Raw genomic sequence first — 57,671 nt, forward strand, 5'->3', positions numbered from 1 at the left:
TTCGATGCTAAGAGATGGTGTTTTATGGGAAGCGCCAAAAGCATAAAATTAACTATTGACGCCATAGTCTCTTGTTAGTGTGAACTTGGCTCAAAACCGTAGCGCCACTCGTTTAACCTACCGTCTGAGGATTCAATTTTATAGATATCCATGATTTCCTCCATATAAGATAAACCACGCTCTATTTCTTCAGAGTCCATTTTAGCGAGTTGTTTTGCTGCAACTTTTAAAGTTAACCAAAACTCATTTTCAGTAAAGCTATCAGGTGGTGATTCAATGAGTTTTACCAAAGCTGAATTTATTACATTTTCAGCTTCGATTCGAATTAATTCGTCTGGTGCTCCTGGATAAAATAGAGCTAAGTTTGCAAGGAACTTCTTCTGTGACTTTAATTCTCGCAGAGCCTCTTTGACTTCACTTCCATTTGATAGCATTTTAATTTCCATTTCATTGCAGCCTTGAATTAAACATAAGACTAACAGTATTCGCAAAAGCTTCATTTGTTCACACTAACGCCTTTATAACGGGCAGCCTGTGGCGAAGCCACGCTTTAGGCTGTCCAGCCACGAAGTGGCGTTCGTTGATAAACTTGTTAACTGTTGCCGTTGGCACATAGCTAGCTATTGCCACCTTTTAGCTGGATTAATAATTCACCTAAATCTCTTTGAGTGCAACCGTCTTTCCAGTGCTCATCATCTGCTAAGTGAATTATTGTAAATACAGTGGACCAAAAAACTTTTTCGGCTTCCGTGGGTTCTTTTGGTGAGGCATCAGATAAACTCCAGGCATGAGACTTGATAGCCTCATGATCTATTTTTCCAGACAAATAGGACTCAAGCTTCTCAGCTAGCTCCATTTTATTTATTTGTGATACTTCCATACTCATAGACAGTTAACGCCCCAATAAGGGGCTGATAATAGTTTGCTAAAATGTGTAGCGAAGCGAAACCGAGCAAACTGTTAGCAGTCCCGCTTAATTGGCTTGTTGAACGAAGCCGCTCTGCGGCAGAAAAGATAAAAACACATCTTTAGCCCCATCATAAATACTTACTAGACCCTGCCTACCTTGGCAGCTATCTAGGAGTATTACTATGAACGCTCACGAACAACAACGCTTTGATTGTCTTTATGAACAACATCTTACCAATTTAACGCTGCAAGGCAAGCGGCCTGCTACCATCGACGCTTATAGCCGCGCTGTCAGGCGTATTAGTGCTTATTTTGACTGTTGCCCTGATAACCTTTCAACCGATGATTTAAAACGCTACTTCGCTGATTTAATTGCCTCTCACTCCTGGAGCACCGTAAAACTCGACCGTAATGGATTACAGTTTTTCTATCGATATGTTCTTAACCAGCACTGGGAGTGGCTGAGTATTGTGAAGCCTCCGCAGGTTAAACGTTTACCCGATATATTGACCCCTGCCGAAGTATCCATCGTCATTAGCCTCACCCATAAGCTGCGATATCAAGTGTGCTTTTTAACCCTTTACAGTATGGGGTTGCGCCTCGGCGAAGCAATTTCATTGCAGGTTGGCGATATCGATTCCGCGTTGATGCAGGTGCATATTCGTGACGCCAAGGGCGGTAAAGACAGGCTGGTCCCTTTACCTCAACGCACATTACTTGCACTGCGATATTACTGGCAAACCCATCGCCATCCCCGGCATGTATTTCCCGGTAAAGATGGCAAGCCAGGTTCAATGATAGATAAAGGCGGTATTCAAAAAGCACTAAAGCGAGTGATTAACGACTGCAACATCCACAAATCCATCAGCCCACATAATTTACGTCACAGCTATGCGACTCATCTGCTCGAACAAGGGTTAGATTTACGCTCAGTACAGCACTTACTCGGCCACAACAGCCTTAACACTACCGCACGCTATACCCGCCTCACCACCATCACCCGCAAGAACACTGTCCTGTCAGTTAACCAGCTCACTGATAATTTGGTGCTTAAGTGGGAGTGTGACTCATGACATTCATCGATATTTTACGTGACCATCTTGATGCCTTTAATCAGGCTTATGATGGCCAAATTACCCCGTCAATGCGCCAAGCGATTAATGCCATGCTCAGTTGCCGCTCTCATTCCCAAAGAGCCAGCCACTGGGCTTGCCAGGGTTGCACGCATACCGCTGACTTTCCGCTGTCATGTGGTCATCGCAACTGCCCGCAATGTCAGTACAACACCACGGCAGATTGGCTCACTAAGCAACAAGCCAAGTTACTGCCCGTCGACTATTTCATGGTGACTTTTACATTGCCATTTGAGCTGCGTGTTGTGGCTAAATATCACCCAGAAGCGCTCTATCCAGCCATGTTTGCCGTCGCTGCCAGTGTGCTCAAAGACTTTGCCCTTAACTCACCAAAGCTTGCCGGTGATATTGGTTTCACCGGCGTGCTGCATACTCACAGCCGGCGACGGGATTTACATCCGCATATTCACTTTATTATTCCTGCGGGCAGTTTTAACAAAACTCAACAGCACTGGAAAAAGAACAAAGGCAAATACCTGTTCAACGCCTTTAATATCGCCAATGTCTGGCGTGCACGCTTGCTGGAGTATTTGGCAAAGCTTAATCTCACACTGCCAACCTCACTGCCCAAAAAGTGGGTAGTAGACTGCCAACATGTGGGCAAAGGCTTGCCTGCACTGCAGTATTTATCACGCTATCTTTATCGCGGCGTACTGGCTGACAAAAATATCAAAAGTCATGTCGATGACAACGTGAGTTTCGAGTATGAAGACAGCCAAACAAAGTCGACAAAAGTACGCACCTTACCCGCCATAGAATTTCTCTGGTTAATACTGCAACACGTATTACCGAAGGGATTAAGGCGAGTGCGTGACTATGGATTACTCAGAGGTAACGCCAAAAAGCTCAGGCTACAAATACAGCTTATGCTGGCAGTTGCAGGGGCAACGTTTCCAATCATTCCTGAGATAAAGCGCAGATTAGCAACCCGCAGTTGCCCCTGTTGCCAGCAACCAATGCGCTTTATGGGCGTAGTGGCACGACCGACAAACTTAATGACCTCAACCTAATGTTGAAAATAATAAGAATAATGGTTTAACTGAATACCGTGGAGGATTAATTTAACGCACTGAAATTAATAGAGTTAAATAATTAGCAGAGGGGCTAAGGGTACTTGCTGACTACAAAAAACTAGCACGATAACCATCACATCAAACAGCGCGTTTTCTCGAGCTGTTATTTACATAATAAAGAGTCACTCTCGGTGTTCGGGCTTGTTCAACACTTGGGATAAGGACGCGGCTTCGCGCGGCCTATCCTTATTTGTTGGACGCGGCTTCGCGCGGCCTATCCTTATTTGTTAGTGTGAACTTGGCTCAAAACCGTAGCGCCACTCGTTTAACCTACCGTCTGAGGATTCAATTTTATAGATATCCATGATTTCCTCCATATAAGATAAACCACGCTCTATTTCTTCAGAGTCCATTTTAGCGAGTTGTTTTGCTGCAACTTTTAAAGTTAACCAAAACTCATTTTCAGTAAAGCTATCAGGTGGTGATTCAATGAGTTTTACCAAAGCTGAATTTATTACATTTTCAGCTTCGATTCGAATTAATTCGTCTGGTGCTCCTGGATAAAATAGAGCTAAGTTTGCAAGGAACTTCTTCTGTGACTTTAATTCTCGCAGAGCCTCTTTGACTTCACTTCCATTTGATAGCATTTTAATTTCCATTTCATTGCAGCCTTGAATTAAACATAAGACTAACAGTATTCGCAAAAGCTTCATTTGTTCACACTAACGTTTTAGTATTTATGCGTTGCGCTGTTTGCAGGGCATAAATCGCTTGTTGGACTTGGCCGATGCCACACCCATATTAATCGGTATGCTTTATGCTATAGGAATTTGCTTTTTTACGGTAGTTGTTTTTTGTACAGCACTTCGGCTAATCGGTTGTTCTGATTACACCTTTTAAGGCAGGTTTTATAATATGCCATGTTTCCCCATTGCTTGATCATTGCCTTTCCGCCTGATTTTTCGGCTTGCGGATGTGTGTTGTCGCCTCAGCCAATTCAACATTAACTAAGTCAGTTTTTTCCCGATTATCTCACCCGCTTTGATGGTGATTAACCTGACAACCTTCGCTGCGCCTCACGCGCTAGCATGGTTAGCAGTGGTACGAGCCCCACAAACATTAACCGCCCATTAGCACACTGTGGACAGCACCAGTGCCCTAGCGTTTCAGTTGTTGCGTTGATGTCTTTAAGGGGGTTACTACCAAGCTGTTCTCTAATTTGCATGAGCTTTTTACGTCGACAACTGTTGGCTAAAAAACCAAAATGCCTTATCCGCATCACGCCTTTTGGCAGTACATGTAATAGGTAACGCCGGATGAACTCTTCGGGAACCAATTGCATGATTTTACGTTGATTATCCCGATAATCGGTGTAACGCATATCGATTGAACTGGCGGTGACGCGCTTTAGCCGTGACTCATGCAACATGCCTTTTCGGGTATAACGCCCGAGATAGGCCACTACCGTTTCAGCTTTATAAAGACAAGCTTTACTGTATACGCACCACTCCTTTTTGATGAGGTTATCAGCATCAGGAATTGTCACTTCACGCTGGCGCAGTGCCGCCAACATCTTGGCTTTAAACACTTTTGATACCGCCTTAACAGGAAAAAGATAATCACTTTTCACACCTCGCCACTGCCCTTGCTCTGTGACTGCGCCTCCCGGGATTAAACAGTGTAAATGGATGTGCTGAGTTAAGGTTTGTCCCCAGGTATGCAATACCGCAGTGCACCCAAGTTGACCTTGCAAGTGTTTGCGGGTCATTCCAAATCGACTTAAGGTTTGCCATACCGCCTCGAAAAGTGCGCTGTAGAGATGCTTTGCCTGCGCCTCGCTATGAGTGAGTTCATTAAGTTCATGGGGTAAGGTAAACACCAAATGAAAGTAGCGACAGTGCAGTACTTGCTGTTGCTGCTTATCTATCCATGCTTGGGTTTGTTTACCTTGGCAGCGTGGGCAATGTCTGTCTCGGCATGAGCAGAACACGCTCTGCTGATAGTGGCATTGATTACATTGCCACTGCTGTTGGCCTAGGGCTGCGGTGCGACAACTCAAGATACGTTGGCACACTAATCGTTGCTGATGGCTCAGTCGGTGATGTTGTTGATAGTGGCCATAATGCGTTTGCAGAATGTCACTCAAGTGATAGTGCGCCATATCATCACCCCAAATCAGCGAGTAAATCGCCTCCTTTATGCCCAAGGTCTGGCGACCAATGAAGATACCGCTCTGTGGTTTTAATGCTTTTATGGCCGAGCTGGTGTTGTAGCTGATTAAGAAGCATACCCGCGGCTAATTGATGTGTCGCGTAAGCATGGCGAAGACTGTGTGGACTGCAAGGTTTGGTTATCCCTGCTGTTAATGCGGATTTCTTCAGCATTTTGCCCACGGTTGAGACGTCTAATGGGTAAGTGTTTCCGTGATAGTACACACCAAATAACCACGTTTGCGGCCGATACTTTAGCCAGTAATGCCGCAGTAAGTTCAGCAATGATGGTGAGATGATAACGAGACGGTCTTTGGCTCCCTTTCCCTGACACACTTTGAGTAACTGCCGCTGACCATCAATGTCAGCGACTTTGATATTCACCAACTCACTGACCCGTAATCCACAGCCATAGCAAAGCGCTATCATGGTGTGATATTTCTGGTTTGGGCAGTGCTGTAATAACTGACTGATATCTTGCTTACTGAGCACTTGCGGCAGTTTTTGGGTGGCCCGAGGTAAACACATATCAATAGTGAAATGACGTTTAAGGACATGTTCAAAGTAAAAATGAATACCGTTCAGTTGAAGTTGGATGGTTGCTCGAGACAAACCTTTATCAAGGTTCAAATAACGAAAATAGGCACTGAGCTGTATATCACTCACGGTATCAATGGGTTGATTGTAATGCTTCACCAGTTGATTAATGGCATAAAGATACGATTTTCGAGTGCGTTCAGAGTAGCGCCTAAGTGTAATTTCATCGTGGAATAGTTGAGTGTGAACTAACATGACTTACCTCCTTGATAGTGGGAAATCCACTGAGGTAAGTGTGGTGTAAATAGCTGGCTTTTGGGCTCCGCGCAGCGGCTTAGTTCAACAGCGTATTAGCGAGAATTCCGATAAACATCCTGAGAAGCTCACCAAAACTCAACATCCATACTACTTTAATTATTAATAATTTTAGTAACTTATCAGCTTAAATAACCCAAATCAATCACCTTTTAGTCTAGGCAAAAGCGAGAATTTAGATAATCGAGAATAATACAAACTCGTTATGTAGAGCAGATATATTAACAAAAATCAGCTAATTCAATTAGATATAATTATCCTTTAGGTAAAACCGAGAATTTTCGCAATTACATAACGAGAAACAGCACTGTTGTTTTAACACAAATGAATTATAACTGTATAAAAACACAGTGTGCTGTGGCAAAGATTTTATGATGTTCATCGTAGATAGATTTACATCAAAATGGTGCTTTCATAAATTAGAAATAAATACGTTTGAGCAGAGCTAAAATTGGATTTTCCTAACAAACTTTGAGACAAAAGTAAGTTAGTTATACTGACTTTAAAAGGGCTGATTCAACACTTAACTTGAGGCCGTTGAAGACTATTTATAAAAGAATGCGTGAGCCTGACATGGCCTTTCACGTATATCCATATACTCCAAGGCATTCAGGCATCCTGCCTATCAGATGTCAGGCTAGCTTTCGCGGTACGGGGTCGTTCTTTGGCATCTGCCCCATATGGATATGGGAAATGTCATTATGATTTAGGGAACACCATTGACCATGCCACCACGACATTCATGAATCCATTTACATCAGATCCCCATCGGAAGCGTTAGCATTTTCACTCTTTATTGCAAAATGGGCCGAAGCAGCATACAAATGAATTTAAAAGCTGGATCAATCCCCATGGCGACCTTTTCGCATCTGTTGTTTAAGTAAATAGGGAAAATGTTGCGGGGCGGCTGGGCCAATTCTTTTAAAAAGAGTAAAGAGGGAATAGCCGTTGATTTCCTCTTGGTCTGGTGTGGGTGAAGCGCCACGACGTTAGTGGCCGCAGGCCATAGCCTAAACAAGCTTTGGTGCACAAACGAGTTAGTTTTCTTGACTTGGAAATGGACAGATTCAACTCTGAACTTGAGGACGTTGAAGAAAATGACGTGAGCTGGCCAAGGATGGCCAGCTAGCTTTCGAGGGGAAGGGACGCCCCATCGGAAGCGTTAGCATTTTCACTCTTTATTAATAAGATGGGCCGAAGCAGGATTCAAACGAGGCCAAAAGCTAGATTAGTTTCCGTCGCGACCTTTTCGCTGTTCAGAAAATGTTGCCGGAACGCTGAGGGTTTGCAAAGGGGTACAAGCGCTTTACCCATTTGCTCTGGTGTGGGTGAAGCGCCACGACGTTAGTGGCCGCAGGCCATAAGTGCAAAAGTACAAAAGAATAAACCTGGATCCCGGCTCACGAGCATTACCGGGATGACGATTAAATTAGCCTGGGTAAGTTGACAACTTACTACCTTATTCTGATATCGGTGAAGCGCCACGACGTTAGTGGCCGCAGGCCATGCCTAACCGATATACCTATCAAAGACCTATTTATATCCCCAAGGTTTCGGCGGTAATGCGACAGGTTTAGTGAGATCAAACTCTACTTTAAAGTCGCGATTTTCTCGGCTTAAGCGATAAGTAAACGTATGGGCTTCAATCATCATCTGCCATTCGTTAGTGACCGACTGGGTTAAGCCATGTTGCTTAAAATTAGCAATGGACTCATCATCTACAGGAAAAGTCTGCATATTTGCAGTGCCAGTATCGCGTGTATCACCACCATACATAGTCACTTTATCTTCGCTGCCATCTTGATGGCGATGGTCATGCTTTAAGCGTAATCCGGTATCGGTTTGAGTTATCACCCAAGTGCGAGAGTGATCATCGCCAACATGAAATGGAATACGTAACTGATGATCGGTGCATTCTCTTACATGCATAACTAATAATTTGCCACTAAAGCCATCCCCTTCACCGCCACCAGCAGTGACTTTACCCGCAAAAGCTTTACCGCAAAGATCGCTGATCGCTTCAAAAAATTGCTGTTGCTGTACCGAGTTAGCGGCATAAGCAGGATTAACTAACATAGCGCTACCACACAGCAGTACACCACTGAAATATCCGCTAAGCCTAATTAACGTTGGCATAATGATCGTTCCTTGTTTATCAAACCATTGGGTCATTTAATCAATAAAGTGCCGTCGTATAACAAAACGGCGACTGAGCAGACTAAATTAAAAGACCAAAGTATCGAACCAGATTACCTTGTTATTGAATCTGTTGCTGCTAAAAAAACAAAACCCGCAAACGTTAATGCGGGTTTTTATGACGGTAAGTTAACGTGTTAGCTTACTTGGCGTATTTAGATTTAGTCGCCCAAGTGGTCGCTTTAGCTGGACGCTTAGCGCCTTGGTTTTTGGGTGCTTGCCCTTTTGCCGCTTGGCCCGAAGCTTTGGCTGGAGACTTTGGTTTCTGCCCTACTGGCTTAGCACTGCCTTTGTCTGCTTTAGTGGTACCTTTACGGTCTTCAAACTGATCAGCAGAAAAACGCGTCATGGCCTTTTGACCCCCTTGCTCTTTCGCTTTAGCCGATGGCTTTTGGCCCCACTTCACTTTCGTTTGTTCATTACGGGTTTCTGGCGGCACCAAATGATTTGGTCCATTACCAATTAACGACTCTTTACCCATGGCAACTAGCGCTTCACGGATCATCGGCCAACCCAATGGGTCGTGATAACGTAATAAGAATTTATGCAATTTACGCTGACGGCCTTTTTTCGGCACTGTCACTTTTTCACTATCATGCTTAACGTTTTTCAGTGAGTTCAGTTCGGTATGATAAATCGTGGTCGCATTGGCCATCGGTGAGGGATAAAAGTTTTGCACTTGGTCGAGCTTAAATTTCTGCCCTTTTAACCATAACGCCAAATTAACCATGTCTTCATCGGTGGTACCAGGATGCGCCGAAATAAAGTACGGAATTAAAAACTGTTCTTTACCCGCTTCTTTAGAAAACTTATCAAACAGTTCTTTAAACTTGTCATAGGTTCCCATACCTGGCTTCATCATTTTACTGAGCGGGCCGTCTTCGGTATGTTCAGGGGCAATTTTTAAATACCCACCAACATGATGCTTAGCTAACTCTCTAATATATTCCGGGTTTTCGATAGCCAAATCGTAACGAACACCCGAAGCAATTAACACTTTTTTAATGCCAGGTACTTCACGTGCCGCTTTATATAAATCGATGGTGTGTTTATGGTCGGTGCCTAAATGACCACAAATAGACGGATACACACACGACAAACGTCGGCAGGTTTTCTCCGCTTTCTCACTGGTACAGCCTAAACGGTACATGTTTGCCGTTGGGCCGCCCAGGTCAGAAATGACCCCGGTAAAGCCCGGCACTTTTTCTTGAATGTCTTTAATTTCTTTAATGATCGACTCTTGCGAGCGACTTTGAATAATGCGTCCTTCATGCTCGGTAATCGAACAAAATGAGCAACCACCAAAACAACCACGCATGATATTGATTGAAGTCTTGATCATATCGTAGGCGGGGATTTTCTCATCACCATACATGGGGTGCGCAATACGCTGATAAGGTAAATCAAATACCGCATCCATTTCATCGGTGTTTAGTGGCCACGCAGGTGGATTAACCCACACTCCGCGGTTGGCATCATGGGACTGAAATAACGCTCGAGCACAACCCGGATTTTGCTCTTGGTGTAAAATCCGTGAAGCATGGGCGTATAAATATTTGTCTTCGCTGACCTTATCAAATGCCGGTAGCAACACATAGGTTTTTTCCCACGGCTTAGGTCGTGGCGGCTGAATACTAATCGCTTTAGGCGCGTCGTTATCAAAAATTTTGTTGTCGGAAGGACCCGATAAATTACTGCAGCCAACATCATCGGCACCATAAGGATTCGGCAGCGGTTCAATTTTGTGTAACTGATCGATTTTACGAGAATCCATACCGCGCCAACCTGGCATAGGTGCTTTACGCATTACCGCAGTACCACGAACATCATCAATGTCGCTAATGGCTTCACCCGCCGCAATACGGCGGGCGACTTCCATCAGTGGACGCTCAGCATTACCGTAAATTAAAATGTCTGCTTTGGCGTCAAAAATCACGCTGCGACGCACTTTGTCTGACCAATAATCATAGTGGGCAATACGACGTAAACTGGCTTCAATACCGCCAATGACTACCGGTACTTCTTTAAAAGCTTCTTTACAACGTTGGGTATAAACGGTCACGGCACGATCTGGGCGTTTTCCGCCAATGTCACCAGCCGTGTAAGCATCGTCATGACGTAACTTACGATCAGCCGTGTAGCGGTTAATCATCGAATCCATGTTGCCAGCGGTCACCCCAAAAAATAAGTTCGGCCGACCGAGTTGCATAAAATCATCTTTATTAGACCAATCTGGCTGAGAAATAATCCCCACCCGATAACCTTGTGCTTCTAACATTCGCCCAATTACTGCCATACCAAAGCTAGGGTGATCAACATACGCGTCACCTGTCACGATAATAATGTCGCAACTATCCCAGCCTAATTTATCCATCTCTTTACGAGACATAGGTAAAAAAGGTGCGGTTCCGTAGCATTGCGCCCAAAACTTTGGATAATTAAATAACGTTGACTCAACTTGCATGTATATGACCTACATAAATGGGGAAAATCAGTCTGCCTGATCCATTGACAACATCAGCCTGTGGCTGAATTTAACGGACGCAGATTATAGCAGTACCGCGACACTAAGTGTGACTAAAAAAACACCAAATGTGAAATATTTTTATCCTGTTATACCCTTGCAAATTGAGTGGTCATATTGCTATTCCCTCATGTTTTCAATGTTATAACCCAAGAAAGAAACCAATATTAGCAACAGCTAAAATCAATAGTACTATCCAGGTGATTAATACGCCGTAAAATCGACCAAAATGATAATCACCCTTACCTTGATTAAGTCCAATAGCATGCAGTAAACGCGCAACAATCCAAGCCGTGCCCAAACAATGTACCAAGTACATTGGCATACCATTAAATTCAGCTAGCACCAATAAAATTAACACTATGGGGGCATTTTCAATTAAATTCCCGTGGGCTCTTATGGCAACGGATAATCCTTGATGGCCGCCATCACCTATACCAATTTTATTCGCTCGGCGAAATTTAACCACTTTGTAAGATAATGCTAAAACCAACAGTGCCGTTAAGCCAGCATATAAACCCGATACCATCAATGTCATGAGTTATTCCTTTAAAAGACTATATTATTGTTATTACATCAATATTTAATAAGTTGAGTATAGCCAAACGACCTCGAAACACCGGATTGAGCAAGTATAGAGGTGACAGAGTTCAAGGCATGAAATAGCTGGACTAGTTATTCTATTTATTCTAGTTTTCTATTTTATAACACTGAAACAGGTTGCTTCTCAACTTGCCCTTCAGGAGCTCTGAAACGAGCATGTTGAAGTGGCTTAGCGATATAACATCATATTGGATCAGTTTGGCTGTAAACACACGCCTTAATCGGTTAATATTCGCGCCAAATAAGCTCATCACCTTACAAAAAGTGACTATCGCCCAGTGGATAATCAGGATTTTTTAGAAAAACGTCGATTTATCATTAAATTAGGAAAAGCCTTACACAAGTTTGGTACCCCGGCGTATCGCTTAGAATCTCACTTACAAACCGTATCAACGACTCTGGGTATCGAAGGGTATTTCTTAATATCACCCACATCGATGACCTTCGTACTTCAGCATGACACTGAGCAAGAATACAATCACGTAGCCCGTGTGAATCCGGGCGATCTCGATTTAGGCTCGTTAGCGCGCACCTTTGAACTGGTAGAAGAACTCAGCTCTGGGCAACGGACACTGCAAGAAGCCCTTGATCGCTTAGAAGAAATAGCCAATAAGCCTAATCCTTATGGACACAAACTGACGTTATTGGCCTTTGGCACAAGTGCGGGCGGGTTTGCCATGCTAATGGGCACAGGTTGGCACGATGTTTTTTGGTCGGCCATACTTGGCTTACTGGTATACGGTTTAGTCTTTTGGGCTGAACGATCAAAACGTATCGCCGAAATGCTCGAGCCCATGGCGGCGGTTATGTGCGCCATCTTGGTCTCCGGTATTGCGCAATTTGACCCCAGTATCAATTTACCTGTCACCATTTTGTCTGGGATCATTATCTTTGTCCCTGGCCTTGCGCTCACACTCGGTTTAGCTGAGCTAGCCGCCCGCGATTTAATCTCTGGTACTGCGCGCATTATGGACGCTGTGATGCAGCTGTTTAAACTGTATTTTGGCGCCGTGCTCGGCATGACCATTGGTAAAGCCATCTTTGGTGAGGCCATTTATGTTGAACCCATTCCACTGCCACGCTGGGCTATTTGGTCTGCGGTGCCGCTATTGTCTATGTCACTGGTGATCATCTTTAAAGCGCGCTTAAAAGACTCTCCTTGGGGGGTTTGTGCTGGCATTGTGGCATTCTTTTCTGCCATGCTCGGAGGAATTTACTTAGGCGAATCCATTGGCATATTTGTTGGCGCGTTATCGGTAGGGATATATTCAAACCTCTATGCTCGCTGGATGAAAGCACCTGCATCCATTGCATTACTGCAAGGCATCGTAATTCTTGTGCCTGGCAGTAAAACCTATATTGGCTTAAATGCATTAATTTCAGGTGAAACCATGCTTAACCAAGCGCATTTGGGGTCGCAAATTTTTCTCATTTTTATGTCTTTAATCGCTGGACTCATTTTTGCTAACGTTGTTGTACCCCCTCGTCGTTCGCTGTAAACGTTAGTCTTGTCCTCATATTCCTATCGACTTAAGGGCTGCTATTATTGCAGCCGTTATTTTTACAATCTAAATATCCACACAATTTTGATGGCTAAATGAAATATTTATTCAAGCTAAATGCTTGACTATTATATTATTCAGGTATGATATAAAACAAATAGGCAACATAAAAACCTCATACAGGAAACAATACTTCAACGCTTGCTGACCTATTAAAGACATAACAATAAAAATAAGGACGAAGCTATGCCAATAATATTTACGGCAGTATTTTTTTTCGCCATCCTGCTTGCTTCGTCTTGTGTTCAAGCAAACATAATTGACACTAGGGCGCAGTTAATAGTCAAAGATGACTCTGTCACCCGCAAATCATCACCATCGACAACCAATAAGCATGATGTCGACAAGGTCACTAACATTGTGGTGGTCAGTCATCCTATTTTTGACGAGTCGGCACCCGATGCTATTTTCCTACATCGCTGGGCCAATTATCTGCATATCAATACCAAAGAATCGACTATTCTCAATAGCTTAAGCTTTGAGGAAGGCGATAGCCTTACCAAGAAAGATCTTCAAGAAGCGCAGCGCTTACTGCGCTACGAACCTTATATTCGTGACGCTGATATCAATATCGCCAGAAAAGATCCTCTCGCCGATGACAACGTTGAAGACGTGGTATTAGTAGAAACATGGGATAACTGGTCACTACTGCCAACGGTCAGTTTGAGTAAAAATGGCGGTGACACCAAATACTCATTTGGCATAAAAGAAGATAACCTACTGGGATTAGGAGTTAAAACCAAAATAAAATATCAATCGAGTGCCGAACGCACCGGTTACAAGTTTGCCTTTGATGCTCCAGTAAGGTGGGTTAAACACGGTAATGTGTCGGTTGATTTTTACGATAACAGCGACGGCCAAGCATCGGCAATTGCCTTTAATAAACCCTTCTACACACTCGATACTCAGAATATGTACACCTTGTCGTGGTTGACCGATACGCGCATCGACACCACACGACAAAATGGCCAAGACATTAATGAATTTGAGCATGTGATTGATTATACCAATGTAGGTTTTGGTTGGTTAGTCGACAAACAAGCAGATCAATTGCATCGTGTTAGTCTGGGGATTACCCAAGATAATCATCAATTTAGTAACATAGACGATTACCCAGTTTCGCCTTTACCTTTTGATCGTGAGTTTGTTTATCCTTGGATCCGCTACGAATACCTGCAAGATCAATACACAGTATTGAATAATATCAAGCTGATTAATAAAAACGAAGACTTTAACTTAGGTTGGCATCATACGGTAAGTGTAGGATTTGAAACCAATGACATCGCCGACAATGCGGCTATGGGTTATCACGTAACGGCTTCAAGCAGTCGCGGTTGGCAACAAGACAATCAATTATTGTTAATGAGTTTAACTGGGCGGACCGATATTCAAACTGGCCAACAAGATTTTTATAATGTGGGTTTAGCTGCGGAATATTTTCATCAAATTAGCCCTAAATGGACCGCCTACTCCAAGGCGCGCATTGCAACCTCACACAATAACTATCTTGATCAAACGTTTGCACTTGGTGATGAAACCGGCGTACGCGGTTACCCCAATGACTACCAGCATGGTGATAATCAATGGTTGCTCACGAGTGAAATCCGATACTATCCAAACATCAATTTATATCAACTGGCCGAGTTAGGCTGGGCAGTATTTGCCGATATCGGTCAAGCAAGCAGTGGCCCAGATGAGCAAAATGAAGTTGATGGTCCTATTGGTAGTATTGGTATTGGCGCACGGATTTACTCTTCTAAATCCAGTTACGGTAACGTAGCCCATGTTGACATTGCCGTTCCGATCACCACAGGTAACGACATCAATGCTTGGGAGTTCAGGTTCCAAGTGAAAGATCATTTCTAACCAGGCAGGCTCTGTTGTTACCACAGCGCCTAACTAGAACGGTAGCACTAACGAGTAAACGATTAAGACTAAACAATCAACACTCACTCGTTAAATGAATTATTAATATCCATTTGATTTAATGTAAATAATGTAAATAATCTGCGTTTGTTAATGATAATGAATATCATTACCTCCCATTCATTATTTCTTAATCGGTATACCTATGTTATTCAAGCCTAGCCAATTGGCTATAGCGACTCATTGTGCATTATTTTTATTAGCACTCCCCGTAGCTAATGCCAATGCAGAATCATCATCACAACCCACAGACAACAATGCCCCAATGGAGCGAATGATTATTACTGGCAGTCGCTCAGCCGAACGGATAGACGAAGTCCCCTCTTCAGTCACGCTTATTGAACAACAAACCCTTGCACAAGACATGTTAGTCACCTCTGAGTTACAAAACTTACTCGCATTTCGCGTCCCAGGACTGGCGCCAAGTACAGGCACATCAAGTAACTCAGGGCAAAATCTCCGTGGTCGTGCCGCATTAGTGATGATTGACGGCGTGCCCCAATCTACCCCATTACGAAATGGCAAATTAGGCATAAGCTCTATCGATGCTGGAGCAATTGAACGTATCGAGGTGATTAAAGGGGCAACCTCTATTTATGGCAATGGTGCTTCAGGCGGGATCATCAACTACATCACTAAACGAGCCAGCGAAGATAAAGCACGCGTTAATGTCGGGGTTTCCAGTAAATTTAGCGCGGTAAAATTACAAGACAGTGCCGGTTATCGAGTTGATACCTCAATAGACGGTACCCTTGGTGACTTTAGCTACGTATTGAGTGCCATTACAGAAAAAACAGGCGTGGAACGCGATGCTGAAGGTGACGCCATCGGATTAGTTTATGGTTTATCAGAAACGAAATCGAACAACTATTTTACCAAACTCGGCTACCAACTTGATGACGACAAGTCGATTCAACTGACGTATAACTACTACGAAGCCCAACAAAACTCAGACTACATCGATGTTGCTGGCAATGCTAACACTGGCGAAAAAACTTACGCCATAGAAAATACTACTGGGATTGCAAAACTGGGCGCCCCTCAAGGGCCGCGCGGCAATCATAACCTAATGTTAAAATACGTCGACTATGAGATATTCAATAACACCCAATTAACCGTCGATGGTTACCTGCAAAAAATTGAAAATATGTTCTTCTTTTCAACGGCACTCGCTAACCTAAGTGAAGGTTACGAAGGCGGCCAATCGTTTATCAAGTCAGAAAAGAAAGGCCTGCGGATTAACTTTGCCACCCAAGTTGATTGGGATAATGTCGAATCAAGCTTTATTTACGGTATTGATGCACTGCAAGACATCAGTTCACAACCATTAGAAGACGGCCGAATTTGGGTGCCTGAAATGGACATGCGTAACTTAGCGGTTTATTTACAAACTAAGTTTGTCATTGCCAATGATTGGGTTTTAAAAGCCGGGATCCGCCAAGATAGCGTCGAGTTAACTGTCGATGATTATCAAACCTTAACACTCTGCCGAACCCCAAGTACTTGCTCAGTACCTTTTGATGTCACTGGCGGAGAATTAACATATGACTCAACCACTTATAATATTGGCTTACGTTACAATATCAATGCGTTATTTAACCCGTTTATGAGTTTTTCCCAAGGTGCAGATATTTCAGATATTGGTCGCCTTTTACGTACCGCCACGGTTGATGATATTGCGTTAATCCGCACAGAGTCATCCATTGTTGATAACTATGAAATCGGTTTTGCAGGGCAATGGGGTGATGTCAATTATGAAATTGCTGCCTACCGAAGCGAATCAGAATTAGGTACAAGTAATAGCTTTGATGCAACAACAGGCATTTACTTACCCGTACGTGCACCACAAAAAATTTGGGGTTACGAAGCACAAATTGACTATCGTGTATTTGATAATCTCAGCACGGGGTTAAGCTATAGTTGGATTGAAGGTAAAGACACCGATACCGATACTTATCTAGATGGTGGCACCATATCACCACCTAAATTAACCGCTTATGTCAGTTGGCAGCCTGTTGAAGAGGCAAGTATCGGCATTAACTACATGTCTGTTGGTGACCGTGATCGATTTGAGCCGATCGATGGCGCATATATTGGGTCTCAAGGCCCTATCGAAAATTACAACCTAGTAAACCTAACCAGTCGCTATCAACTCAATAATTGGCAACTCTCACTAGGGGTAGAAAACTTACTTAATGAAGATTATTTTTCTGCCCGCTCACAAGCTTCGACTAACGCGAGTTACTATACCAAATCACTGGGTACCACCATTAATATGGGCGTAAAAGCCAGCTTTTAACCCAGGAAAAGTAACAAAAAAAGGCCTCGCATTGCTGCGAGGCCTTTCATTATAAAGAGGTGAGTTGGCCGATAAGCCGGGTCTTGTCGTGGACAGTTATTCATCTAGGCCTGCAATCACTCACAGGCTCAAGCGACCTACCCGGTCCCAACGCGAGCAGCGCCATACGGGACCCTATTTGGTCTTGCTTCGGGTAGAGTTTACCTTGCTACGAACTATTGCTAGTCGCACGGTGCGCTCTTACCGCACCCTTTCACCCTTACCATTTTTAGCCGAAGCCAATAAATGGCGGTCTCCTCTCTGCTGCACTTGTCGTCGGTTCACACCGCCCAGGCGTTACCTGGTACCCTGCTCTTTGAAGCCCGGACTTTCCTCCCCGTACTTGCGTACGCGGCAACTGTCTGGCCAACTCGGCGCGGATTATAGCTTAAGCAGCGCAACAAACCAATGCATAAGCAACGGACTTTTTATAAATCGAGCTCTAAACCGTATTTATACAAAGCGTTTTTCTTTAAACCGTGTATTTGTGCCGCAATAGCCGCGGCCTTTTTAAGCGGTAATTCTTCACAGAGTAGCTTTAACGTAGTGACCGCGACCGCTGGAACACCTTCTTCATCAGATAATGAGAAGCCGTGACACATGATGACAATTTCGCCTTTCTGTTGATTTTTATCGGCTTCAACTATCGCCAAAACTTCAGCAGCGGTGCCAGATAAAAAGGTTTCGAAAATTTTAGTGACTTCACGCGCCATCACGATTTGTCTATCGGCGCCTAACACTTCAATAATCGCGGCAAGGCTATACAGAATACGATGAGGAGATTCGTAAAATATGAGTGTACGAGGATCTTCTTTAAGAAATTCAAGTTTATCGATACGGGCTTTTTCTTTTGACGGTAAGAACCCCTCAAAACTGAATCGATCCGACGGTAATCCCGATGCACTCAAGGCCGTAATCGCGGCACAAGCACCCGGTAAAGGCACCACTCGGTGGCCCGCTTTGCGGACATAATTAACCAAATGGTAGCCGGGGTCTGAAATGAGCGGTGTGCCAGCGTCAGAAATGAGTGCTATTGACTTGCCCGCATCTAATTGTTCAACTATCCATTGCACTCGGTCACGTTCATTGTGATCATGTAGTGCCGTTTTACGGGTTTCAATACCAAAGTGACTCAGCAGCTTTCCGCTGTGGCGAGTGTCTTCACAGGCGATTAAATCTACCTGTTGCAGCACCTCTAATGCACGAGCGCTGATGTCGCCAAAATTACCAATAGGGGTGGGAACAATATACAGCGCGACCATTTGGTCCATAATTACCTCGATAATGAATCTACCTGATACTTTCGCCAAGCGTAAGAGCAGGTTAAACTAGTGCCAGCATCTTACCAGAGTGAAGCCAAGTGTTAAAAAGACTGAATACTACAAAATTCGTGTGTGCGTTGATTTTCTCTGTATTGGTAGTAGGTTGTGCCGCCAAAAAACAGCAAGATAATGTTGACGTAAACGCATCACTCGTTGCCGCGGAGCATCCGGCTAAAATTTATTTAGTTAATGCTACCAATAGCAGTTTACCAGAAAAGCGTGATCGTTATTTATTACTGGCGGCTCACGCTTATATAAATGATGGTAATTTTAATGCTGCCACCAATGTTTTAACGTCAATGCAAAAGCCAATGGTGAAGGTACCTTCGCTTCTCGCTGAGCATATTTACTTGCGCGCCCGCATTGTTGAAAAAACCAATAGCAGCCAAGCCGCATTAGATATTTTACAGTATCCGCCGCATTGGCAGCTACCACGCTGGCAAATGGCAAGTTATCACCAATATAAAGCCAAGTTGTATAAGCATACTCAGCAGCCCATCGATCAGGTAAAGCAACTCAGCTTATTAAGTAATTACTTACCAAAATCCGAAACGGCCGCCGTTAATGATGTCATTTGGAAACTGCTACAGCCTTTGCATGAAGAAACTGTGCAGTCGTTTATGCGTGATCAATCTAATCCGATTTTTGCAGGTTGGTTGCAACTAACCTATATTGCCAAGCGTTATGCCGTTGAGCCAACACAGCTGGTGCGTTATTTAGGTGAGTGGCAACGCAATAACCCTTATCACCCGGGAGCGGTGAAGTTACCCGCTAATTTAGAAAAAGCACTGAATGCCAAACCCTTTAGACCACAAAATATTGCCGTCTTATTACCGTTAACGGGTCCGCGCGCTGCGATTGCCGAACCAATTCGCCAAGGATTATTATCTAGCTATTTATCTGATTTTGATACCAATGTGTCGCTTAACTTTTATGATACTCAGCAAGGCGTCACGGCGGCTTACCAACAAGCTGTCGCCAAAGGTGCAGAGTTTATCATTGGGCCGTTATTACCCAATGAAGTTGAAGAATTACAAAAAATTAACGACAAACAACAAAGCACTGTGCCTCAATTGTATTTGAACCAAACTGATACATTTACGCCACAGGCAAATTTATTTTATTTTTCATTGTCACCAGCGCAAGAAGCCAGTGATGCGGCACAGAAACTCTATAGTGATGGGGTAAAGCTGCCGCTACTACTGGTAAGTAATGATGCCATTGGCAAGCGTATGGCTGACAGTTTTAAGCAAACTTGGTTAACCTTAACCAGTAATGATGCCGAAGTGTATTATTATGATGCTGGCGACCAAATGAAGGTAACAGTTCAACAAGCACTAGGCGTTACAGATAGCCAAGCGCGAATTAGCAGAATGCGTAATTTATTGGGCAGTAGCGTAGAATCAGATTTTCGTTCTCGCCAAGATACTGATGCGATATACATGATTTCGGGTTCACAAGATTTAGCCCTGCTCAAACCCTTTTTAGATGTTAACTTTAGTGTGTTCTCTGAACCCGTAGCCTTGTATACCACTAGTCGTAGCCGCCTTGAAAACGAGTCGGCGCAGTCGGCTCAAGAACTCAATAACTTGATGATTAGTGATGTACCATGGTTAATGCAATCTAGTAGCGAAACGCAAATGGTGTCAGCGCTATGGAGTGGTTGGAATAACAGCCAAAAACGTTTGTATGTTATGGGTTTTGATGCACTTGAATTGGTCAACCGTTTAGCCCAAATGCGCGCTTTCCCAGGATATCAATTTATGGGCCGCAGCGGTGCGTTATCGGTGGATCCTAATGGGGTGATTGATCGTCAATTGTCTTGGGGACAATATACCCAAGGACAATTAACACCACTATGAACCGCGGACAATTAGCTGAACAACATGCGCGAACTTACCTTGAACAACAAGGTCTGACGTTTGTAGAGGCTAATGTGCGTTACCCATTTGGTGAAATAGATTTGATTATGCGCCAACAGGATGTATGGGTGTTTGTTGAAGTAAAATTTAGGGCGTCAAACCAGTTTGGTGGAGCCTTAAATGCCTTAACAAGCAAACAGATCACCCGGATAAGATTAGCTGCTGATCATTATTTACAACGCCAAAAATTGAATCCACCTTGTCGCTTTGATGTGATTGCGATGAATATTGATGAAATAAACTGGCTACAAGGCTGTTTTTAAGCGACAACTGATTACCATAACCTTGATTTATGGCATCATATAGTCAAATTACCGAGTCTAACTGATGAGCGACGATAAAAAGCCAATCAGAGACATACGTAGACATAATTTAGCGTAAGGATTGTTGCATGTTAGAACGTATTAAAGATAGTTTCACCGAATCGATTCAGACTAAAATTGATGCTGCAGAAGCATTACCTGAGCCTATTGAAAAAGCTGCAGAGATGATGGTGCAATGTTTACTTGGCGGTAATAAAATTCTGTCATGCGGTAATGGCGGCAGTGCTGGTGATGCTCAACACTTCTCTGCTGAGTTATTAAACCGTTATGAAATTGAACGTCCACCGCTACCTGCAATTGCATTAAGCTGTGACACGTCAACGATTACGGCTATCGCCAACGATTATAGCTACGATGAAATTTTCTCGAAGCAAATTTTTGCACTGGGTCAGCCAGGCGATATTTTATTAGCCATTTCGACCAGTGGTAACTCGGGTAACATTATTAAAGCCATGGAAGCAGCGTTAAGCCGCGACATGACTATTGTAGCGCTAACCGGTAAAGACGGCGGCGCAATGGCTGGCTTGATGAGTGTGGGTGATGTAGAAATCCGGGTACCATCAAACGTCACCGCACGTATTCAGGAAGTTCATTTACTGGTTATTCACTGCTTATGCGATAACATCGATCGCACCTTGTTCCCACAGGATGAACAAGCATGATAAGAGCCATACTCATCATCTCAGTCTTGGCAATGCTGCAGGGTTGTGCTGGTGCGGTCATGGTTGGCGCCGTTAGTGGTGCCAAGATGGCAAATGATGAGCGCAGCATGAGCACTCAAATTAGCGATACTAATGCTGACTTTGTTATTGCTAGCGCATTATCAAAACATGATGACCTTAATAATCAAACCAATATCGCGGCGATTGTGATGAACAACAATGTGTTGATGATAGGCCAAGCACCTAACTCAATGCTGCGCGATAAAGCTATTAAAGTGGTGCAAGAGTTACAAATTGGCGGAAAAATACATAACCAAATTCGTATTGGTACGCCAACATCGTTTACCACTCGCAGCAACGACACTTGGGTGACCACCAAAGTGAAAGGCCGCATGTTAAATGAAAAGTCACTCGACATTACTCGAGTAAAAGTGATTACCGAAAACGGCGAAGTCTTTTTACTTGGGTTAATTGACCGCAAGCAAGCTGACTTAGCCGTTGAAATCGCTCGGAATACTGCTGGTGTGCGTAAAGTGATTAAGGTTTTTGAATACACCAAATCTTAATCCTGCGGTACATTGTGGCTTATAGCGATTAAAAAATTCATCCTGCATTTTGCTCGATGAATTTTTTTTGGCCTCTTTTCGCTTGTATCCAAGGGATAATCAGCGACGGCAATACAATAAAACCAGCCCCTACCCAACTTAACCCATCGAGCCATTCATCAAAAAACAACCAGCCGAAAAAAACACAAAACAATAATCCGGTATATTCCGCCACCACGATTTGACTGGCTTGTGCTTGGCGATAGGCCAAAGCACAAAACCACTGATAGGCATTATTTTTCAGGTTAAGAGATGGGATCAATAAGCAAAAAAACAAACAAAAAATAAGCCAGCAAATTGCTGGCTTAAAGGTAAAATTGGCTGATGACTTAGACAATAAGCCCAATTTTTTCATACACATTCTTAAGGGTCACTGCAGCACGCGCTTGGGCTTTCTCTGCGCCTTCAGCCATGACCTGGTGTAAGAATGCCTCGTCAGCACGATACTCTTTAAAGCGCGCTTGCAATGGCTCAAGCATACCAACAACAGCTTCGCCTGTAGCCACTTTCAAATGACCATACATTTTGCCTTCAAACTCAGCTTCTAAAGACGCAATTGACTGACCCGTGCAACCTGACATTAAACTGAGCAGATTAGACACCCCTGGCTTTTGCTCCAGGTCAAAACGCACTACTGGCGGCTCTTCGCTGTCGGTCATGGCTTTTTTTATTTTCTTTAAAATCACTTTAGGATCTTCAAGCAAACCGATCACGTTATTACGATTATCATCCGATTTAGACATCTTTTTAAGCGGCTCTTGCAACGACATCACCTTAGCACCATGTTCAGGAATGAACGGTTCTGGGATGGTAAAAGTGTCGCCATAAGCATTATTAAAACGAGTGGCAATATCACGTGTCAGTTCTAAGTGTTGTTTCTGATCTTGACCAACAGGGATTTCATTGGCTTGATAAAGTAAAATGTCCGCCGCCATTAATACCGGATAATCATAAAGCCCAACGTTAATGTTATTGGCATGCTTTAACGACTTATCTTTAAACTGGGTCATGCGGTTTAACTCACCCATTTGGGTGTAACAATTTAGTGCCCAACTGAGCTGAGTATGCTGCGGTACTTGCGATTGAATAAACACAGTGCTTTTTTTAGGGTCAACACCACAAGCAAGATACAGTGCTAACGTGTCCAAGCAGGCTTCTCGCAATGCTTTAGGATCTTGGCGAACCGTAATGGCATGTAAATCAACAACACAATATAGGCAATCATGACTCTCTTGCATGGCAACCCATTGACGAAGTGCGCCCATATAATTACCTATGGTTAATTCGCCTGATGGCTGTGCACCGCTGAATACTATGGGTTTGGTCATGTGTTTTATTGCTCCAGATTATCTTTTTAAATTTCACATTATTATGAAAGTAAGTATTGCTCTATATCAGCAAAATTTTCGCATACCGCATGGGGATTGCTTAGGCTAATATCTTCGCCGTAGTTGTAGCCATAGGTCAAGCCAATAGACATAACGTTGGCAGCTTTAGCCGCTAAAATATCATTCTTTGAATCACCTACCATCAGTAAATGTGATTCATCTAACTGCCATAGCTTAAGCAGATGTTGCAACGGCATTGGATCTGGTTTCATTTTTGCCAATGAATCACCACCGAGTACTTCACAAAACAAGCCATCGAGACCAAAAGCGGTTAATAATGACACCGTAAAACCGTGAGGTTTATTGGTGACGATAGCAAGTTTGAAACCGGCTTGTTTTAACTTTTGTAATGTGGCTAATACACCAGGATACAAAAGGCTATGCTTCTGTAAATGCTCGCCATAATGATACATAAATTGAGGCATGGTTTGCTCAAGTAATGCCTGTAGTGCTGGGGCATCCTCCGGCATCGCAGACACATAACTTAACGCGCGTTGCATTAACACTTGAGCACCATTACCGACCCAACTGCGCACAAGTGCTTCTGTCACTGGCGGATATTGGCTTTGCGCTAAAGTCGCATTGGTTGCTGCGGCTAAGTCAGGTACGCTATCAATTAATGTACCATCTAAATCAAAAGCAATTGCGCGAATTTTTGACCATTGCATCATGTAAAGTCCCATTAAGTCTTTAAAAATAAATTATGATACCGAAGCGAGTTCAGCACGCATTTGATCAACAACCACTTTATAATCTGGTTGATTGAAAATGGCCGAACCGGCTACAAACATATCTGCACCCGCGGCAGCAATTTCAGCAATATTATCGACCTTTACGCCACCATCCACTTGTAAGCGAATATCAAAACCACTGGCATCAATGCGCGCCCGAACTTGACGAAGTTTATCTAAGGTATGGGGAATAAATGACTGACCACCAAAACCAGGGTTAACCGACATCAATAAAATGACATCGAGCTTATCCATAACATGATCTAAATAATGCAGTGGAGTGCCAGGATTAAAGACTAATCCGGCCTTACAACCAGATTCTTTAATCAGCTGTAGGGTGCGATCTATATGTTCAGATGCTTCTGGATGAAAAGTGATAATTGAAGCGCCGGCGGCAGCAAAATCAGGAATAATACGATCAACGGGTTTTACCATTAAATGCACATCAATATCAGCAGTAATACCGTATTTACGTAACGCCGTACATACCATTGGGCCGATGGTTAGATTAGGAACATAGTGATTATCCATTACGTCGAAGTGAACAACGTCTGAACCTGCATCTAATACGGCTTTAACATCGTCACCTAAACGGGAAAAATCGGCGGACAAAATCGATGGTGCAATTAAAAATGGGCGCATAATCTTCTCTATTGGCAGATCAAAGTGATGACATTTTACCCTTTGCGGCCGCAAGCCTCTAGTCACAAAAGGGAAATAACCACTATCTAATATAGAATTTAGTCAAAAACTAGACCATAAGGCGGATTTGCTATTCTTTAAATAGAAACCACTGTTCAATAACTAAGCGACTTTGCTATAATGAAAAATGTTGTTATCTTAGGGATCTAATAGTAGATTTAACAACTGTTGTAGCATCAATCGAGTTTATACCACGGATAGGACACCTTTTATGGTTAAGCACTTACTACGCAAGCTTTCAGGGCGTGATGGCAAATTATTGCCAGCATCTGTTTTTGCTGTGTTTGCAACGTCGGGGTTGGCATTATTGTTAAGCCAAATTTTACTCACCACCGAAGCTAATTCTGCTAATAGTAAAGCCTGCGTATGCGATAGCACCACAAGCTACAATACTAGTTTGCCAAGTAGTCACCCTACAAATCGTTGTGCTGAGCAATCAGATGATGTCAGTTGGGGTAATTGGGTAACGGGTAATAGCCGCTCGAGCCAATTTCACTTTATTGATTTACTTGAATTGATCCACGGCCACAAAGATAAGCCTTTAAATGATATGCCTACCTCAGGCAGCCCAACTCAGATATCGCGCTAATGTCACTTTGGCGAGTTTTTAGTAGCACTGTAGCGGCCTTTTTTGGCGTTCAGACAGAGCAGAACCGCCAAAAAGACTTCAAAAATCAATCCCCGTTACCCTTTATCATCATGGGAATTATCTTAGCTATAGCCTTGGTTATTTCATTAATGCTGATCGTGAATCAGGTATTAAGTTAACCACCTGCGGTTGTTATATTCTCATCCCAGTAGTACTACTCTTCTTCACGATAATGATGATCGTATAACGCCATAATTTCGTCAACTTTCTTGCGTGAACTGCCTTTTGGGCTAATGTTACGTTGCACCGAAATGGTTGAACAAGATGCGCCACGATACAACTCTCGTGTTAACGGAATATCATGGTTACTGATCAATACCGGAATATTGCGTTCATGGGCAATGAGCCGAGAATGACGGGCAAGTAATGCTTGATCGTCTAGACTAAACCCCGGACCTACATAGGTGGTAAAACTGGCGGTTGTCGATAATGGTGCATAAGGCGGATCACAATAAATGACATCTCCGCAATTCGCCATATAAAAGGCTTGTTCATAACTGATACATTTAAACGTCGCTTGTTGCGCTTTTAATGAGAAATAACGAATTTCAGCTTCTGGAAAGTATGGTTTTTTGTACGAACCAAACGGCACGTTAAAACCACCTTTGCGGTTATATCGACATAAACCATTAAAACCATGACGATTCATGTACAGAAAATATACCGACCGAATAAAAGGGTCACTGCAGAGATTAAATTCAGCACGAATACGGTAGTAGGCATCTTTATCATTCATCTCATCGACAAACATAGCTTTTGCCGCTTGAATGTAGGCATCAGGCTGTTGCTGAACAATTTGGTATAGATTGATTAAGTCTTGATTAATGTCACACAACAAGTAGTCATCAAACTGAGTATTGAGAAATACCGATCCCGCCCCAACGAAAGGCTCAATAAGTCGGTTTCCTGTAGGAAGGTGTTTTGCTAGCTCATCAACGAGCTTGTATTTACCACCTGCCCATTTTAGAAAGGCTCTATGCTTTTTTATCATGAATAGGAATTATACCAGCAAAATTAAAGCTGATAAGTGTACGCTGTTTAGCGACAATTATCATCGGATAAAGTAGATTAATTATGTTGTTTTTTCATATTATTTAATTAGCTATAACTGAATATGACGCGGTTAATCTTGTCGCTTATAATCACTCAAATCTGCCCACTTTCTAACCCATGGAGCAGCTAATGAATATTGTGTCTGAAGACTTTTAGCTTTTAAGTTTGCAACCGTTACGGTATCGAAATCACCTAATAATAAAACATAGCGTTGCTGGTAACTCATAACGTAAACCTGTGGCTCTTGTGCCATTTTAGCTAAAATAGGCGCGAGTGATGCTTTGTCATTAACACTTGCTAGCTGCAAAGTGAAACCTTGTACTTTCAAATTTGGGTTATTATCATTCTCAACAATATCACTGGGCTGAACGACTGCTTGGATCTGTGCTTTTGGCAATTTACCTTGAAAAGATAATCCCTTTATTGATGAACTCACCGTTACATCACTGTGATTGTCTGGAGCGGTGTTGTCGTTAACGTCAGAGATATTACGCTCACCCAGCGAGGTATCTGCAGCCATTTGCTTGTCAAATAACACGAGAGCTTGTTTATTTGCAGTAGACTTAGTGAGTGCCAATTGCCTTTTGGCAAAATAAGCACTCAGTGTCGTGTCGGCAAAATGAGCGACATATTGCTGTGCTTTTACACGTACGATTGATTGCTCTGCTGTCAATGTTGGTGCTAATGATGTTGAAATCGGCACAGGTAATTGACTATTAACCGCTGCCCCAATGGCAACAAAAACCGAGATAACAGCCAAAATTACAAACAGCTTAACTGACAGAGACCAAGAGGGTTTCTCTGTTTGTGGTTCTTCTAATGCTAACGCTAATAATTGAACAACTTCAGCTGGCGTACCCTGCTGTTTCTCTAGTTGTTTATGAATAATTTCACGTGGAATAAACGGCGCTTGCTCGCTGCGGAGCAATAAACTCTGATAAAGGCCATCGCGCTCGGGCACCGATAAAGGTTCAATAGTGACGGGTAGCAATCTAGCGCGTATATCATCAGTTAACTCAGCGACTAAGGTATACCAAAAACTGGGCGTGACGGTCACGGTTACTGCAACAGGTTTTCCTGCACAATGGATTTGACTCAGCAAAATGCATTCAGCCCAAATATCTTTAGGCAATAAATCGGCATCATCAATAATGATGTGCAGCGGCTTTGTTAGACTAGATTGGATCCTAAGCACAGTGTCCATTAAAGGACGTTCATCATCAAAAATAGGGGCGGAGATTAATTGGACCAGAATTTTTCGACGAATTTCAGCGCTATCTGCGTGTTGAGGACAAATGATTAATGCGCAATTATAGTCGTCCAGTTCACTTGCTAATGCGGCTGTCAGTGTAGATTTACCCGACCCCTTGTCACCGCAAATAACCAACAACTGTTCACCATAACTAGCAATATGCTGCAAACGCTGAACTAGCGCTTCTTGAGTGGGGAGTAACAATAGTCCTGGAGTCGTCAATGATTCACCACACTATAATGAATATGTAGCATAGTTATAAGCAGCTAATAACCTGTTTCAGTAAGTCTTCACCTACTTCACTAAAGAGATCAGCTTGGCCTATACCCGTAGGTAATACTAAACGAATTTTACCACCTAAGACTTTTTTATCACGGCGCATATGCTTAATAAAATGCTCAAAACCCATCGACTCGGGAGCCGTTATAGGTAAATCAAACGCTTGCATCAACTGACGAATACGCTCAACACTTTGATCATCTAATAGATTAAGTTTACAGGCTGTTTGTGCAGCAAGAACGGTACCAGCAGCTACTGCTTCGCCATGTAACCAGACACCGTAGCCCATTTCAGCTTCGATAGCATGCCCAAAGGTATGCCCAAGGTTTAATAATGCTCTAACACCTTGTTCAGTTTCATCTTGCGCGACAACATCAGCTTTAATCTGGCAACATTTTGCAATGGCATAGTTTAACGCATCAGTCTGGAGCGATTTTAATGCATCGACATTAGCTTCAAGCCATTGAAAAAAGTCCGCATCCCAAATAATACCGTACTTAATCACTTCAGCCATACCTGCGGCAAACTCATTTGCGGGTAATGTCTGTAAGCAAAGCGTATCGATAATCACAGATTTGGGTTGATAAAATGCGCCAATCATATTTTTCCCAAGTGGATGATTTACTGCCGTTTTACCACCGACAGAGGAATCAACTTGGGACAATAATGTTGTCGGCACTTGAATAAAATCAATACCACGCTGATAACACGCTGCCGCGAAACCAGTCATATCACCAACAACACCACCACCTAGCGCAACTAATACTGAATCTCGGGCAAAGTTATGCTCAAGTAATCCAGTAAAAATATAATCTAGATGCTGTAAATCTTTAAATTTTTCGCCATCAGGCAAAATAACAGTTTCAATACGCGCGCAAGCGCTCATCGCTTGTTGTATCTGTTGAAGATACAACGGAGCAATGGTGTCATTTGAAACAATTAAGGCTTTTTTGTTTGTTAGGTAGCGAGCAAATAGCTCGCTATCATTCATCAAATCCTGGCCAATATAAATGGGGTAACTTCTATCACCTAATTGAACCTGGATCTGTTGCATGTTGTTACCTAAAAGCCGAGTTGCTCGATAATTTGGTTTGCGACGATCTTCGCGCTTTGCTCATCAGTTTTAACGATAACATCCGCAATTTCCTCATATAAAGGATTACGAATTTCCGCTAAGCTTTCGAGCACTTCACGTGGATCATCTACTTGTAACAACGGGCGACGCTTATCACGCTGAGTACGCGCAACTTGCTTGTCGATTGTTGTTTCTAAGTAAACCACTATACCTCGAGCAGAAAGATAATTGCGGATATCTTTACTCTGAACAGAACCACCACCTGTCGCGAGAACGATACCTTGCCTTTCTGAAAGATCACCAATGACTTGAGCTTCACGACGACGGAAACCCTCCTCACCTTCAACATCAAACACCCAGGCAATATCTGCACCGGTACGTTGTTCAATCTCGTGATCTGAATCGTGGAAATCTAAATGCAGCATTTGCGCCAGATGGCGACCAATTGTGCTTTTACCTGCGCCCATAGGGCCTACCAGAAAAATATTGCGTTTTTCAGCCATTGCGTATACGTCTGAATCTTATATGGAAGAATGCCTTATCGACTTAAACTTCAAGCCGACCTATAATTTAACCTTGCTCTATTGAGACTTGACGAAGGATTATCTCAGTTAAGGGCTACCGCTTGCAAGTCATCACAGCTATTTATCATGATTTTATTATGTCACTGATACTAAAAATCCAAAAAAAAATATAATATTTGCGATTAAATGTTTGTTAATGCAAAGATTATACATGGATTGGCACGACACAATCTAATTGAGGCATATACTATCATACTTTAATGAGGTCGCCATTATTGCCACTTAAAATGCTAATTTGACAAACTGGAGTGACGTGTAGTGATGATATATTTAACGAGTTTGATCATTATCGCCGCAAAAATAACCGCCATAAAAAAGCCAGCGGTTAAATAGCTGGCTTTTTAGTGTTGTTATTGGCGAAAGAAACTAGCGTTTGTCAGCAACAATCTTAGGGGTTACAAAAATTAACAGCTCTTGGCGCTCATTTGTGTCGGTTGAATTTCTAAATAAGAACCCCACTAGCGGTATATCACCCAACACAGGAACCTTACTCACACGGCTAATCAAGTTTTGCTGATAAATACCACCTAATACGATAGTCTCACCATTATCGACCAGTACCTGAGTACCAATACGCTGAGTATCAATCGCAACCGCTTCACCCGTTGCTGTAGCAACCGTTGTTCCTTGAGAATCTTGGGTAATTTCAAGATCTAGGATCACCCGGTCATCTGGGGTGATTTGCGGTGTAACACGAAGCGATAGCACGGCCTTCTTAAAGGTCACGGTTGTTGCACCACTTGATGCAGACTCAACATAGGGAATTTCAACACCCTGCTCAATGTATGCCGACTTCTGGTTAGAAGTGGTAATACGTGGGCTGGCAATAATTTCACCTTTGTTTTCTTGTTCTAATGCACTTAACTCTAAATCGAGTACGGTACCGTCAGCCAATTTAGCCACATGAAAAGCAATACTAGTAGCCGAACTTGCCGCAGCCGGTAGATTCACGTTAAGGCGATCATCAATGCTTGGAATAATACCATTGGCAATACTGGTTGCACCTCCAATAGTACCAGAAGTGCCTTTAGAACCCTGCTGATCTGTTATGCCCCAGCGAATACCTAGATCTTCAGACACATCATCTTTAACTGTCACCATACGTGCTTCAATTAGCACTTGTTTAATGGGGATATCTAATACTTCAATCAAGCGGTGTACGTTTTCTAAAATCTCAGCCGTATCTTTTACCAATAGCGTATTTGTACGTTCATCTACGGCAACACTGCCTCGAGATGATAATAAGGTTGAATCGGTGGTTTTAAGTAACTCCGATATATCAACAGCTTTGGCGTAGTTTATTTGTAAGAATTCAGAATATAGCGGTGCTAATTCTTTGACTTCTTGTCGGTTTTTCAAGTCATTACTTTCACGAATAGCAAGCTCTTCACTCGGTGCCACCATTAAAATATTGCCTTCAATGCGTTTATCTAGACCTTTAGTTTGTAAAATAAGGTCTAATGCTTGATCCCAAGGCACATCGTCTAAACGCAAGGTAATATCACCTTCAACCGTATCGCTTGTCACAAGGTTAAAGTTGTTATAATCAGCAATAATTTGCAACACGGTACGAACCGCTATGTTTTGGAAGTTTAGTGACAATGAACGACCATTATATTTTTTAGCCTCTTTAGCAACAGAGACTCGTTCGACTTTGTCTACGCTAACTTTAAATACATTGCCGTCTTGGCGATAGTTATAGTCATAGTTACCGTCAACATCGACCAAGATACGGGTGGTCAAATCATCTTTAAATGTTTCAAAACTATTCACTGGTGTGGCAAAGTCTTGAACATCCATGACGTAAAGTAAATCATTGCCAATATCGGTGTTATAGAGTTTTATTTCAAGCTTTGAACCGACTTGCTCTACATTCGCCGCGACAGAACGATTGCTAAGATTAAATAATATTTCTCCACCACCGGTTTTATTGCGGCGAAAATCAATACTGCTAATAGCATTAACAAATGGATTGTTTGCTTCTACTGGACCGGAAACATCATCATTTATGGTTAATCGATAACTATTATCAACAATTTTACCTTGATATGGCTTCACTTTATTCATGGCGACAATGATTTGTAAATTGCCACCTTGTTGTTGTGTATTTACTTCTTTTACACCAACAGCATTTACCGGAATTTTGTTTTTATTTAAATTAGAAATAGTGTCAGAGAACATCAACATAATTTCTGCCGGGTCTGCCGATAAATCAACAGACGGTGACACTATTGATGATTCAAAAATCAACTCTAATTCTAATTGGTGATCAACCATTGAATGATATTTGACGTCCATAAGACGATTAGCAGCTATCGCATTGGGTACTAGACCCATTAATAAAACTGCGCCTAAGAGCGCTCTAAAAAATAATAACTTTGTTATTGCTTTTTTCATCGCGGCAGAAGATTCCATTATTCACTCATCCTTCGCACGTTATTTTCCTGATAATTCTAAATTGCTGGTTCTTTCAGTCCAGCAACCTGAACCATCAGGGATTAATTCTATAATTTCGATAAATTGCGTCGTTACTTTAGCAATTCGTCCATGATAAAGCCCTAAATATTCACCTACACCCATACGATAAACATTGCCATCACTAGATTCTATTAAAGCCCAAATAGTACTCTCTTCACTCAATGTTCCACGCATTCTTAAAATGTCTAATGCATAGGTTTCTAAACGACCTTTGCGACGCTTTAAGTCTGGCTGTAAACAATCTTTAGATGTATCAATCACCTCTTCAGTCAATTCCCTCGACGGTGGAACAAACGGACTGCGCATCAATTCAGCTTGATAAGCAAAATGTTCAAACTTCGGTGTTTGCTTCAATGGCGGTATACGTGCAACGTGTTGCGCCTTTGTAGTAGTAACAAATAACTCTAAATCGCTGCGATCACCGATACAACCACTCAATAAAAACACCATTGATAACAATAAAAGCAAAAACTTCATTATTTCTGCTCCTTATTGGCCTGTTGCGATAATTCAGCCCCTTCTTTAAAGCGATAGGTTTTGGCGAGAATATCCATAGATAATCCACCGGCATCATTCTGCTTTATTATAAAGTCATGCAGACTGACAATTCGAGGTAATTTTGCAACACCACTGACCATATTACCCATCTGATGATAATCACCGACTACTGACATCTTTATTGGAAATTCAATATAAAAATCACGTTCGATTTCATCATCCCAATCTAGACTGTTAATTCTAAGGCCCGCGTCAGTGGCAACAAACGTTAAATCATCTAATAAACCTGGCATTTCATTTTCAGAAGGCAGCATTTTAAGCAACTCGGCAAACTGCACTTCCATTATATCTAGTTGTTCTCGATACAGTTTTAGATTAGCAGCTAAACGATATTTAGTTTCAAAATCTTCACGTAGTTGGATTTCTTTCTGCTGTTCGACTTTTATCACATCAATCGAGTCTGAAATAAACAAATAATAACTGGCACCGATAACACACACAGACAAAAACACAGCAAATACAACTTTTACCAGCTTGGGCCAACCACCGATATTTTCAAAATCGATATCATTAAATTGATCTAGGTCGAGATTCATTTTCTCGCTCCTTGGTTCGCATCAGCATTGGTTATTTGTGAATCATCACGAATAGTGACACGTAATTTAAAGCGCTGTAATTGCCTTAACTCTTCATTTTGCGTCACAATCGATTGCATACTTGGATCGTTAAGATAACCAGAGGTTTTAACCTTTCTCATCATATTAGCGACATTATTATTCGATTCGCTGCGTCCTTCGATTAATAACACGCTACCCTTTTTCTCTATACTTGAGAGATAAATACCAGGCGGCACCATACGGACTAATTCATCTAAAACATGAGTAGGTAAATTACGCGATTGTTGTAAGTTGAGAATTATTTCAGTTCGACGTTCAATGTCTTTTTTACGTTCGGTAATTTTTCTAATTTCTGCAATTTGGGTATCAAGTAAGCTAATTTCCGCTGCTAAATATGCATTGCGTTGACGTTGATCATCAGTGACAACCTCTAGAAAACCCAGAAATAAATATATAACTAATGATGTCACTAAAAAAACTAACGCTAGAATGCCAATAAAGTCGCGTTTTTGCTTCTCTCTAGCTTCTTCACGCCAAGGTAATAAATTTATGTTCGCCATTGAGCATAACTCCTTAGCGCAAGACCACATGCCAGCATATATTTACTTATATTAGGTTGAAGCTGACTTTTCATAACATCATCTGCATGTAAACAACCTTGGAAAGGATCTGCAATAATGGTATGGGTGCCTAACTCGTTACCGAGTAGTTCAACCATTCCTTCTAACTTAGCGGTACCACCACACAAAACGATATAGTCAACTTTTTCACGTCCACTGGCAGTACAGTATATTTGTAACGTTCGTTTAATTTGCTGTAACAATTGTGTCTGATATGGTGATAAGACTTCGAACATATAATTACGCGGTAATTGACTAGAGATCTTAGCTTGTTCAGCCTCGTCATGAGGCATTCCATAATATGACATAATTGATTGAGTGAATAACTCACCGCCAAAGGCTTGCTCACGTATAAACGTAGTGTCACCATTTTCAACCACAGAGAATGTGGTCATATTGGCACCAATATCAATCATGGCGATGGATTTATCTTTAGCACCATCAGGTAACTGACCATAAATTAATTCTGCAGAGCGCCCTAAGGCATAAGCTTCCACATCAACAACTTTGACTACTAGATCAACAGAATCTAAAGCGTCCAAACGTGAATCAATGTTTTCTGTACGGCATGCGCTCAGTAACACATTAACTTTGGTTGGATCGGTGATATTCGGGCTAAGACGTTCAAAATCAATGCTGACTTCATCAAGCGAATAAGGAATAAGGTTGTCAGCTTCAATTTCAATTTGAGCTTCCATTTCCTCTTCATTCAACGCGGCATCCATATAGATGACTTTAGTCATAACAGCGGAACCTGAAACAGCGACTGCTGCAAATTTGACCGATTTAGGTAAACCTCGTCTGATTTGCCTCAGTGATTCAAGTACCGCTTCAGAATCACGAATATCATGATCAACAACCGCTCCCTTTCTAACAGGAACGGCCATATGGTTTTGAATTTTATATCCATCGGCAGTCTTGCTCAACAAAATGGCTTTTATTTCATGAGACCCAATATCAATCCCGACCATTTGAGGTGCTTGACGCTTCCACAATTTAGAAATCATAGTCCGTCATCACAATTCTATTCTTATTTTCTAAGAGATTAGCACATAATCAACTCGTTAAAAGTATTTGTATAAGATGTTTCAACATTTTACAAATACTATTTACTTATTTCATGTTTTACTTCACCAAAAACTCTCCCGCTTATATACTAGCGCCACTATTTGTAATTTTCTGGAATTATCGAGTGAAATGGTTTAAACGTTTATTAATTGCATTTTTTAGCCTATCACTACTGGGAGTTGCTGCTATAGCAGCCGCTTACTTTTATGTGTTGCCTGATTTACCCGATGTTAATTCGCTAAAGACGGTACAATTACAAACTCCGCTGCGTATTTATAGCCGCGATGGCAAACTTATTTCTCAATTTGGTGAGAAACGCCGCATACCTGTAGAGTATGAAGAGGTGCCCGTTCAGTTAATCAATGCGGTACTCGACACCGAAGATGCACGTTTTTTTGAGCATAACGGTATTGATCCGATTGGTATTATCCGCGCAGCAATCATCTTGATAACGACAGGTGAGAAGAGTCAAGGGGCAAGTACGATTACCCAACAGGTTGCCCGAGGATTTTTCTTAACCAACGAAAAAACATACATTCGTAAAATCAAAGAAATATTCCTCGCGCTAAAAATTGAAAAGGCGCTATCCAAAAAAGAAATTTTAACGCTTTATTTAAATCGCTCTTTCTTAGGCAACCGCGCCTATGGTGTGGGTGCTGCTGCTCAAGTCTATTATGGCAAAGAACTTAGTCAGCTTACACTGCCAGAGATGGCAATGATTGCGGGTCTACCTCAAGCCCCATCTGCAGCCAATCCCGTTAGAAACCAAGAACGAGCCATATCACGTCGTAACTGGGTATTAAGCCGTATGCTTGAGAAACGCAATATTACTCAAGCAGAATATCAAGCGGCAATCAATAGCCCTTCTAGCGCAAAATACCATGGTGCTGAAATTGATTTATACGCTCCGTATATTTCGGAAATGGCGCGTGATTACATGACCCAAAAATACGGTGAAGAAGCAGCCTATACCAACGGTTACAATGTCTACACTACAATATCATCGGATTTACAATTGATGGCTCAAGAGTCATTAAGAGATAACGTTTTTGCTTATGACCAACGCCATGGTTACCGTGGTCCGGTTACGGAATTATGGACGGATACGCCGCTAAATAACGATGAGATTGTCGCTATTTTAAAACGCACATCTTCGATGCAAAGCATTATGCCTGCAGCAGTGCTGAGCGTAAAAGATCAACAAGCACAGGTGATAGATGACAAAGGCGAACTGATTACACTTGAATGGAAAGGCTTAAAATGGGCTCGTAAGTTTATCTCAGATAAACGTCAAACCTTACCACCAAAGCAAGCAGCCGATATACTCACCGCCGGCCAACAAGTGTGGATCCGCCATAATGGTAAGCATTGGCAATTGTCACAAATCCCAATAGTATCGAGTGCAACCGTCTCACTTGAACCTCATGACGGCGCAATCAAAACCCTCGTGGGTGGATTTAGCTTTCGCAAAAGTCAATTCAATCGGGTAACCCAAGCTAAACGCCAATTAGGTTCCAATATTAAGCCTTTTATTTATGCTGCGGCATTAGAAAAAGACTACACCTTGGCGACGCTCATTAATAATGCACCGATTAACAAACCTGATACCCGTCAGGGCACAGCGTGGCGCCCTAAAAACTCACCCGATGTTTATGGTGGACCAACACGCTTACGTGTCGGCTTAGCTCAGTCGATTAACGTTATGTCGGTCAGAGCGATGCGACATACCGGTTTAGACGACACCATAAAAGAGCTGGTGAAGTTTGGTTTTGATCCGAGTGATTTACCACGAAATGAATCGTTAGCGTTAGGGTCGCCGTCAGTGACACCATTACAAGTTGCCACGGCATTTAATAGCTTTGCTAATGGCGGTTATTTAGTTGAATCTTATTATATCGATCACGTGACCGACTCATACGACAACATTATTGAACAAACCATACCGACTATTGCATGCAGTAAACCAGAGCCCTCTGTTGTAGAACCTGTGGCTATTGATGACCCATTTGCTGCGATGGCTGAAGAGCTATCTCAACAAGCAGTAGGCCTATCAGCAGATACATTAGACGAAGAAACTGAGGTCGATTTACTGACTGCTGAACAAAATATTTGCAGTAACCCACAAGCTCGCTTTGCTAAGCGGATCATTTCTGAACAAACGGCATTTTTGATCACTGAAGCGTTAAAGAGCGTTATTTGGGGCGGCGGTGACTGGAGCCAAGGTACGGGATGGAATGGTACAGCATGGCGAGCGTCTAAATTAATTAGACGTCATGATATTGCGGGTAAAACAGGAACAACTAACGAGTCTCGAGATACTTGGTTCAGTGGTTTTAATCCTACACTTACCGCGACCTTCTGGGTTGGTTTTGATGATTTTGGTCGTCAACTCGGTCGCTCAAGCTGGGTGGCCAATGGCGACCCCGATCAAATATCGGGTGGTGAAGCTGGGGCGAAAACCGCAGGTCCTGGCTGGAATGACTTTATGAATAAAGCCCTCGCGGGTAGCCCGGAAGCGCCGGTTATTCCACCGAAGGGGATTGTCTCTGCACGTATTGATTTAGCCACGGGTAAATTAACACGTAAGACAGACCACACCACACAGTTTGAGTATTTTGTTGAAGGTACAGAACCCAAAGAATATGTCACCGAAACACCTCAAAGTGGTGATATCTTTATCGACAATGTTGCTGAAGATTTATTTCAATAACACCCTTTAAAATAAGCGGATAAAAAAAGCCATTCAGTCGAATGGCTTTTTTATGTCTGAACTGACCAACTATTGAGTGGCATCGGGCAGCAATAATTGATGTAGTTCAGCTAAATTACGGACCTGATAGCTTGGAGATATATTATTAGTCACAGGTGCATCATGATGATTTAACCAACAGGTGTCGATACCGGCATTGATACCGCCTAAAATATCAGAATGTAGGTTATCACCGACCATGAGTACTTGATGCTTCTCCGGCTCCCCCATTAAGCCAAACGCATGATGAAAAATAGCCACATCAGGTTTTGCTTTACCCAGTTGTTCAGAGATAACCACAGGATTAAAGGCACCTTGAAAGCCTGTGCGACTCAAGCGGATATTTTGTAACTCGGTAAAACCATTAGTAATGATACCAAGCTTGACCCTACCATTTAATGAGTCAATCAATTCCCGGGCACCGGGTAATGGCTGACAAATATCGGCCATTGCCGCCAGAAATTGACTGTTTAGATGTTGCGGGGTAACAGACAACTTTGTCGCCCAGTCATGAAACCGAGTGTGTTGTAAATGCACAGCACTAATTACACCATTTTGGTATTCAACCCATAGTGGTTTGTTGACCTGCTGATAAACAGCAAAGTTTTCGGTGTTAAAATCAATATTAAATCGAGAGAACATTAATTTCAATCCCGCAAAATCATCGAAATGAAATAACGTTTCGTCAGCATCAAATAAAATCCATTTATATTTATTGAGCATATTTAACATCAATGAGATCCTTATTTCGTTCAAATAAATGGTTAACTATGGCAGCTAAGCGTTAAATAATGACTTTAACGCAGCTTCTTGCCTCAGTAGACTTTGATAAATAGTTAGCTGATTTATCGCGCGATCAAGATTATGGTTTTGGTGCTTGATCCCAAAATAAACATCACCATTTAAATAATCAGTTAAAAATCGTACCCCAAGCATTAACGGCATCACTTTAGTTCCTAGCCATAAACTGCGCTTTTCAAGCGGGGTAATGATGCCAGCGAGAGACGCTATATACGCGTTTGCCGCAGCAATAATGATCTCAGGTCGTGCATACACATTGCCTAAGTCAGTCGAGTCTTCCGGCTCAGGGGAACAAAAAGCCCGCACCATATCACCAAAGTCATACATCAAATACCCTTTCATGCAGGTATCTAAATCAATAATAGCCAGACTAGACATATCTCGACTATCAAACAGCATATTATTGATTTTAGTATCATTGTGACAAATCCTTAGCGGTAAGGCAGCTTCATATTGTACTAATTCTGCTAATAAATCCGTTTGTGCTAAGCACAAGTCCGGCCATTTTTTACACTGGACTAATCGACCGTTGACATCATTAACCATTGCATCATGCAATTGAGTGATACGCTGGGGTAAATTCAAAAAGTTGGGAATAACATCGATAATGTCATTGGGGGTTAAATCACTCAACGCCGCGGCAAAATGGCCAAAAGCTGCGGCGGCCAGCATGGCTTGTTCGGGAGTATCAACCACTTCAATCGTATCGCTATGGGGCAAGTAATCTATTGCTCGCCAAAACCCTTGCTCACCTAAATCTAAGTAAAGTGCACCTGAAACGGTGGCTATTGGACTCACCACTTGCAATGGATATTGCTGCTGTTGACGCTTAGTGAGTAAATGCTGACTAATATTGCTGGCATTTTGAATCATCACCTTAGGATCGGTAAATATTTGGGTGTTGATACGCTGCAAGACCATCGTTTTAGCGTTATCATTCACCAAAAAAGTCTGATTAATATGGCCATTACCCAGTGGATGAAGCGTACTATGCTCGCCCCTAAAACCAAACTGAGACAATACATTTTTGCGGATAAAATTAACCAATCACAACTCCAAACTCATCTTTATCATAGCCAAAGATAACCGACAGAGCTCTACTGTCTGATTATCTCCCTAATGGTTACTGGCTTAGTATCATTTCAAATTGAGGGTTTTGCATTAATGTTGCTTGGCTGCCCTTTAAGCTAAATTCATAACCACACAACTTAAAGCTACCTTTAAGCGCGACATTATTGACAATGGCATCTTTATCCAGCGGCGTAAATCTGGCTTCAGTGGCACTGTCCTGTAACCGATCAACCGTGAGTGGTCGATAACGACTACCATCATTAAATTCAAGGTTGGCGCAGGTTTTATCGCCTATGGCGCTGGCTAAATGCCACAAGCGTCTAGCATCACCGCGATCCCCTAACCAGCGTACAATCAGAACATCGCCGTCTAGTACTAACCAAAACCCATCCGGCAGTTTAATCATTTGTCGACTACTGGCTTGTTGTTGATTGATCATCTCATCAGCATGGTCAGTTTGTTCTGTCGCCTCGCCAGAAAAAACACTGATCAAGGCGGAAACTAAATATACAACCAAACCGGCAGCGACAATGGCAGCAGTAATTTTTCCGATTAAAATAAGCTTTTGCTGATGTAACTTGGCCACATTAAGCCAAGATTTTGCAAGCTCGGTAATCGACCCTGAATGCAATGCATCCTGATCAACATAAAGAGGCTGATTACTGCGAGCAGATGATGTAGAAAATGATCTGACTTGATCATCCTCCATTTTCTCATCAACGTCATGGTCCATGTGTGCGTCAGTTTGCTCGGAACTTGCCTGCTGCACCACATCATCATTTAATTGATATTTTTCTGTCTCGAAAGAATCTGGCTCAACCGAACCCGTAAAGTTCACTTCATCATCCGTTATCTCTGTTGATGAAAATGTACTCTCTGGCATAGTATGAACAGGCATAACCCGCCTTTTCATTACCGGTTCTTGTCGGTGATGTACCGAGCCCGCAAAAGATACTGGCACCATACTGGGTCCATTATAGCCTTGCACATAATTAATCTTACTTTTAGCCGGCATAAAGGCCAAATAGCCACCACAAGCTAGGCCAAACAAAAACACTCCTGCGAGTGCGCCCAAAGGCGCCATAAAGTAAGTCAATATGCCAAAAAGGCCCACAGGAACGACACAAACCATCGCCAATTTAATCGATTTATTGACGTCATTTAGGCGACGAACAGCAGACAAACCAACAATAGGCATTATCGTTAGCGTCACAACCCAATTAATTACACTCGCCGGGAATACGATAGCAGCGACAGTTAACAACAAAAATGCTGCTAATATAATTATCATTAACCTTAAGCCTGTGTCACGACCATCTCGGCACAGTAGGGGTTTTACAAACATCAATCATTCCTATTAATTTACAAAAAAATCAAAACAGCTGGCTACATAACAGAAATCGTCGGTGATTCTACACCGCTATTACAAGGTTAAAGGATTGTTGTTATCATCAAAATCGACAACCGCTATTAATAGCCCAAAGCCTACAGAATTTATCTTATAAAGCCAGACCCAAGCTAGATTTTGGTTTACTTTTTTATTCCTACTTTTGCAAGTCACTTTTATCCATCTTATCGCGATAAGACTCATCAGCAATCTCTATGATTGCGCTAGCATAACCCTACCGTTAACGAGTATAATGTTAAGCTTTCTTAATGAATAATCGGATGAGCAACCTTATTTATGAGCACTCGTGGAAATCTTTTTATTGTGTCAGCCCCTAGTGGCGCAGGTAAATCATCACTTATATCAGCACTATTAAAAGATAAACCCAGCGATAAACAGGTTTCTGTGTCACATACGACCCGTAAACCTCGCCTTGGCGAAGTCGATGGACAGCATTATCATTTCGTGTCTATTGAGCAATTTAAAGCATTAATTGCCCAAAATGCCTTTCTTGAATGGGCCGAAGTCTTTGGCAATTTTTATGGCACCTCCAAGCGCGTCATCGAACAAACCTTAGATAAAGGTATCGATGTATTTCTTGATATTGATTGGCAAGGCGCAGAGCAAGTTAAAAAATTGATGAAAACGGCATTAGGGGTGTTTATTTTACCGCCGTCTAAGTCCGAGCTTGAACGCCGTTTAACCGGTCGAGGCCAAGACAATCAACAAGTGATTGATTCACGTATGGCACAAGCCGTTTCTGAAATGTCACATTACGCTCAATATGACTTTGTGATTGTAAATGATGATTTTGATGACGCATTGGTCGATTTAAGCGCCATTATCCGCAGTCAACGATTAACCTGTGCTAGTCAGCAGTATGCCCACAATGATATGATTACTGATCTCTTGGCAGATTAATTGTCATAGTGTACAATTTTGCGTCCTTTTTTCCCAATAGATAACACTGGAGTTTCAACACATGGCTCGCGTAACTGTAGAAGACGCCGTAAACAAAATCGGCAACCGTTTTGATATGATCCTGGTTGCAGCGCGTCGTGCACGCCAAATCGCCGTCCAAGGTAAAGAACCTATGGTTGATGAGATGAATGATAAACCAACGGTTGTCGCATTACGTGAAATCGAATTAGGTTTAGTCACCTCAAATACTTTAGATGCTGATGAGCGCCAAACTGTTCGTGAACGTGAAGCAGCTGAAATTGCCGCTGTCGCAGCCATTGCAGAAGGCCGCGTTTTATAAGGAGTAGCGCCACTTGTATCTGTTTGAAGGTCTAAAAGAGTCAGCATCCAGCTATTTAGAGCCGGATCAAGTAGAATTACTCAAGCAGGCCTATTTGGTTGCGCGTGATGCCCACGAAGGGCAAATGCGCACAAGTGGCGAGCCTTACATTACCCATCCCGTTGCGGTTAGCCGCATCTTGGCAGACATGCGTCTCGATCATGAGTCGCTTATGGCTGCCTTACTTCATGACACCATCGAAGATACACCTGTCACCAAAGAAGAACTCTCTGAGTTATTTGGTGTTGCTGTTGCAGAACTCGTGGAAGGTGTATCAAAGCTTGATAAAATCAAGTTTCGTGATAGAAAAGAAGCCCAAGCGGAAAACTTCCGTAAAATGATGATGGCAATGACTCAAGATATTCGAGTGATCCTCATCAAATTGGCTGATCGAACCCACAACATGCGTACTTTAGGCGCACTTCGCCCTGATAAACGCCGTCGTATTGCTCGTGAAACCCTAGAAATCTACGCCCCAATTGCTAATCGATTAGGTATTCACAATATCAAAATCGAACTTGAAGACTTAGGTTTTCAAGCCTATTACCCTATGCGCCATAGAGTGATCCGCGATGTTGTCAAAGCGGCCAGGGGTAATCGTAAAGAACTGATTAATAGTATTGAAGTTGCTATTGAAAAACGCCTTGAAGAGGCTGGAATACCCACAAAAGTTAAAGGCCGTGAAAAAAACCTCTACTCGATTTATCGAAAAATGCGCAGTAAAGAACTGCAATTTCAAGAGGTCATGGATATCTATGCGTTCCGCGTTATTGTTGACTCTATCGATACCTGTTATCGCGTTTTAGGCGCTATGCACGGATTATACAAGCCGCGCCCTGGACGTTTTAAAGATTATATCGCTATTCCAAAAGCCAACGGTTATCAATCATTGCACACATCATTATTTGGTCCTCATGCGGTTCCTGTTGAAGTGCAAATTCGCACTGAAGAAATGGATCAAATGGCCGACAAAGGTGTCGCTGCACATTGGATGTATAAAAATAAGATTGATTCGGCTCAGCAAAGTACCTCTCAAGTTCGTGCTCACCGATGGATGCAAAGTTTGCTGGAATTGCAGCAAAGCGCCAGCAGCTCATTTGAATTTGTTGAAAACGTTAAAACAGAGCTATTTCCTGAAGAAATTTATGTGTTTACCCCAGAAGGCCGTATTTTAGAATTGCCGGTTAATGCCACAGCTGTCGACTTTGCCTACGAAGTGCATACTGATGTGGGTAATACCTGCGTGGGAGCGAGAGTCAATCGCCAAGCTTATCCTCTGAGCCAGCCACTGATCTCTGGGCAAACGGTTGAAATTATTACAGCTAAAGGCGCTCGTCCTAATGCTGCATGGTTAAACTTTGTGGTCACCGGTAAAGCTCGTGGTAAAATTAGGCAAGTATTGAAGAGCCTTAAAGGTGATAACGCCATTGCATTAGGTAAGCGTTTGTTAAACCATGCCTTGGGTGATACTAAACTTGAGAATATTCCAGCCGATTTACTTGAAAAAGTGATTAAAGAAACCAAACATACTTCGCTGGACTCATTACTGGCCGATATTGGCTTAGGTAATGCCATGAGTATTGTGATTGCCCAACGTTTATTAGGCCAACAGCTAGACGCTCACGATCATAATAAAGAAACCTTGCAGATGCCAATTCGTGGCGCTGAAGGTATGTTGGTGACCTACGCTAATTGTTGTCGCCCTATCCCTGGCGATGCCGTCATTGCCCATGTGAGTCCAGGCAAAGGTTTAGTGGTTCACATGGAAAGCTGTGCCAATATTCGTGGCTATCAAGGCGAGCCTGATAAGTACATATCAGTGCATTGGGACAACGTAGAAGGCGCAGAGTACCAAGCTAATCTGCGCGTCGAAATTGTTAACCATCAAGGTGCGCTGGCTAAAATCACCTCGATTATCGCTTCAGCTGGGTCAAATATTCACAATCTCAGCACTGAAGAACGTGATGGCCGAGTGTATTTGATTAATTTACGTATTTCAGTTAAAGATCGTGTCCATCTTGCCAACGTAATGCGCAGGATACGCGTTTTACCTGAAGTATTACGCACCTCGCGTAATCGCTAGTCACTGATCACAATAAAGAGAACACAACATGGCTGAAAAAATTATCATCGCAACCGACAAAGCCCCACAAGCAATTGGCACTTACTCACAAGCCGTTAAAGTCGGCAGTACCGTTTATCTTTCAGGTCAAATTCCATTAGATCCAAAAACCATGACCATGGTAAGCGATGATTTTGCTGAACAAGTCGTGCAAGTTTTCGAAAATTTATCTGCGGTATGCGAAGCTGCAGGCGGAAAAATGAGTGATATCGTTAAGTTAAATATCTTCCTGACCGATCTGTCTCATTTCGCCACAGTTAATGAAATTATGAGCCGTTATTTTCAACAGCCTTACCCTGCTCGTGCCGCTATTGGCATCAAAGCGTTACCAAAAGGGTCATTGGTTGAAATGGACGGAATAATGGAAATCTAAGCCCAACGGTATAATATTGTTTAAAGGCGCCTAGAGCGCCTTTTTTATTATCTGTGGGCCCCCTATTGTAGAGTATTTACTCAATACCTATTGTTAATTCAGCAGATCCTGCTAACGTGTTGATAATGTTACCTTGCACACATAGTGTGCAATTGTTTGCGCCAGCGCACAAAAATAGCCATAATAAGTTTATAAAGACCCACAATAACAATAAAGAACTATGGAAGCGTCTATGGAAAATTTAATTAAAACGCCGGTTGAGATGTTGTCTCATTGGGTTGATACACAAGGCGATAAAGTTTACCTTCGCCAGCCAATTGACGGTAAGTATGTGGATTTCACCTGGCGTGAAGTTCAACAAAAAATGCAACAAATTGCAGGTTCACTGCGTCATTTAGGTCTAGAACGTGGCGACAAGGTTGCTGTACTGTCTAAAAACTGCGCCGAGTGGTTTATTGTCGATTTAGCATTAATGTACGGTGGTTACATTAGTGTACCGGTTTATCCAACCGCGAATGCTGAAACCATTCGCTATATACTTGAACATAGCGGTGCCAAAGCCATCTTTACCGGCAAGCTCGATCATTGGGCTGAACAAGAAGCGGCTGTGGGCGGTGACATTCTCCGCTTAGCCATGCCTTATGACACTATGCCAGCTCAATATCATTGGCAGCAACTGTTAACGCTGGGTCAGCCGCTTGTTGACGAGCAGCTGCCAACGGCTGATCAAGTCATGACGCTCATTTATACTTCGGGGTCAACCGGCAAACCCAAAGGCGTGATACAAACCTTTACCAGCTATTGCTGGGCCTGTGAAGCGGTCATTCATGATTTACAAACCAATACGACTGACCGACTATTATCTTACTTACCTCTGGCACACATTACTGAACGTGTGGCGATAGAAGGTTCATCATTCTATTCTGGAGCAACGATTTCTTTTGTAGAAAGCCTCGACTCATTTGTTGATGATATTCAGCGTTGTCGTCCAACGATATTTTTCTCCGTGCCGCGCTTATGGACGGTATTTCAATTAAATATCATCAATAAAATTGGCGTCAAAAAACTCAACACATTACTGAAATTGCCCATTATTAGCAGTATCGTTAAGCGTAAAATAAAAAAAGGTTTGGGTTTAGACCAATCACGCTTGAACGGCTCAGGTTCAGCGCCTATCCCACCATCATTACTGCAATGGTATAACAGCATCGGCATTGATATTTGTGAAGCGTGGGGCATGACCGAAAACTGTGCTTACTCGATAATCAATTACCCATTCAATGCCAAAAAAATCGGCACGGTTGGCCGTCCGGTTGAAGGATGCTTAGTGCGTCAAACTGAACAAGGTGAGTTATTAGTCAAAAGCCCAGGCTTAATGAGTGGCTATTACCTGCAAGAAGCCGCTACCGCTGCAGCATTTACTGAAGACGGCTTTTTCCTCACTGGCGATTTGTGTGAAATCGACGAAGACGGTTACATTGACATCACTGGCCGCGTTAAAGACAACTTTAAAACCTCAAAAGGCAAATATGTTTCACCGGTACCTATTGAACGTAAATTGGCTCAAGATTCACATATTGAGCTAATTTGTGTTATTGGTTCTGGCTTACCGCACCCTATCGCTTTGGTGCAGCTTTCTGAAGGTTCAAAATTACAGCCGCGCGAGGAAGTAAGAACCTCATTAAAAGAGAGCCTCGACAGTATTAATCCCAAGCTTGAGTCACATGAAAATATTGATGCCATTATAATCGTAAATGATGACTGGACCATTGAGAGCGACGTATTAACGCCGACGTTAAAAATTAAACGTCACGTTCTGGAAAAAGCATTTAGCGCCAAAGTAGAAGGTGTCCGCGGTGCTAAAGTACGTTGGGAAGACGAATTGTAATCACCCGCTAAATGATTAACTATCTTAAAAAAAATACACGCAATATGCGTGTATTTTTTTGACATATTCTGTCAATATACGCCCCATCAACTATTCAATGTTAACAATGTTGTTACACACCCTTACTTAGGCAGAGACTCTCATGTTCATTGCGTTAACCATTATCGGCGGTTTTATCATTTTAACCTTTGGTGCAGAAGCTCTTGTGCGCGGAGCCAGTGCTGTAGCGCTTCGTTTAGGCATTGCACCACTGATTATTGGCTTAACTATTGTAGCATTTGGTACTAGCGCCCCTGAATTGGCGGTAAGTGTAAAATCGGCATTAGCAGGTAACCCGGGGATTGCTTTAGGTAATGTGGTGGGGTCCAATATTGTCAATATCGGCTTAATTTTAGCTATTACCGCCCTTATTCGCCCTATTACAGTGCAATCTCAAATGGTTAAGCGCGACATCCCTATCATGATTTGCGCATCGGTATTAATGTGGTTTTTACTGCTTGATGGTGAAGTGAGCTTTATCGACGGTGCCATTTTATTCAGTGCACTTGTTAGCTATTTAGTGTTTAGTTATGTCAGCGCCAAAAATAATCCCGAAGATCTTGATCTTGATGCCAGCCCTCAACACCCAGGGTTATCAATAGCATTAATTATTATGGGTATCGCTATGCTGGTCGGTGGTGGCATATTATTTGTTAATGGTGCTGTGGATTTAGCCAAGCAATTTGGCATTAGCGAAGTCATCATCGGCTTAACTATTGTGGCGATTGGCACCAGCATGCCAGAACTTGTCACCTCGGTGATGGCTGCACTGAAAGGTCAAAGTGACATTGCCATCGGTAATGTGGTTGGATCAAACATTTTCAATGTGCTCGGTATTTTAGGCGCGACTGCGTTAATCCACCCTGTCTCCGCTGCCGGATTTAACCAAATCGATTTTATCGCCATGCTGATCTTTGCTTTCATGGTATTACCGTTTGCTTGGAGCGGCTTACGTATTGGTCGCCGTGAAGGTGTAGTGCTTCTAGCGGGTTACTTAGGTTACACCAGTTACTTAGTCATGCAGGTTGGGTAATTTTACGAAACTATTTGTCAGAAGCGATTAATAAACTCAATGCTAGCAACCGAATTGACGCCGCCAGAATCGCCAAACAAAAGGGTTGGTTATAATTAGCGGCTTAATATTGCCTTGTATTGAAAGTCTGCTAAGATACCTTAAACATATGTATATAATTACAGTGATTCGAAATTGACAGCTTGAAATTACAATGCTTTTTTAAATCTTTAATCACCAACTTGGGGTGCGCACAATTTGCTACGACTGGATCTTGTTCCGATCACCGACCTTAAAGGTGTTGCTAAAAAGGTCGCGGAAAAACTGGCTAAGTTAGGTATTAAAACAGTACAAGATGTACTGTTTCACTTACCGCTGCGTTATGAAGACCGTACGCAAATCTATCCCATTGCCGCGTTGCCTCCTGGCAGTTATGGCACCATAGAAGCCGAAATTCAGTCGACTCAAATAATGCAAGGTCGGCGACGTATGCTAATGTGTAATGTTCGCGATCACAGCGGAATGATGAGCCTGCGTTTTTTTAATTTTTCAATGGCACAACGTAACGCCATGGAAAATGGATCCACCATTCGGGCTTACGGTGAAATACGTCGAGGCAATCATCACAAAGAAATTGTTCACCCCGAATATCAAATTATCCATCCTGGTGGATCAGTCACATTAAGCGACACACTAACGCCTATATACCCGACAACAGAAGGGGTAAAACAAGCCAGTTGGATAAAACTGACCGAGCAAGCCTTAACCATGTTAGATGATGGTGGATTGCCAGAATTATTACCCAATGGCCTGCAGCCAAACAATATTAGTCTTCGCGATGCGCTGCATATTTTACATCGTCCCCACAGCTCGGTGTCACCATTTGAATTAGAACAAGGTCAACATCCGGCACAGCAAAGGTTAATACAAGAAGAACTGCTCGCTCATAACCTCAGTATGTTGCAACTACGCCAACGTAGTAACCAAGATGCCGCAGTGCCTATGCCTGCAACCGGCCAATTATCAAGCCCTTTTTTAGCCCAGTTGCCCTTTAAGCCAACGGGGGCACAACAGCGCGTAGTGGCCGAAATTCGCCAAGATATTCAGCATCCAACGCCAATGATGCGTTTAGTTCAAGGTGACGTTGGCTCAGGAAAAACCCTGGTGGCGGCGCTTGCAGCATTGCAGGCTATTGAAAACGGATACCAAGTAGCCATGATGGCGCCGACCGAGTTACTCGCTGAACAACATGCCAGCAATTTTGCCGCATGGTTTGAACCTCTGGGAGTGAAAATAGGTTGGTTAGCAGGCAAACTCAAAGGTAAAGCTAGAGTCCAATCCCTTGAAAACATTGCCTCTGGTGCAGCCCAAATGGTGATCGGTACTCATGCGATATTTCAACAAGCGGTGGTATTTAACAAACTGGCGCTGATTATTATTGACGAGCAACATCGTTTTGGCGTTCATCAACGCTTAGGTTTACGAGAAAAAGGCGTCAGCCAAGGCTTTCACCCGCACCAGTTAATTATGACGGCCACGCCAATTCCGCGCACCTTAGCCATGACAGCCTATGCAGATCTTGATACCTCGATTATTGATGAACTTCCCCCAGGGCGCACACCCGTGACGACCGTTGCCGTTGCTGATAGCCGCCGCGAACACGTTATTGAGCGAGTCAAACAAGCAGCATTACATGATAATCGCCAAACTTATTGGGTATGTACCTTAATTGAAGAATCTGAAGTGCTTGAATGCCAAGCTGCTGAAGACACTGCAGCGGAACTCACCATAGCATTACCTGAACTCAAAATAGGCTTGATCCATGGCCGAATGAAAAGCGCTGACAAACAGGCCATTATGGCGCAATTTAAAGCGGGTGATGTAAACTTATTAGTCGCCACTACCGTCATAGAAGTGGGTGTTGACGTACCCAATGCCAGTTTAATGATCATCGAAAATCCTGAACGATTAGGCCTAGCGCAGTTACACCAATTAAGAGGTCGAGTCGGCCGAGGCGCGGTAGCCAGTCATTGCGTGTTACTCTATAAAGCGCCATTGTCGCAAACGGCCACCAAACGCTTAGGTGTTCTGCGAAACAGTAACGACGGCTTCATCATCGCCCAAAAAGATCTCGAAATTAGAGGGCCTGGTGAAGTGCTCGGGACAAAACAAACAGGTTTAGCCGATCTCAAAATCGCAGATTTACTTCGCGATCAACACTTAATTGAACCTACTCAAAAATTAGCCGTACACGTTAACCAGCAAGTGCCACAAAACGTAGACGCTATCATTCAACGCTGGATAGGTGATAGACAACAATATGTCCAAGCATAATACAATACTAATCGTAATATATTGTTCATTATCATCAGTTATCACTAGACAAGTCAGCCGAATATTGCAAAATGGTACTATGCACAATTTTTCGACTCCACCTAGATATTTGTACCGATTAGCAATCACACCAAGGAATTGAAATGCAAGTTAATGAAGAAGACCGAATTACCCCTCCAGGTTCTGAAAAGCCAGGGTCTAACAAGATGTTAATCGCTATCGCGGTGATTGCATTGTTAGGCGCAAGCAGTTATTTCTATTTTACCAGTGATGACACTGATGAATTTGAACCCGTTGTTATCACCCCAGTTGAACTGCCAGAATCAGTTCCTGAGACGCCAATAGAGCAAACGCCTATTGAAGAACCAGAAAGCATTGCCACAACAGATGATGTAGTGCCCACTGGAGAATCCGCTGCCGCAACGATAGAGCCACTCCCCACCTTAGATGAGTCTGATGATTTTGTAGAAGCAAAAACATTAGCCATTGCTAACGGCATGAAAATTGCGCCAATGATCTTGAAAAAAGACATTGCCCGCCAATTTGTGGTATTTGTCGATAACTTAGCCCAAGGCAATATGGTGCGTAAAGCGAGCCCGTTAAAAGGCCCCGATACAAAATTTACCGTGAGCGAAATAACCAACAAAATCTATCTTAATCCAGACAGTTATCATAGATATGATTTATACGCTAATTTTATAGAGGAGCTGAGTGATAAAGATTTAATCAGTACTTACAATGAGTTAAAGCCATTATTTGCCGAAGCTTTTACTGAACTAGGTTACAGTAACATTGACTTTGATACGCGAATGCAGCAGGTTTTCAGCATGGTTGCTGATGCGCCCATTATTGAAGATCCTATTGAATTATCATCGATCAGTGTTAACTATAAATATGTCGATCCCAATCTTGAGGCATTACCCAATGCACAAAAACTGTTGATCCGCATGGGGCCAGAAAACGCTCGTAAAATCAAAGCAGCAGTCAAGAAACTACAACAAAGCTTTCCGAGCCAATAAGCTATTACATCAAGCGGTAAAGCTATTTTATTAGGCTATAAGCAATCAGCGCGACGTTTACCGTCGCGCTTTTTTATTGCACAATCACTTTGTTCAATAAACCCTCTGCTATTAGCCTTTTTCGTCCACACGACTTCTTATCTACATTCACTTCAGTGTACAATCGGCAAGGTTAACGAATATTCATTATTGGCATGATTATTATTAACAATTAGATAAGGATAGCTAGGCAGTTATAGAGGGAATGTAGTGCAATTAGTATTTGATCTTCTATCATGGGGTGCATGGTCTGCGGACTTTCAGACAACAGAACGTTGGCAGCAATGGCAACAGCCTAATGGCGACTTGTCGCCAAAATCTGACTCACCAGCATTAGCACACATTCCTGCCATGCAACGTCGGCGCTTTAGTCGCTTAACCAAAATGATGCTAACCGCGGCATACCAATGCCAACCCGATATGCATTGCCGTAGTATTTTTGCATCTCGTCATGGTGAACTTACCAGAACCTTAGGCTTACTTAAGGATATTGCCCAGCAGCAAGCTTTATCACCAATGGCTTTTAGTCAATCAGTGCACAATACTGCCAGTGGTATTTTTGGTATTGTGAATGATAATACTACGACGTCTACATCCATTGCTGCGGGTGAGCAAACCCTCACACAAGCACTCATTGAAGCCTACGCTCAATTAGCACAATCCCCATCGCCAGTATTGGTTGTCTTTGGTGACGATCCGGTTCCACCGGTATACAGTGAATTTATTCACGAGGTCGAACTTCCTCTGGCATTCGGTTTGTACCTTGCACCACTCAATAACATCGCCCACCGAGCTGAAAAGCAGGCTATAGCACCCGAATTACATCAAACAATGCCTCAACGGACGACTCTACGCCTGTCTGATCATCCACTCGGATTAGGCCCTCTTGACAACCAAAAACACCAAGACAACATCAGCTTGAGCGAGTTAATCCATCATATTGCCAGTGCAAAGAATATCCAGGGTAAACTGTGCCATTGGTATTGGTCACTTGAACATCATGACTAATCAACCACACAAACCACAACATGCTGATGCTATTGAGCAAAAAAAATCCGCCGCGCCGAAACTGCGCGGATGTCGTTATGTACCTCGCTGGATTGGCGGTGTGCTTTGTTATATTGCTTTTGGTTTAGGTGGACTGCTCTGCTCATTAACTATTTTACCCATATTACAACTTTGGCCCACTAAGCCAGAGCTGCGGGTTGCACGGGTACAAAGATTAGTCAGCGGGATGTTTAGAGCATTGGTCGCCATGCTCAGTTTTGCTGGGGTGATTACAGTTAACACTAAGAATATCGAAACACTACAGCAAGCAAAGGGGCAGATTGTCATCGCCAATCACCCAACATTAGTGGATGTGGTAGTATTAATTAGTCTTATGCCGAATGCGGGTTGTATTGTAAAACAAGGCTTATGGCGTAATCCATTTATTCGCGGCGTACTCGCCAGTGCCGGTTATATTCCAAATCGTGGCGCTGATTGGCTACTAGATGACTGCTTACAAGTGTTGCAAACCGATACCAATTTAATTATTTTCCCTGAAGGTACGCGAACATTAACCGGTAATATCGTTAATCCTTTTGCTCGCGGGGCCGCCAATATTGCGCTACGCACCCAAACAGATATTTTACCTGTGGTATTACGTACTGATGTTGCAGGGTTGACCAAGCAACAAGCTTGGTACCAAATTCCACGGCAAACCATCAATATGTCAGTAGAAATAGGCACAAGCATGTCATACCTGCTGTATGATGTTAAACAAGGTAATGAAGCCAAAATGGCTCGACAGCTGACGCGCGACTTGCAGCAGTTTTACCTTGATACACTTAAACAGCCTATCAAGTCACATTGATAGCCATACTTATAAGAAAAACAAAAAAATGAACTTACACAATCAAATAAAACAACTGATCATCGATTGCTTAGATCTAGAAGATGTCACTGTCGATGATATCGAAACCGATGCAGCCTTATTTGGTGACGGTCTAGGCTTAGACTCGATCGATGCACTCGAATTAGGCTTGGCCATTAAGAAAGAATTTGATATCAAAATTGAAGCAAATTCTGATGCGACTACTGCACACTTTTTCAGTGTTGCTAGCTTAGCTAGCTTTATTGAATCTCAACGTGTTTAGGAGCCTGCATGCAAAATCGTGAACAAATTCTCGAAATGCTTAGCGCCATTTTAGTTGAAGATTTTGAAATAGATGCGGCCGATATCACTCTAGAAGCTTCTTTGTATAAAGACCTTGATTTAGATAGTATTGATGCGGTTGATTTGGTGATTAAATTGCAACAGCGTACCGGTAGAAAAATTCAACCTGAGGCATTTAAAACCGTTCGCACAGTCGATGATGTCGTGAACGCCATTGAAGGATTAATTAAAAGCTAATGCGGTTAATCCTGCAGATTATTACTACTTTAGTCATTATTGCTTATCCTTTAGCAGTGTACTTTGGATTGCAGTATTTACCACCGGGCACCATTGCTTTGCTGCTTTGTTTGTTATTATTGATGCGGTTTATGGTCACTAAGCAACAAGTGAAATCCATGACACTGCCAATACTGATTGGCATCGGATTAACCGCAGCCAGTTTTATTGCTCAGCGTAACGACTGGTTACTATACTATCCGGTGGTGATAAACCTGAGTATGTTAGGATTATTTGGTTACTCACTGATTAATGGCCCAAGTATGATTGAGCGCTTAGCACGCTTAAAAGAGCCTGATTTACCAGACTCTGCTATTCCATACTTACAAACCATTACCAAACTTTGGTGTGGGTTATTTATTGTTAATGGTGCAGTGGCGACCTATACCGCCATAGCAACAAGCATTGAAATATGGACACTTTACAACGGACTGATCGCCTATCTGTTTATGGGTATGCTACTCAGTGGTGAATGGATTTATCGTCGTTTTTGGTTGAAAAAACATGAATAAGCTTTTACTCAATTGGTTATCCACAGGGCCTGCCTCACAGCAGCTGATAAGCTTTGACCATCATGACATCATGACGGGATCATTGTTTTGTGCGCACGTTGCCCACCTCCATGCTCAACTGACCCAAAGTGCTGCTAAGCGTTGGTTGCTTGCAGCCAAGCACAGCGACTTATTTGCCGCAGGCTTATGCGCGGCCTTGTTAGCCGGTAAACAAGTAATATTACCCGCCAACACCCAAAGTGGTACCTTGAGTCAACTCAACCACGAATTTGATGCCATTATTGCCGACACGCCCTTATGTGAAGTGGGTGAGTATATTGCGCTCAAAAAAGAATTAAGTTTACCCGCAGCGAAATGGCCTAAATCAGAATCATTAGGTGAATTAATCTTATTCACCTCTGGTAGTAGCGGCCAGCCCAAAGCCGTCAAAAAAACGCTGCAGCAACTCGATGCCGAAGTCAGTATTCTTGAACAAACCTTTGCCGAACATTTACCTCATTGCTCGGTGGTATCGACGGTTTCGCATCAACATATCTACGGTTTATTATTTAAAGTTCTGTGGCCTTTGGCCGCGAGCCGAGCTTTCTTAAGTGAACAAATCGACTTTCCAGAAACCCTTAGCTACTACCTGGCCATCATGCCAAATTTGTGTTTGATCAGTAGCCCCGCTCAATTGACTCGCTTACCTGATGCGCTTGATAACCAAAAGCAACAACGCATTCCAAGCTTAATTTTCAGTTCTGGTGGACCATTAAATTTTGATGCTGCCCAGGCGGTTAAGCAATGTTTTTATCAATTGCCAATCGAAATATTTGGCAGTACTGAGACCGGCGGTATAGCCTATCGACGCCAGCAGCAACCACTGCAACCATGGCAAGCCTTTACCCAAGTCAACATTGATATAGATCCCCAAGACGGGGCTTTGATGTTGCAGTCAGTTTATTTAGACAATCAGGCCCAGTGGCTGAGGTGCGATGATAAAATTGAACTGTTAACTGATGGCCAGTTCCGTTTATTACATCGCCTTGATCGCATTGTGAAAATTGAAGAAAAACGTTTGTCATTAGCCCAAGTGGAGCATTTACTGCAAACCCATCCTTTTGTTCGCGAAGCGGCCGTCACGGTATTAGAACAACCGCGTACCATGTTAGGTGCGGCAATATGCTTAAGCGAATTAGGCCTTAAAACACTCGAAGCGGAAGGGAAATTAGCGCTCAATAATGCGTTGAAAAACCACTTATTAAGCCAGTTTGAGCGCATCACCTTACCAAGACGCTGGCGTTATCCTGCACACTTGCCACTCAACAGCCAAGGCAAGCGTACTCAAGCAGAAATTATAGCCTTATTTAGTCATGATTAAGTCAGAATTACCCCATATTGTTAGCCATCAAGGCGGTAACAATCTCTATCAATGGCGTTTATTTGTTAGCGCAGATTTAGCCTTTTTTAATGGTCATTTTCCTCAGCAAGCCGTATTGCCTGGGGTTACCCAATTGGATTGGGCGGTCAAACTTGGCTGTGAGGCATTTGGTTATTCAGCCACTATTGCCACATTAGAAGTGCTTAAGTTTCAACAACTCATATTACCCGACACCTATGTTGATTTGGTGATTGAACATCAAGTCCAAAAAGCAAAACTGATTTTCAGTTATCGCGATCAAGATAAACGTTTCTCTTCTGGGCGCATTGTGGTCAAACCCGCGTTGGTCACTGCTGCGCCGACTGCCATTGAGAGTAACCCATGAAATTGACCTTGGTTATCCCCAACTACAATCATCATATCGCCATTGAACAAACCCTAACCAAGTTGGCAAAATTCAACCTGACCTGTTATCTAGTTGATGATGGTAGCCAAGATGAAACCCGCTATGTATTGCAAGCTATGGCGGACAAATTTAGCTGGGTAACCCTCATCAGCCATCCTTTTAATCGCGGTAAAGGTGCGGCAGTGACCAGCGGTCTGCGCCAAGCTTACCGCGATGGTTTCACCCATGCATTACAGGTTGATGCCGATGGGCAGCATAATTTAGACGATATTCCGTTAATGATATCGAGCTGCGAACAGCACCCACAGGCATTAATATCTGGCCAGCCGATTTATGATGAGTCCGTGCCTAAAGGCCGTTTATACGGGCGTTACCTCACCCATTTGTGGGTATGGATTGAAACCTTGAGTTTTGACATTCAAGATTCTATGTGTGGTTTTCGGGTCTATCCATTAGCGGCTACTGAACAGTTATTCAGCCAGCAAGCTTTGGGTGAGCGGATGGATTTTGATATTGAAATTATGGTCAGACTGCACTGGCAGGGTACGCCAGTCATTCATGTGCCAACTAAAGTGATCTATCCTGAAGATGGCATCAGTCACTTCCAAGGCGTGCAAGATAATGTGCGGATCAGCTGGATGCACACCCGGTTATTTTTTGGCATGCTCGCTCGCCTGCCGCGCATTATCAGCAAACAACTTTTACAGCAAAAAGATCCACCACCAGAGCAAGCTCAGTCGCAAAAACATTGGTCGACAATGACAGAGCGTGGCAGTTTTTGGGGCATCAAACTGTTAGCTGAATGCTATCGTCTTGGCGGGCATTGGCTGTGCCGGGCAATGATGTATCCGGTAATTTGTTATTTTTTCATAACGGGATCGACGGCTCGACACGCATCATTGGATTTTTTACGCCGCGTTCAACAGCTACAACCTCATCACCCTAATCTCAGTAGCGAGGTTAATTGGCGCGATAGCCTTAAACATTTCTTTGCCTTTGGCAATGCCGCCCTCGATAGAATGGATGCTTGGTGCGACCGAATTAATCTAGAGCAAGTCGACTTTAACGACCGAAAAATACTCGCAGACCAAGTGGCCACAGGTCGAGGTGCAGTATTGATTGTGTCGCATTTAGGCAATATGGAATTGTGTCGCGCTATCTCTGTCCACCAGCAAAAGGTGAAAGTGAATGTGATGGTGCTAACCCAACACGCTGAAAATTTTAACAAGGTACTGCAGCAGCTTAATCCACAAAGTAGTCTTAACTTAATCCATGTCAATGAGCTTGATCCCAGTACCGCCATGTTACTGCAGCAAAAAATTGATCAAGGTGAAATGGTGGTTATTGCCGCGGACCGCACCTCGTCTAGCAGCCAAGGTCGCGTCACCTATTTGCCCTTTTTAGGCCAAGATGCTGCGTTTCCACAAGGGCCATTTATTTTAGCAAGCTTACTCGACTGCCCTGTTTACAGCTTATTTTGTATTCGCCAGCATGGGCGTTATCAAGTACATGTAGAACATCTAAGCGACAGCTTAAAAGGTCCACGAGCAGGCAGAATTGAACGCTTAACCGACGCCATGAGCCAATATAGCCAACGCTTAGCGCACTTTGCCCTACAGGCTCCGATGCAATGGTTTAACTTTTTCGATTTTTGGCGTAGAGATGAATTGATTACTCGTCCTGTTTCACGCCCAGGTACAGCACCTAATTCAAGTACAGCGACTAATTCAA

53 protein-coding genes, 1 other RNA gene and 2 pseudogenes (1 of these 56 running past the window's edge) are annotated in these 57,671 nt (G+C 42.8%); 30 read left to right on the forward strand and 26 right to left on the reverse strand.

Annotated features, from left to right (window positions below):
* Positions 1–74 precede the first annotated feature (74 nt).
* Positions 75–446, reverse strand: coding sequence for a DUF4844 domain-containing protein (locus AAEY93_RS13500; protein WP_351077570.1), 372 nt, complete (start codon positions 444–446; stop codon positions 75–77).
* A gap of 170 nt (positions 447–616) precedes the next feature.
* Complete coding sequence (locus AAEY93_RS13505; RefSeq protein ID WP_351077572.1) at positions 617–886, reverse strand: hypothetical protein; 270 nt, start codon at positions 884–886, stop codon at positions 617–619.
* A gap of 205 nt (positions 887–1,091) precedes the next feature.
* On the opposite strand from AAEY93_RS13505, the gene AAEY93_RS13510 reads away from it, so the two are divergent.
* Positions 1,092–1,982, forward strand: coding sequence for a tyrosine-type recombinase/integrase (locus AAEY93_RS13510; protein ID WP_124014280.1), 891 nt, complete (start codon positions 1,092–1,094; stop codon positions 1,980–1,982).
* The gene (locus AAEY93_RS13515) at positions 1,979–3,052 is read left to right on the forward strand and encodes an IS91 family transposase (protein WP_351077575.1); all 1,074 of its coding nucleotides are present in this window, start codon (positions 1,979–1,981) and stop codon (positions 3,050–3,052) included. Before AAEY93_RS13510 ends, AAEY93_RS13515 begins: the two co-directional genes overlap by 4 nt.
* A 290-nt stretch (positions 3,053–3,342) precedes the next feature.
* Here AAEY93_RS13515 and AAEY93_RS13520 read toward each other — a convergent pair whose 3' ends face one another.
* From AAEY93_RS13520 to AAEY93_RS13535, 4 genes are all read right to left on the reverse strand, one after another.
* Entirely contained in the window at positions 3,343–3,714 is a 372-nt protein-coding gene (locus AAEY93_RS13520; RefSeq protein ID WP_351077570.1) for a DUF4844 domain-containing protein, read from the reverse strand.
* 392 nt (positions 3,715–4,106) lie between these two features.
* Positions 4,107–5,216: an IS91 family transposase gene (locus tag AAEY93_RS13525; protein WP_351077577.1), complete on the reverse strand. Its 1,110-nt coding sequence runs from the start codon at positions 5,214–5,216 to the stop codon at positions 4,107–4,109.
* A 4-nt stretch (positions 5,217–5,220) separates the two neighbouring features.
* Entirely contained in the window at positions 5,221–6,057 is an 837-nt protein-coding gene (locus tag AAEY93_RS13530) for a tyrosine-type recombinase/integrase (RefSeq protein ID WP_351077580.1), read from the reverse strand.
* A 1,593-nt stretch (positions 6,058–7,650) separates the two neighbouring features.
* A complete protein-coding gene (locus AAEY93_RS13535) occupies positions 7,651–8,193 on the reverse strand; it encodes a hypothetical protein (protein WP_351077668.1) in 543 nt (180 codons plus the stop codon).
* 72 nt (positions 8,194–8,265) lie between these two features.
* On the opposite strand from AAEY93_RS13535, the gene AAEY93_RS13540 reads away from it, so the two are divergent.
* Positions 8,266–8,454: a hypothetical protein gene (locus AAEY93_RS13540; RefSeq protein ID WP_351077583.1), complete on the forward strand. Its 189-nt coding sequence runs from the start codon at positions 8,266–8,268 to the stop codon at positions 8,452–8,454.
* 1 nt (position 8,455) lies between these two features.
* On the opposite strand, the gene AAEY93_RS13545 is transcribed toward AAEY93_RS13540, so the two are convergent.
* Together AAEY93_RS13545 and AAEY93_RS13550 are read right to left on the reverse strand one after the other, a co-directional pair.
* Entirely contained in the window at positions 8,456–10,777 is a 2,322-nt protein-coding gene (locus tag AAEY93_RS13545) for a YgiQ family radical SAM protein (protein ID WP_101033042.1), read from the reverse strand.
* Between the two features lie 202 nt (positions 10,778–10,979).
* Positions 10,980–11,375, reverse strand: a complete 396-nt coding sequence (locus AAEY93_RS13550; RefSeq protein ID WP_124013214.1) for an MAPEG family protein — start codon at positions 11,373–11,375, stop codon at positions 10,980–10,982.
* 343 nt (positions 11,376–11,718) lie between these two features.
* Between AAEY93_RS13550 and AAEY93_RS13555 the strand changes: the two genes are divergently transcribed.
* The 3 genes from AAEY93_RS13555 (at position 11,719) to AAEY93_RS13565 (ending at position 17,227) form a co-directional block, all read left to right on the forward strand.
* The gene (locus AAEY93_RS13555; protein WP_351077588.1) at positions 11,719–12,939 is read left to right on the forward strand and encodes a threonine/serine exporter family protein; all 1,221 of its coding nucleotides are present in this window, start codon (positions 11,719–11,721) and stop codon (positions 12,937–12,939) included.
* A gap of 249 nt (positions 12,940–13,188) precedes the next feature.
* The gene (locus AAEY93_RS13560; RefSeq protein ID WP_351077591.1) at positions 13,189–14,868 is read left to right on the forward strand and encodes a ShlB/FhaC/HecB family hemolysin secretion/activation protein; all 1,680 of its coding nucleotides are present in this window, start codon (positions 13,189–13,191) and stop codon (positions 14,866–14,868) included.
* 205 nt (positions 14,869–15,073) lie between these two features.
* On the forward strand, positions 15,074–17,227 hold the full coding sequence (locus AAEY93_RS13565) for a TonB-dependent receptor (RefSeq protein WP_351077594.1): 2,154 nt from the start codon (positions 15,074–15,076) through the stop codon (positions 17,225–17,227).
* Positions 17,228–17,283: 56 nt separating this feature from the next.
* Here the strand turns inward: AAEY93_RS13565 and rnpB are convergent.
* Positions 17,284–17,640, reverse strand: an RNA gene (rnpB, locus tag AAEY93_RS13570) — RNase P RNA component class A.
* A 54-nt stretch (positions 17,641–17,694) separates the two neighbouring features.
* Positions 17,695–18,537, reverse strand: a complete 843-nt coding sequence (gene rsmI / locus AAEY93_RS13575) for a 16S rRNA (cytidine(1402)-2'-O)-methyltransferase (protein ID WP_101033050.1) — start codon at positions 18,535–18,537, stop codon at positions 17,695–17,697.
* 89 nt (positions 18,538–18,626) lie between these two features.
* Here rsmI and AAEY93_RS13580 point away from each other — a divergent pair, with 89 nt between their 5' ends.
* The 4 genes from AAEY93_RS13580 to AAEY93_RS13595 all read left to right on the forward strand — a co-directional run bounded on the left by AAEY93_RS13580 (position 18,627) and on the right by AAEY93_RS13595 (position 22,061).
* The gene (locus tag AAEY93_RS13580) at positions 18,627–20,450 is read left to right on the forward strand and encodes a penicillin-binding protein activator (protein WP_351077597.1); all 1,824 of its coding nucleotides are present in this window, start codon (positions 18,627–18,629) and stop codon (positions 20,448–20,450) included.
* Positions 20,447–20,773: a YraN family protein gene (locus tag AAEY93_RS13585; RefSeq protein WP_101033052.1), complete on the forward strand. Its 327-nt coding sequence runs from the start codon at positions 20,447–20,449 to the stop codon at positions 20,771–20,773. Before AAEY93_RS13580 ends, AAEY93_RS13585 begins: the two co-directional genes overlap by 4 nt.
* A 128-nt stretch (positions 20,774–20,901) precedes the next feature.
* Positions 20,902–21,495 carry a phosphoheptose isomerase gene (locus AAEY93_RS13590; protein WP_101033053.1) on the forward strand — a complete coding sequence of 198 codons (594 nt, stop codon included), beginning with the start codon at positions 20,902–20,904 and terminating at the stop codon, positions 21,493–21,495.
* Complete coding sequence (locus tag AAEY93_RS13595) at positions 21,492–22,061, forward strand: BON domain-containing protein (protein WP_124013208.1); 570 nt, start codon at positions 21,492–21,494, stop codon at positions 22,059–22,061. The genes AAEY93_RS13590 and AAEY93_RS13595 overlap by 4 nt, the downstream gene beginning before the upstream one ends.
* 37 nt (positions 22,062–22,098) lie before the next feature.
* Here AAEY93_RS13595 and AAEY93_RS13600 read toward each other — a convergent pair.
* The 4 genes and pseudogenes from AAEY93_RS13600 to rpe form a co-directional block, all read right to left on the reverse strand.
* A pseudogene (locus AAEY93_RS13600) lies at positions 22,099–22,329 on the reverse strand (DMT family transporter); the annotation flags it as partial.
* A gap of 100 nt (positions 22,330–22,429) precedes the next feature.
* Positions 22,430–23,428: a tryptophan--tRNA ligase gene (trpS, locus tag AAEY93_RS13605; RefSeq protein ID WP_101033055.1), complete on the reverse strand. Its 999-nt coding sequence runs from the start codon at positions 23,426–23,428 to the stop codon at positions 22,430–22,432.
* A 41-nt stretch (positions 23,429–23,469) separates the two neighbouring features.
* Positions 23,470–24,159, reverse strand: coding sequence for a phosphoglycolate phosphatase (locus tag AAEY93_RS13610; RefSeq protein WP_124013206.1), 690 nt, complete (start codon positions 24,157–24,159; stop codon positions 23,470–23,472).
* A 30-nt stretch (positions 24,160–24,189) separates the two neighbouring features.
* The gene (gene rpe, locus AAEY93_RS13615) at positions 24,190–24,861 is read right to left on the reverse strand and encodes a ribulose-phosphate 3-epimerase (protein WP_101033057.1); all 672 of its coding nucleotides are present in this window, start codon (positions 24,859–24,861) and stop codon (positions 24,190–24,192) included.
* 271 nt (positions 24,862–25,132) lie between these two features.
* Between rpe and AAEY93_RS13620 the strand changes: the two genes are divergently transcribed.
* Both AAEY93_RS13620 and AAEY93_RS13625 read left to right on the forward strand, forming a co-directional pair.
* Complete coding sequence (locus tag AAEY93_RS13620) at positions 25,133–25,510, forward strand: hypothetical protein (RefSeq protein ID WP_124013205.1); 378 nt, start codon at positions 25,133–25,135, stop codon at positions 25,508–25,510.
* The gene (locus AAEY93_RS13625; RefSeq protein WP_101033059.1) at positions 25,510–25,689 is read left to right on the forward strand and encodes a DUF2970 domain-containing protein; all 180 of its coding nucleotides are present in this window, start codon (positions 25,510–25,512) and stop codon (positions 25,687–25,689) included. The genes AAEY93_RS13620 and AAEY93_RS13625 overlap by 1 nt, the downstream gene beginning before the upstream one ends.
* A gap of 35 nt (positions 25,690–25,724) precedes the next feature.
* On the opposite strand, the gene AAEY93_RS13630 is transcribed toward AAEY93_RS13625, so the two are convergent.
* The 9 genes from AAEY93_RS13630 to AAEY93_RS13670 all read right to left on the reverse strand — a co-directional run bounded on the left by AAEY93_RS13630 (position 25,725) and on the right by AAEY93_RS13670 (position 35,033).
* Positions 25,725–26,561: a Dam family site-specific DNA-(adenine-N6)-methyltransferase gene (locus AAEY93_RS13630; RefSeq protein ID WP_124013204.1), complete on the reverse strand. Its 837-nt coding sequence runs from the start codon at positions 26,559–26,561 to the stop codon at positions 25,725–25,727.
* A gap of 132 nt (positions 26,562–26,693) precedes the next feature.
* Positions 26,694–28,097 carry an ATP-binding protein gene (locus AAEY93_RS13635; RefSeq protein WP_124013203.1) on the reverse strand — a complete coding sequence of 468 codons (1,404 nt, stop codon included), beginning with the start codon at positions 28,095–28,097 and terminating at the stop codon, positions 26,694–26,696.
* Between the two features lie 34 nt (positions 28,098–28,131).
* A complete protein-coding gene (gene aroB, locus AAEY93_RS13640; RefSeq protein ID WP_351077607.1) occupies positions 28,132–29,208 on the reverse strand; it encodes a 3-dehydroquinate synthase in 1,077 nt (358 codons plus the stop codon).
* 8 nt (positions 29,209–29,216) lie between these two features.
* Entirely contained in the window at positions 29,217–29,732 is a 516-nt protein-coding gene (gene aroK, locus AAEY93_RS13645) for a shikimate kinase AroK (RefSeq protein WP_011635865.1), read from the reverse strand.
* 447 nt (positions 29,733–30,179) lie between these two features.
* Entirely contained in the window at positions 30,180–32,228 is a 2,049-nt protein-coding gene (locus AAEY93_RS13650) for a type IV pilus secretin PilQ (protein WP_124013201.1), read from the reverse strand.
* A gap of 21 nt (positions 32,229–32,249) precedes the next feature.
* Positions 32,250–32,768 (reverse strand): pilus assembly protein PilP, encoded by a 519-nt coding sequence (locus tag AAEY93_RS13655; RefSeq protein WP_101033064.1) that lies wholly within the window; start codon positions 32,766–32,768, stop codon positions 32,250–32,252.
* Complete coding sequence (locus tag AAEY93_RS13660) at positions 32,768–33,385, reverse strand: type IV pilus inner membrane component PilO (RefSeq protein WP_101033065.1); 618 nt, start codon at positions 33,383–33,385, stop codon at positions 32,768–32,770. The genes AAEY93_RS13655 and AAEY93_RS13660 overlap by 1 nt, the downstream gene beginning before the upstream one ends.
* Positions 33,382–33,966 carry a PilN domain-containing protein gene (locus tag AAEY93_RS13665; RefSeq protein WP_101033066.1) on the reverse strand — a complete coding sequence of 195 codons (585 nt, stop codon included), beginning with the start codon at positions 33,964–33,966 and terminating at the stop codon, positions 33,382–33,384. The genes AAEY93_RS13660 and AAEY93_RS13665 overlap by 4 nt, the downstream gene beginning before the upstream one ends.
* Complete coding sequence (locus tag AAEY93_RS13670; RefSeq protein ID WP_124013200.1) at positions 33,954–35,033, reverse strand: pilus assembly protein PilM; 1,080 nt, start codon at positions 35,031–35,033, stop codon at positions 33,954–33,956. The genes AAEY93_RS13665 and AAEY93_RS13670 overlap by 13 nt, the downstream gene beginning before the upstream one ends.
* A 185-nt stretch (positions 35,034–35,218) precedes the next feature.
* On the opposite strand from AAEY93_RS13670, the gene AAEY93_RS13675 reads away from it, so the two are divergent.
* Positions 35,219–37,804 carry a penicillin-binding protein 1A gene (locus tag AAEY93_RS13675; protein WP_124013199.1) on the forward strand — a complete coding sequence of 862 codons (2,586 nt, stop codon included), beginning with the start codon at positions 35,219–35,221 and terminating at the stop codon, positions 37,802–37,804.
* Between the two features lie 69 nt (positions 37,805–37,873).
* On the opposite strand, the gene yjjG is transcribed toward AAEY93_RS13675, so the two are convergent.
* The 3 genes from yjjG to AAEY93_RS13690 all read right to left on the reverse strand — a co-directional run bounded on the left by yjjG (position 37,874) and on the right by AAEY93_RS13690 (position 41,060).
* Positions 37,874–38,575 carry a pyrimidine 5'-nucleotidase gene (gene yjjG, locus AAEY93_RS13680; RefSeq protein ID WP_351077614.1) on the reverse strand — a complete coding sequence of 234 codons (702 nt, stop codon included), beginning with the start codon at positions 38,573–38,575 and terminating at the stop codon, positions 37,874–37,876.
* Between the two features lie 45 nt (positions 38,576–38,620).
* Positions 38,621–39,691, reverse strand: a complete 1,071-nt coding sequence (locus tag AAEY93_RS13685) for an aminoglycoside phosphotransferase family protein (RefSeq protein WP_124013197.1) — start codon at positions 39,689–39,691, stop codon at positions 38,621–38,623.
* A gap of 76 nt (positions 39,692–39,767) precedes the next feature.
* A complete protein-coding gene (locus tag AAEY93_RS13690) occupies positions 39,768–41,060 on the reverse strand; it encodes a DUF805 domain-containing protein (RefSeq protein WP_124013196.1) in 1,293 nt (430 codons plus the stop codon).
* A gap of 339 nt (positions 41,061–41,399) precedes the next feature.
* Between AAEY93_RS13690 and gmk the strand changes: the two genes are divergently transcribed.
* The 17 genes and pseudogenes from gmk to AAEY93_RS13775 all read left to right on the forward strand — a co-directional run.
* A complete protein-coding gene (gene gmk, locus AAEY93_RS13695) occupies positions 41,400–42,023 on the forward strand; it encodes a guanylate kinase (RefSeq protein ID WP_351077619.1) in 624 nt (207 codons plus the stop codon).
* A gap of 61 nt (positions 42,024–42,084) precedes the next feature.
* Complete coding sequence (gene rpoZ / locus AAEY93_RS13700; protein WP_011635854.1) at positions 42,085–42,363, forward strand: DNA-directed RNA polymerase subunit omega; 279 nt, start codon at positions 42,085–42,087, stop codon at positions 42,361–42,363.
* A gap of 13 nt (positions 42,364–42,376) precedes the next feature.
* A complete protein-coding gene (gene spoT, locus AAEY93_RS13705) occupies positions 42,377–44,485 on the forward strand; it encodes a bifunctional GTP diphosphokinase/guanosine-3',5'-bis pyrophosphate 3'-pyrophosphohydrolase (protein ID WP_101033073.1) in 2,109 nt (702 codons plus the stop codon).
* 28 nt (positions 44,486–44,513) lie between these two features.
* Positions 44,514–44,897 carry a deaminase RidA gene (ridA, locus tag AAEY93_RS13710; RefSeq protein ID WP_101033074.1) on the forward strand — a complete coding sequence of 128 codons (384 nt, stop codon included), beginning with the start codon at positions 44,514–44,516 and terminating at the stop codon, positions 44,895–44,897.
* Between the two features lie 232 nt (positions 44,898–45,129).
* Positions 45,130–46,785 (forward strand): AMP-binding protein, encoded by a 1,656-nt coding sequence (locus AAEY93_RS13715; RefSeq protein ID WP_351077624.1) that lies wholly within the window; start codon positions 45,130–45,132, stop codon positions 46,783–46,785.
* 142 nt (positions 46,786–46,927) lie between these two features.
* Positions 46,928–47,857, forward strand: a complete 930-nt coding sequence (locus AAEY93_RS13720) for a calcium/sodium antiporter (RefSeq protein WP_351077626.1) — start codon at positions 46,928–46,930, stop codon at positions 47,855–47,857.
* Positions 47,858–47,859: 2 nt separating this feature from the next.
* Positions 47,860–47,952: pseudogene (locus tag AAEY93_RS13725) on the forward strand (DNA-binding response regulator); the annotation flags it as partial.
* Between the two features lie 142 nt (positions 47,953–48,094).
* Complete coding sequence (recG, locus tag AAEY93_RS13730) at positions 48,095–50,170, forward strand: ATP-dependent DNA helicase RecG (protein ID WP_124013192.1); 2,076 nt, start codon at positions 48,095–48,097, stop codon at positions 50,168–50,170.
* A gap of 143 nt (positions 50,171–50,313) precedes the next feature.
* Complete coding sequence (locus AAEY93_RS13735; RefSeq protein WP_351077630.1) at positions 50,314–51,189, forward strand: DUF3014 domain-containing protein; 876 nt, start codon at positions 50,314–50,316, stop codon at positions 51,187–51,189.
* A gap of 249 nt (positions 51,190–51,438) precedes the next feature.
* The gene (locus AAEY93_RS13740) at positions 51,439–52,236 is read left to right on the forward strand and encodes a beta-ketoacyl synthase chain length factor (protein ID WP_124013190.1); all 798 of its coding nucleotides are present in this window, start codon (positions 51,439–51,441) and stop codon (positions 52,234–52,236) included.
* Positions 52,229–53,083 (forward strand): lysophospholipid acyltransferase family protein, encoded by an 855-nt coding sequence (locus AAEY93_RS13745; protein ID WP_124013189.1) that lies wholly within the window; start codon positions 52,229–52,231, stop codon positions 53,081–53,083. The genes AAEY93_RS13740 and AAEY93_RS13745 overlap by 8 nt, the downstream gene beginning before the upstream one ends.
* A gap of 28 nt (positions 53,084–53,111) precedes the next feature.
* A complete protein-coding gene (locus AAEY93_RS13750) occupies positions 53,112–53,366 on the forward strand; it encodes a phosphopantetheine-binding protein (protein ID WP_101033081.1) in 255 nt (84 codons plus the stop codon).
* A gap of 8 nt (positions 53,367–53,374) precedes the next feature.
* Complete coding sequence (locus tag AAEY93_RS13755; RefSeq protein WP_101033082.1) at positions 53,375–53,623, forward strand: acyl carrier protein; 249 nt, start codon at positions 53,375–53,377, stop codon at positions 53,621–53,623.
* A complete protein-coding gene (locus AAEY93_RS13760) occupies positions 53,623–54,174 on the forward strand; it encodes a COG4648 family protein (RefSeq protein WP_101033083.1) in 552 nt (183 codons plus the stop codon). The genes AAEY93_RS13755 and AAEY93_RS13760 overlap by 1 nt, the downstream gene beginning before the upstream one ends.
* Positions 54,167–55,534 (forward strand): AMP-binding protein, encoded by a 1,368-nt coding sequence (locus AAEY93_RS13765; protein ID WP_124013188.1) that lies wholly within the window; start codon positions 54,167–54,169, stop codon positions 55,532–55,534. Before AAEY93_RS13760 ends, AAEY93_RS13765 begins: the two co-directional genes overlap by 8 nt.
* Positions 55,527–55,919: an ApeI family dehydratase gene (locus tag AAEY93_RS13770; RefSeq protein WP_101033085.1), complete on the forward strand. Its 393-nt coding sequence runs from the start codon at positions 55,527–55,529 to the stop codon at positions 55,917–55,919. Before AAEY93_RS13765 ends, AAEY93_RS13770 begins: the two co-directional genes overlap by 8 nt.
* Positions 55,916–57,671, forward strand: the 5' portion of a protein-coding gene (locus tag AAEY93_RS13775) for a glycosyltransferase family 2 protein (protein WP_351077637.1). It continues 137 nt past the right edge of the window; only the first 1,756 of its 1,893 coding nucleotides appear in the window; it begins with the start codon at positions 55,916–55,918; its stop codon lies beyond the right edge, outside the window. The genes AAEY93_RS13770 and AAEY93_RS13775 overlap by 4 nt, the downstream gene beginning before the upstream one ends.

This window comes from Shewanella sp. CAL98-MNA-CIBAN-0140, assembly GCF_040309905.1.
In the GTDB taxonomy this organism is placed as follows: Bacteria; Pseudomonadota; Gammaproteobacteria; order Enterobacterales; family Shewanellaceae; genus Shewanella; species Shewanella psychromarinicola.

What these genes read in the sequence shown, in the direction of transcription:
- AAEY93_RS13715 (WP_351077624.1), top strand. Translation starts at nt 45,130, where the DNA reads ATGGAAAATTTAATTAAAACGCCGGTTGAGATGTTGTCTCATTGGGTT.
- AAEY93_RS13670 (WP_124013200.1), bottom strand. Translation starts at nt 35,033, where the DNA reads ATGATTTCTAAATTGTGGAAGCGTCAAGCACCTCAAATGGTCGGGATT.
- gmk (WP_351077619.1), top strand. Translation starts at nt 41,400, where the DNA reads ATGAGCACTCGTGGAAATCTTTTTATTGTGTCAGCCCCTAGTGGCGCA.
- AAEY93_RS13655 (WP_101033064.1), bottom strand. Translation starts at nt 32,768, where the DNA reads ATGAAGTTTTTGCTTTTATTGTTATCAATGGTGTTTTTATTGAGTGGT.
- trpS (WP_101033055.1), bottom strand. Translation starts at nt 23,428, where the DNA reads ATGACCAAACCCATAGTATTCAGCGGTGCACAGCCATCAGGCGAATTA.
- ridA (WP_101033074.1), top strand. Translation starts at nt 44,514, where the DNA reads ATGGCTGAAAAAATTATCATCGCAACCGACAAAGCCCCACAAGCAATT.
- AAEY93_RS13545 (WP_101033042.1), bottom strand. Translation starts at nt 10,777, where the DNA reads ATGCAAGTTGAGTCAACGTTATTTAATTATCCAAAGTTTTGGGCGCAA.
- AAEY93_RS13665 (WP_101033066.1), bottom strand. Translation starts at nt 33,966, where the DNA reads ATGGCGAACATAAATTTATTACCTTGGCGTGAAGAAGCTAGAGAGAAG.
- AAEY93_RS13660 (WP_101033065.1), bottom strand. Translation starts at nt 33,385, where the DNA reads ATGAATCTCGACCTAGATCAATTTAATGATATCGATTTTGAAAATATC.
- AAEY93_RS13735 (WP_351077630.1), top strand. Translation starts at nt 50,314, where the DNA reads ATGCAAGTTAATGAAGAAGACCGAATTACCCCTCCAGGTTCTGAAAAG.
- AAEY93_RS13560 (WP_351077591.1), top strand. Translation starts at nt 13,189, where the DNA reads ATGCCAATAATATTTACGGCAGTATTTTTTTTCGCCATCCTGCTTGCT.
- yjjG (WP_351077614.1), bottom strand. Translation starts at nt 38,575, where the DNA reads ATGTTAAATATGCTCAATAAATATAAATGGATTTTATTTGATGCTGAC.
- AAEY93_RS13770 (WP_101033085.1), top strand. Translation starts at nt 55,527, where the DNA reads ATGATTAAGTCAGAATTACCCCATATTGTTAGCCATCAAGGCGGTAAC.
- AAEY93_RS13510 (WP_124014280.1), top strand. Translation starts at nt 1,092, where the DNA reads ATGAACGCTCACGAACAACAACGCTTTGATTGTCTTTATGAACAACAT.
- AAEY93_RS13610 (WP_124013206.1), bottom strand. Translation starts at nt 24,159, where the DNA reads ATGATGCAATGGTCAAAAATTCGCGCAATTGCTTTTGATTTAGATGGT.
- AAEY93_RS13650 (WP_124013201.1), bottom strand. Translation starts at nt 32,228, where the DNA reads ATGGAATCTTCTGCCGCGATGAAAAAAGCAATAACAAAGTTATTATTT.
- AAEY93_RS13620 (WP_124013205.1), top strand. Translation starts at nt 25,133, where the DNA reads ATGGTTAAGCACTTACTACGCAAGCTTTCAGGGCGTGATGGCAAATTA.
- AAEY93_RS13745 (WP_124013189.1), top strand. Translation starts at nt 52,229, where the DNA reads ATGACTAATCAACCACACAAACCACAACATGCTGATGCTATTGAGCAA.
- AAEY93_RS13590 (WP_101033053.1), top strand. Translation starts at nt 20,902, where the DNA reads ATGTTAGAACGTATTAAAGATAGTTTCACCGAATCGATTCAGACTAAA.
- AAEY93_RS13760 (WP_101033083.1), top strand. Translation starts at nt 53,623, where the DNA reads ATGCGGTTAATCCTGCAGATTATTACTACTTTAGTCATTATTGCTTAT.
- AAEY93_RS13595 (WP_124013208.1), top strand. Translation starts at nt 21,492, where the DNA reads ATGATAAGAGCCATACTCATCATCTCAGTCTTGGCAATGCTGCAGGGT.
- rpoZ (WP_011635854.1), top strand. Translation starts at nt 42,085, where the DNA reads ATGGCTCGCGTAACTGTAGAAGACGCCGTAAACAAAATCGGCAACCGT.
- AAEY93_RS13535 (WP_351077668.1), bottom strand. Translation starts at nt 8,193, where the DNA reads ATGTTAGTTAATCCTGCTTATGCCGCTAACTCGGTACAGCAACAGCAA.
- aroK (WP_011635865.1), bottom strand. Translation starts at nt 29,732, where the DNA reads ATGGCTGAAAAACGCAATATTTTTCTGGTAGGCCCTATGGGCGCAGGT.
- AAEY93_RS13550 (WP_124013214.1), bottom strand. Translation starts at nt 11,375, where the DNA reads ATGACATTGATGGTATCGGGTTTATATGCTGGCTTAACGGCACTGTTG.
- AAEY93_RS13765 (WP_124013188.1), top strand. Translation starts at nt 54,167, where the DNA reads ATGAATAAGCTTTTACTCAATTGGTTATCCACAGGGCCTGCCTCACAG.
- AAEY93_RS13500 (WP_351077570.1), bottom strand. Translation starts at nt 446, where the DNA reads ATGGAAATTAAAATGCTATCAAATGGAAGTGAAGTCAAAGAGGCTCTG.
- AAEY93_RS13505 (WP_351077572.1), bottom strand. Translation starts at nt 886, where the DNA reads ATGAGTATGGAAGTATCACAAATAAATAAAATGGAGCTAGCTGAGAAG.
- AAEY93_RS13530 (WP_351077580.1), bottom strand. Translation starts at nt 6,057, where the DNA reads ATGTTAGTTCACACTCAACTATTCCACGATGAAATTACACTTAGGCGC.
- rpe (WP_101033057.1), bottom strand. Translation starts at nt 24,861, where the DNA reads ATGCGCCCATTTTTAATTGCACCATCGATTTTGTCCGCCGATTTTTCC.
- AAEY93_RS13525 (WP_351077577.1), bottom strand. Translation starts at nt 5,216, where the DNA reads ATGGCGCACTATCACTTGAGTGACATTCTGCAAACGCATTATGGCCAC.
- AAEY93_RS13755 (WP_101033082.1), top strand. Translation starts at nt 53,375, where the DNA reads ATGCAAAATCGTGAACAAATTCTCGAAATGCTTAGCGCCATTTTAGTT.
- AAEY93_RS13630 (WP_124013204.1), bottom strand. Translation starts at nt 26,561, where the DNA reads ATGATAAAAAAGCATAGAGCCTTTCTAAAATGGGCAGGTGGTAAATAC.
- rsmI (WP_101033050.1), bottom strand. Translation starts at nt 18,537, where the DNA reads ATGGACCAAATGGTCGCGCTGTATATTGTTCCCACCCCTATTGGTAAT.
- AAEY93_RS13625 (WP_101033059.1), top strand. Translation starts at nt 25,510, where the DNA reads ATGTCACTTTGGCGAGTTTTTAGTAGCACTGTAGCGGCCTTTTTTGGC.
- AAEY93_RS13690 (WP_124013196.1), bottom strand. Translation starts at nt 41,060, where the DNA reads ATGTTTGTAAAACCCCTACTGTGCCGAGATGGTCGTGACACAGGCTTA.
- AAEY93_RS13750 (WP_101033081.1), top strand. Translation starts at nt 53,112, where the DNA reads ATGAACTTACACAATCAAATAAAACAACTGATCATCGATTGCTTAGAT.
- AAEY93_RS13565 (WP_351077594.1), top strand. Translation starts at nt 15,074, where the DNA reads ATGTTATTCAAGCCTAGCCAATTGGCTATAGCGACTCATTGTGCATTA.
- AAEY93_RS13585 (WP_101033052.1), top strand. Translation starts at nt 20,447, where the DNA reads ATGAACCGCGGACAATTAGCTGAACAACATGCGCGAACTTACCTTGAA.
- AAEY93_RS13520 (WP_351077570.1), bottom strand. Translation starts at nt 3,714, where the DNA reads ATGGAAATTAAAATGCTATCAAATGGAAGTGAAGTCAAAGAGGCTCTG.
- aroB (WP_351077607.1), bottom strand. Translation starts at nt 29,208, where the DNA reads ATGCAACAGATCCAGGTTCAATTAGGTGATAGAAGTTACCCCATTTAT.
- AAEY93_RS13720 (WP_351077626.1), top strand. Translation starts at nt 46,928, where the DNA reads ATGTTCATTGCGTTAACCATTATCGGCGGTTTTATCATTTTAACCTTT.
- AAEY93_RS13515 (WP_351077575.1), top strand. Translation starts at nt 1,979, where the DNA reads ATGACATTCATCGATATTTTACGTGACCATCTTGATGCCTTTAATCAG.